Source organism: Paenibacillus dendritiformis (genome assembly GCF_945605565.1).
Lineage (GTDB): Bacteria > Bacillota > Bacilli > Paenibacillales > Paenibacillaceae > Paenibacillus_B > Paenibacillus_B dendritiformis_A.
On record NZ_OX216966.1, the window covers coordinates 3,500,367 to 3,558,037 of the forward strand.

At 49.2% G+C, this 57,671-nt stretch carries 51 protein-coding genes (1 of these 51 only partly in view); 41 read left to right on the forward strand and 10 right to left on the reverse strand.

The annotated features are described in order from the left end of the window. The 9 genes from NNL35_RS15400 to NNL35_RS15440 form a co-directional block, all read left to right on the forward strand. A protein-coding gene (locus tag NNL35_RS15400; protein ID WP_254553569.1) for a D-alanyl-D-alanine carboxypeptidase family protein crosses the window boundary here: on the forward strand, positions 1 to 373 show its final stretch. The gene continues 482 nt to the left of window position 1, outside the view; the window shows 373 of its 855 coding nt (coding positions 483-855); its start codon lies off the left edge, out of view; the stop codon is at positions 371 to 373. Then, positions 363 to 2,246, forward strand: coding sequence for a serine racemase VanT catalytic subunit (gene vanT, locus NNL35_RS15405; protein WP_254553570.1), 1,884 nt, complete (start codon positions 363 to 365; stop codon positions 2,244 to 2,246). Before NNL35_RS15400 ends, vanT begins: the two co-directional genes overlap by 11 nt. 462 nt (positions 2,247 to 2,708) lie before the next feature. Next, positions 2,709 to 3,188, forward strand: a complete 480-nt coding sequence (locus NNL35_RS15410) for a DUF6530 family protein (RefSeq protein ID WP_006677343.1) — start codon at positions 2,709 to 2,711, stop codon at positions 3,186 to 3,188. Between the two features lie 44 nt (positions 3,189 to 3,232). Then, a complete protein-coding gene (locus NNL35_RS15415; RefSeq protein ID WP_006677344.1) occupies positions 3,233 to 3,625 on the forward strand; it encodes a GIY-YIG nuclease family protein in 393 nt (130 codons plus the stop codon). 694 nt (positions 3,626 to 4,319) lie between these two features. After that, complete coding sequence (locus NNL35_RS15420; RefSeq protein ID WP_254553571.1) at positions 4,320 to 5,009, forward strand: response regulator transcription factor; 690 nt, start codon at positions 4,320 to 4,322, stop codon at positions 5,007 to 5,009. Continuing rightward, the gene (locus NNL35_RS15425) at positions 5,002 to 6,042 is read left to right on the forward strand and encodes a sensor histidine kinase (RefSeq protein ID WP_254553572.1); all 1,041 of its coding nucleotides are present in this window, start codon (positions 5,002 to 5,004) and stop codon (positions 6,040 to 6,042) included. Before NNL35_RS15420 ends, NNL35_RS15425 begins: the two co-directional genes overlap by 8 nt. Positions 6,043 to 6,150: 108 nt before the next feature. Beyond that, positions 6,151 to 6,837, forward strand: a complete 687-nt coding sequence (locus NNL35_RS15430; protein ID WP_254553993.1) for an ABC transporter ATP-binding protein — start codon at positions 6,151 to 6,153, stop codon at positions 6,835 to 6,837. A 6-nt stretch (positions 6,838 to 6,843) separates the two neighbouring features. Then, positions 6,844 to 9,366: an ABC transporter permease gene (locus NNL35_RS15435; protein WP_254553573.1), complete on the forward strand. Its 2,523-nt coding sequence runs from the start codon at positions 6,844 to 6,846 to the stop codon at positions 9,364 to 9,366. Between the two features lie 26 nt (positions 9,367 to 9,392). Next, a complete protein-coding gene (locus NNL35_RS15440) occupies positions 9,393 to 9,542 on the forward strand; it encodes a hypothetical protein (protein WP_254553574.1) in 150 nt (49 codons plus the stop codon). A 155-nt stretch (positions 9,543 to 9,697) separates the two neighbouring features. On the opposite strand, the gene NNL35_RS15445 is transcribed toward NNL35_RS15440, so the two are convergent. Continuing rightward, positions 9,698 to 10,915, reverse strand: coding sequence for a cytochrome P450 family protein (locus NNL35_RS15445; protein WP_133383804.1), 1,218 nt, complete (start codon positions 10,913 to 10,915; stop codon positions 9,698 to 9,700). A gap of 431 nt (positions 10,916 to 11,346) precedes the next feature. Between NNL35_RS15445 and NNL35_RS15450 the strand changes: the two genes are divergently transcribed. Further along, positions 11,347 to 12,057: an alanyl-tRNA editing protein gene (locus NNL35_RS15450; RefSeq protein ID WP_254553575.1), complete on the forward strand. Its 711-nt coding sequence runs from the start codon at positions 11,347 to 11,349 to the stop codon at positions 12,055 to 12,057. Between the two features lie 266 nt (positions 12,058 to 12,323). Here the strand turns inward: NNL35_RS15450 and NNL35_RS15455 are convergent, their stop codons facing one another. Further along, positions 12,324 to 12,491: a hypothetical protein gene (locus tag NNL35_RS15455; protein WP_254553576.1), complete on the reverse strand. Its 168-nt coding sequence runs from the start codon at positions 12,489 to 12,491 to the stop codon at positions 12,324 to 12,326. Positions 12,492 to 13,426: 935 nt separating this feature from the next. Between NNL35_RS15455 and NNL35_RS15460 the strand changes: the two genes are divergently transcribed. From NNL35_RS15460 to NNL35_RS15490, 7 genes are all read left to right on the forward strand, one after another. Then, complete coding sequence (locus NNL35_RS15460) at positions 13,427 to 16,717, forward strand: M60 family metallopeptidase (RefSeq protein WP_254553577.1); 3,291 nt, start codon at positions 13,427 to 13,429, stop codon at positions 16,715 to 16,717. Between the two features lie 392 nt (positions 16,718 to 17,109). Next, a complete protein-coding gene (locus tag NNL35_RS15465; protein WP_254553994.1) occupies positions 17,110 to 18,669 on the forward strand; it encodes an extracellular solute-binding protein in 1,560 nt (519 codons plus the stop codon). A 63-nt stretch (positions 18,670 to 18,732) separates the two neighbouring features. Further along, positions 18,733 to 19,701, forward strand: a complete 969-nt coding sequence (locus NNL35_RS15470; RefSeq protein WP_254553578.1) for an ABC transporter permease — start codon at positions 18,733 to 18,735, stop codon at positions 19,699 to 19,701. Positions 19,702 to 19,767: 66 nt separating this feature from the next. Further along, positions 19,768 to 20,592 (forward strand): carbohydrate ABC transporter permease, encoded by an 825-nt coding sequence (locus NNL35_RS15475; protein WP_254553995.1) that lies wholly within the window; start codon positions 19,768 to 19,770, stop codon positions 20,590 to 20,592. 186 nt (positions 20,593 to 20,778) lie between these two features. Beyond that, positions 20,779 to 23,169, forward strand: coding sequence for a helix-turn-helix domain-containing protein (locus NNL35_RS15480; protein ID WP_254553579.1), 2,391 nt, complete (start codon positions 20,779 to 20,781; stop codon positions 23,167 to 23,169). Next, positions 23,166 to 24,365 (forward strand): glycoside hydrolase family 88 protein, encoded by a 1,200-nt coding sequence (locus tag NNL35_RS15485; RefSeq protein ID WP_254553580.1) that lies wholly within the window; start codon positions 23,166 to 23,168, stop codon positions 24,363 to 24,365. Before NNL35_RS15480 ends, NNL35_RS15485 begins: the two co-directional genes overlap by 4 nt. Positions 24,366 to 24,404: 39 nt before the next feature. Beyond that, positions 24,405 to 27,722 (forward strand): glycosyl hydrolase family 95 catalytic domain-containing protein, encoded by a 3,318-nt coding sequence (locus NNL35_RS15490; protein ID WP_254553581.1) that lies wholly within the window; start codon positions 24,405 to 24,407, stop codon positions 27,720 to 27,722. 719 nt (positions 27,723 to 28,441) lie between these two features. Here NNL35_RS15490 and NNL35_RS15495 read toward each other — a convergent pair. Both NNL35_RS15495 and NNL35_RS15500 read right to left on the reverse strand, forming a co-directional pair. After that, complete coding sequence (locus tag NNL35_RS15495) at positions 28,442 to 29,299, reverse strand: MBL fold metallo-hydrolase (protein WP_006674682.1); 858 nt, start codon at positions 29,297 to 29,299, stop codon at positions 28,442 to 28,444. A gap of 4 nt (positions 29,300 to 29,303) precedes the next feature. Next, entirely contained in the window at positions 29,304 to 29,753 is a 450-nt protein-coding gene (locus tag NNL35_RS15500) for a MarR family winged helix-turn-helix transcriptional regulator (RefSeq protein ID WP_006674681.1), read from the reverse strand. A gap of 430 nt (positions 29,754 to 30,183) precedes the next feature. Here NNL35_RS15500 and NNL35_RS15505 point away from each other — a divergent pair, with 430 nt between their 5' ends. Both NNL35_RS15505 and NNL35_RS15510 read left to right on the forward strand, forming a co-directional pair. Then, positions 30,184 to 30,798, forward strand: coding sequence for a TetR/AcrR family transcriptional regulator (locus tag NNL35_RS15505; RefSeq protein ID WP_006674680.1), 615 nt, complete (start codon positions 30,184 to 30,186; stop codon positions 30,796 to 30,798). Then, positions 30,795 to 31,445, forward strand: a complete 651-nt coding sequence (locus NNL35_RS15510) for an HXXEE domain-containing protein (protein ID WP_006674679.1) — start codon at positions 30,795 to 30,797, stop codon at positions 31,443 to 31,445. Before NNL35_RS15505 ends, NNL35_RS15510 begins: the two co-directional genes overlap by 4 nt. A 99-nt stretch (positions 31,446 to 31,544) precedes the next feature. Here NNL35_RS15510 and gltS read toward each other — a convergent pair whose 3' ends face one another. Together gltS and hutG are read right to left on the reverse strand one after the other, a co-directional pair. Next, positions 31,545 to 32,732, reverse strand: coding sequence for a sodium/glutamate symporter (gene gltS / locus NNL35_RS15515; RefSeq protein WP_006674678.1), 1,188 nt, complete (start codon positions 32,730 to 32,732; stop codon positions 31,545 to 31,547). Next, positions 32,716 to 33,711 carry a formimidoylglutamase gene (gene hutG, locus NNL35_RS15520; RefSeq protein ID WP_040729460.1) on the reverse strand — a complete coding sequence of 332 codons (996 nt, stop codon included), beginning with the start codon at positions 33,709 to 33,711 and terminating at the stop codon, positions 32,716 to 32,718. The genes gltS and hutG overlap by 17 nt, the downstream gene beginning before the upstream one ends. A gap of 126 nt (positions 33,712 to 33,837) precedes the next feature. Between hutG and NNL35_RS15525 the strand changes: the two genes are divergently transcribed. Next, entirely contained in the window at positions 33,838 to 34,728 is an 891-nt protein-coding gene (locus NNL35_RS15525) for a LysR family transcriptional regulator (protein WP_040729458.1), read from the forward strand. A 52-nt stretch (positions 34,729 to 34,780) separates the two neighbouring features. On the opposite strand, the gene NNL35_RS15530 is transcribed toward NNL35_RS15525, so the two are convergent. Continuing rightward, positions 34,781 to 35,797: a PocR ligand-binding domain-containing protein gene (locus tag NNL35_RS15530; protein ID WP_006674675.1), complete on the reverse strand. Its 1,017-nt coding sequence runs from the start codon at positions 35,795 to 35,797 to the stop codon at positions 34,781 to 34,783. A gap of 199 nt (positions 35,798 to 35,996) precedes the next feature. Here NNL35_RS15530 and NNL35_RS15535 point away from each other — a divergent pair, with 199 nt between their 5' ends. The 8 genes from NNL35_RS15535 (at position 35,997) to NNL35_RS15570 (ending at position 44,987) form a co-directional block, all read left to right on the forward strand. Beyond that, on the forward strand, positions 35,997 to 37,127 hold the full coding sequence (locus NNL35_RS15535) for a glycerol dehydrogenase (RefSeq protein WP_006674674.1): 1,131 nt from the start codon (positions 35,997 to 35,999) through the stop codon (positions 37,125 to 37,127). A gap of 2 nt (positions 37,128 to 37,129) precedes the next feature. Further along, the gene (gene dhaK / locus NNL35_RS15540; RefSeq protein WP_006674673.1) at positions 37,130 to 38,890 is read left to right on the forward strand and encodes a dihydroxyacetone kinase subunit DhaK; all 1,761 of its coding nucleotides are present in this window, start codon (positions 37,130 to 37,132) and stop codon (positions 38,888 to 38,890) included. A 1,084-nt stretch (positions 38,891 to 39,974) separates the two neighbouring features. Further along, entirely contained in the window at positions 39,975 to 40,184 is a 210-nt protein-coding gene (locus NNL35_RS15545; protein WP_158000418.1) for a hypothetical protein, read from the forward strand. After that, the gene (locus NNL35_RS15550) at positions 40,144 to 40,740 is read left to right on the forward strand and encodes a DUF2971 domain-containing protein (protein ID WP_006674672.1); all 597 of its coding nucleotides are present in this window, start codon (positions 40,144 to 40,146) and stop codon (positions 40,738 to 40,740) included. The genes NNL35_RS15545 and NNL35_RS15550 overlap by 41 nt, the downstream gene beginning before the upstream one ends. 231 nt (positions 40,741 to 40,971) lie before the next feature. After that, on the forward strand, positions 40,972 to 41,745 hold the full coding sequence (locus NNL35_RS15555) for a hypothetical protein (RefSeq protein WP_006674671.1): 774 nt from the start codon (positions 40,972 to 40,974) through the stop codon (positions 41,743 to 41,745). 265 nt (positions 41,746 to 42,010) lie between these two features. Continuing rightward, a complete protein-coding gene (locus tag NNL35_RS15560) occupies positions 42,011 to 42,226 on the forward strand; it encodes a DUF664 domain-containing protein (protein WP_238535242.1) in 216 nt (71 codons plus the stop codon). Then, positions 42,223 to 43,293 (forward strand): DUF5677 domain-containing protein, encoded by a 1,071-nt coding sequence (locus NNL35_RS15565; RefSeq protein WP_254553582.1) that lies wholly within the window; start codon positions 42,223 to 42,225, stop codon positions 43,291 to 43,293. The genes NNL35_RS15560 and NNL35_RS15565 overlap by 4 nt, the downstream gene beginning before the upstream one ends. Positions 43,294 to 44,216: 923 nt before the next feature. Next, positions 44,217 to 44,987, forward strand: a complete 771-nt coding sequence (locus tag NNL35_RS15570; protein WP_006674669.1) for a GIY-YIG nuclease family protein — start codon at positions 44,217 to 44,219, stop codon at positions 44,985 to 44,987. A gap of 38 nt (positions 44,988 to 45,025) precedes the next feature. On the opposite strand, the gene NNL35_RS15575 is transcribed toward NNL35_RS15570, so the two are convergent. Further along, positions 45,026 to 45,298: a hypothetical protein gene (locus NNL35_RS15575; RefSeq protein ID WP_006674668.1), complete on the reverse strand. Its 273-nt coding sequence runs from the start codon at positions 45,296 to 45,298 to the stop codon at positions 45,026 to 45,028. 149 nt (positions 45,299 to 45,447) lie between these two features. On the opposite strand from NNL35_RS15575, the gene NNL35_RS15580 reads away from it, so the two are divergent. From NNL35_RS15580 to NNL35_RS15610, 7 genes are all read left to right on the forward strand, one after another. After that, positions 45,448 to 45,666, forward strand: a complete 219-nt coding sequence (locus NNL35_RS15580) for a helix-turn-helix domain-containing protein (protein ID WP_193372674.1) — start codon at positions 45,448 to 45,450, stop codon at positions 45,664 to 45,666. A 311-nt stretch (positions 45,667 to 45,977) separates the two neighbouring features. Continuing rightward, positions 45,978 to 46,472, forward strand: a complete 495-nt coding sequence (locus NNL35_RS15585; protein WP_006674666.1) for a GyrI-like domain-containing protein — start codon at positions 45,978 to 45,980, stop codon at positions 46,470 to 46,472. 97 nt (positions 46,473 to 46,569) lie between these two features. Beyond that, complete coding sequence (locus NNL35_RS15590; protein WP_006674665.1) at positions 46,570 to 46,818, forward strand: GrpB family protein; 249 nt, start codon at positions 46,570 to 46,572, stop codon at positions 46,816 to 46,818. Positions 46,819 to 47,260: 442 nt separating this feature from the next. Further along, on the forward strand, positions 47,261 to 49,144 hold the full coding sequence (locus NNL35_RS15595; protein ID WP_040729455.1) for an ABC transporter permease: 1,884 nt from the start codon (positions 47,261 to 47,263) through the stop codon (positions 49,142 to 49,144). Continuing rightward, complete coding sequence (locus NNL35_RS15600) at positions 49,141 to 49,929, forward strand: ABC transporter permease (RefSeq protein WP_006674662.1); 789 nt, start codon at positions 49,141 to 49,143, stop codon at positions 49,927 to 49,929. The genes NNL35_RS15595 and NNL35_RS15600 overlap by 4 nt, the downstream gene beginning before the upstream one ends. 137 nt (positions 49,930 to 50,066) lie before the next feature. Next, positions 50,067 to 50,366, forward strand: a complete 300-nt coding sequence (locus NNL35_RS15605) for a hypothetical protein (protein ID WP_006674661.1) — start codon at positions 50,067 to 50,069, stop codon at positions 50,364 to 50,366. Beyond that, on the forward strand, positions 50,363 to 51,076 hold the full coding sequence (locus NNL35_RS15610) for an ABC transporter ATP-binding protein (protein WP_006674660.1): 714 nt from the start codon (positions 50,363 to 50,365) through the stop codon (positions 51,074 to 51,076). Before NNL35_RS15605 ends, NNL35_RS15610 begins: the two co-directional genes overlap by 4 nt. A gap of 96 nt (positions 51,077 to 51,172) precedes the next feature. On the opposite strand, the gene NNL35_RS15615 is transcribed toward NNL35_RS15610, so the two are convergent. Both NNL35_RS15615 and NNL35_RS15620 read right to left on the reverse strand, forming a co-directional pair. Next, positions 51,173 to 51,817 carry a MerR family DNA-binding transcriptional regulator gene (locus NNL35_RS15615; protein ID WP_254553583.1) on the reverse strand — a complete coding sequence of 215 codons (645 nt, stop codon included), beginning with the start codon at positions 51,815 to 51,817 and terminating at the stop codon, positions 51,173 to 51,175. A 134-nt stretch (positions 51,818 to 51,951) separates the two neighbouring features. Further along, the gene (locus NNL35_RS15620; protein ID WP_040729450.1) at positions 51,952 to 52,677 is read right to left on the reverse strand and encodes a CAP domain-containing protein; all 726 of its coding nucleotides are present in this window, start codon (positions 52,675 to 52,677) and stop codon (positions 51,952 to 51,954) included. 236 nt (positions 52,678 to 52,913) lie between these two features. On the opposite strand from NNL35_RS15620, the gene NNL35_RS15625 reads away from it, so the two are divergent. The 6 genes from NNL35_RS15625 to NNL35_RS15650 all read left to right on the forward strand — a co-directional run bounded on the left by NNL35_RS15625 (position 52,914) and on the right by NNL35_RS15650 (position 57,467). Beyond that, positions 52,914 to 53,462, forward strand: a complete 549-nt coding sequence (locus NNL35_RS15625; RefSeq protein ID WP_254553584.1) for a histidine phosphatase family protein — start codon at positions 52,914 to 52,916, stop codon at positions 53,460 to 53,462. Positions 53,463 to 53,701: 239 nt separating this feature from the next. Next, positions 53,702 to 54,163 (forward strand): GNAT family N-acetyltransferase, encoded by a 462-nt coding sequence (locus tag NNL35_RS15630; RefSeq protein WP_006674655.1) that lies wholly within the window; start codon positions 53,702 to 53,704, stop codon positions 54,161 to 54,163. 646 nt (positions 54,164 to 54,809) lie between these two features. Continuing rightward, positions 54,810 to 55,259, forward strand: coding sequence for a GNAT family N-acetyltransferase (locus NNL35_RS15635; protein ID WP_006674654.1), 450 nt, complete (start codon positions 54,810 to 54,812; stop codon positions 55,257 to 55,259). Positions 55,260 to 55,349: 90 nt separating this feature from the next. Further along, positions 55,350 to 56,024, forward strand: coding sequence for an HAD family hydrolase (locus tag NNL35_RS15640; protein WP_254553585.1), 675 nt, complete (start codon positions 55,350 to 55,352; stop codon positions 56,022 to 56,024). Between the two features lie 101 nt (positions 56,025 to 56,125). Continuing rightward, positions 56,126 to 56,332, forward strand: coding sequence for a hypothetical protein (locus NNL35_RS15645; protein ID WP_254553586.1), 207 nt, complete (start codon positions 56,126 to 56,128; stop codon positions 56,330 to 56,332). A gap of 142 nt (positions 56,333 to 56,474) precedes the next feature. Further along, positions 56,475 to 57,467, forward strand: coding sequence for a serine hydrolase domain-containing protein (locus NNL35_RS15650; RefSeq protein WP_006674652.1), 993 nt, complete (start codon positions 56,475 to 56,477; stop codon positions 57,465 to 57,467). Positions 57,468 to 57,671 lie beyond the last annotated feature (204 nt).

Genomic DNA, 57,671 nt, shown 5'->3' on the forward strand with positions numbered 1-57,671 from the left:
CTTCAAGCGCCTTGCCGCTGATTACGGCTTTATTCAGAGGTACGAGGAAGGCAAGGAGCCGATCACCGGGATCGCTTGCGAGCCGTGGCATTTTCGTTATGTCGGCTTCCCGCATTCGCGCATTATCACGCAGAACGGGATGTGCCTGGAGGAGTATATCGATGTTGTGAAGCAATTCACCTGTGAAGGGCCGCATTTGATCGTCCAGGGCCGGGATGGGGTGGATGAAGTGTATTATGTTCCGGCGGCTGCAAATGGGCTAACGACGATACCTGTCGTTCACGGCGTACCCTACCGCTTGTCCGGCAATAATCAGGACGGCTTCATCGTGACCGTGCTTCACCGCAAAGGCGGTGGGCGCCGTGACGGCTAACGTTCATGTTGGCGGGCTCGACCGCTTCAAAATCGTGGCCGCCCTCCTGGTCATTGCCATTCATACCGGCCCGTTGATGTCGTACAGCTCCTATGCCGATTTCATGTTGACCGGCATTGCGGCGCGCGTGGCTGTGCCGTTTTTCTTTATCGCATCGGGGTTCTTGTTCTTCCGCAAGCTGACGGGGGAGGCAAGCCGGGATCGTGCCCTGCTGCATCGCTTCATGCTCAGAATCGGGCTGCTGTATGCGGTGTCCATCGTGCTTTATTTGCCTTTAAACGGGTATGCGGGATACTTTGCGGAGGAATTCAATTTATTGTCCTTGCTTCGGGATCTTGTCTTCAACGGCACGTTCTATCATTTATGGTATCTGCCCGCGCTGATTCTCGGGACGTATATTACGTACTTTTTGTATCGCACGCTTCCGTTGCAGGGGATGCTGGCTGCGGCCGGATTATTGTACATCGCCGGTCTGCTGGGAGACAGCTATTACGGCGTAACGGAGCAGCTTCCGGTCCTGCGCGCCGCGTATGCCGGGATGTTCACCTGGTTCGATTACACGCGCAACGGCCTCTTTTTCGCGCCGTTATATATTGCGCTCGGCGCGTGGACGGCGGCACGCTCTGTTCGTCTTCGCTCCGCCGCGGCGGGCACCGGCCTTCTGCTGCTGCGGCTGACGGACGGGAGAGGCACGGCACTGTCGGTTATGATGTCCTTCGGCGTGATACGCTTCCTTGGCCGGTTCCGCAGGGCGGCTCCGGATCTGCGCCGCCGGGCCTGGGCGGAGATCCGGCTGGATCACGTGACGCATAACGTGCGGGAGCTTCGAGGCCTGCTGCCGCCCGATTGCGAGCTGATGGCGGTCGTCAAGGCGGATGCTTACGGGCATGGCAGTATTCCGGTAGCCAGACATTTGAGCCGCATCGGCGTACGTCAGTTCGCGGTGGCGGAGGTGGAAGAGGGAGTTGCGCTGCGCCGAGAAGGCATCAAGGGAGAAATACTGGTGCTCGGCTATACCTCGCCCGAACGGTTCGACGATCTGGCGCGTTACCGCCTCACGCAAACGGTCATCAGCGCCGATTACGGCAAAGCATTGGATGCGTTCGGCAAACATGTGAACGTTCATATTAAGATCGACACCGGCATGAGCCGTCTGGGCGAACGTTGGAGCCATATGGACGAGATCTGCTCGATGTACCGGCTGCGCAACGTGCGCGTCACCGGAACGTTCACCCATTTATCTTCCTGCGACAGTCCGGCGGAAGCGGATATCGCGTTCACGAATGCCCAGATCAAGCGATTTCGTCAGACGATCGATCAGATCAAGGCGGCCGGGCTGGACCCGGGCACGCTGCATATGCAGAGCAGCTACGGGGTCGTCAATTATCCCGGGCTCCACTGCGGCATGGCCCGTCCGGGCATTGCCCTGTTCGGCCTGCTCGGCACCGAACGCGATCAAGCGCCCATTGATCTGCGGCCGGCGCTGTCGTGGAGGGCCAGGGTGACCTTGGTCAAGCAGATGCAGGCAGACGAGCCTGTCGGGTACGGTCGCAATTACAAGACAAGAACGGGCAGCGTCATTGCGACGGTGTCGATCGGCTATGCAGACGGCGTGCCGAGAGTTCTCGCGGAGAAAGGGGGAGCGGTTCTCATCCGGGGGCAACGGGCGCCGATCGCGGGCAACATTTGCATGGATCAATTCATGGTGGATGTGACGCATATCGGGGGAGTTCAGGAAGGGGACACGGTCACGCTGATTGGGCAAGACGGGGAAGCGTCCATTACGGCAGGCGAGATGGCGCGCCGCTGCGGAACGATTACGAACGAGATTGTGAGCCGCATCGGACAGCGAGTGGACAGAATCTATCTCTGACACGACGGATCTATCTCTGAGGAAAGACCGCTTCCGGCAGCGAGTGTAACCATGTAACGTGCAGATACCGTAGCAATCCTACAGTCCTGGCGCCATGGGCATCTCGCAGCATCAGATTCAAGTCCGATCCCGTGATTTCGATGAGGATCTAGGCCAGTGGGGCAAGGTCAATGTCGAGCAAGGAGCAGTGATCCATCGGCGAATGGGGCGGCCAAGCGGGCGAAGCGCTGGTGGAAGGGCGCCAGTAACAACGACATAGAGCAAGCAGCATGCCAATCTCGTTGCGGGACGCGTGCCGGTGCTGCCGATCGCGAAGGCGATCGGTGGTCCGGGCGCGTCCTTTTTGTGATGTCTTGACTTTCGGGGCGAGGCGAGCTATGATTAGTCATGTGAGTTAGTAATTTAGTAATCTAGTAAATAACTTATTTCGATATAGTTCAGATCGGATGGAGGATATAGAAGATGAAAATTCCTACAAATCTTAAGCATAAGCCTGTCATTGTCTCGGAGAATTACGAGAAGGTGGATGGACGTTATTCGGGACATTCCGATGCGAAGGGGCTCTCCTTGGGCTTGGCCCAATGGAATGACCGCGGCAAGGTCGATATCTCGGCCAAAGTATGGCGATATACCGGCGAGAAATGGTCCAGACAGTCGGAGGAGCTGCCGCTTCACCGCGTGCTCGACCTGGCCATTCTGGTCTGCCGGAGTATGGTTCATTTCCGCGAAGCGTATCGTTATCAGGACTTGTACGATCCGGAAAATCCGGTCATCGACCGCATCGGATTGCAAGGGGATGCGATGACAGTGGCGGTATGCACCGACAATGAGAAGATTAAGGAAGATATCAAGCTGTTCAGCCAGGCGCTCAGCGACGATGACGAGCTGAATGGCGAACGGCTGCGGACATTGTCGGCCCTGCTGAAGGAAATGGGTTATTGATTCGTATGATTGATTCGCAGCAACGAGGGGAAGGAGGAGCCGTCATGGCAATGGATAAGCAGAGAAAGAAAGAGCTCGCCTCGGCATATCAGAAATCGTTCCGGCCGATGGGCGTCTACCAGATTCGCAATGTCAAGAACGGGAAAATTCTCGTGGACGGCACGATGGATCTGGATGGAGCCAAAAACCGGCTCGAATTCATGAAGCAGACGAAGATGAACGGCATTCCGGAGCTGAAGCAGGATTGGGATGCGTACGGCGGCGACTGCTTCGTGTTCGAGGAGCTTGATCAGATCAAGCCGCGCGAAGAGAGTGTCGCCGAACGTTCCGAATTGAAGAAATACCGGGACGAGGTGGACGCGCTGCTGGAGCTGTGGATCGAGAAGCTGCAGCCCTTTGGCGATAAGGGATATAATAAACCGAAGCGCAAGCCCTAAGCGCAGGAACCGGCCGGAAGGCCGGTTTTTTGCTGTGCATGGGATCCTATGGAGAGGGACGACGGCGTGTCTACTTGCGTGGCGGTTCCCGGCGGGAAGAGTCATTGCATGTGAATCCTGCAAATATACAGTATTTTATTGCATTGGAGGGCGTGTTTTCCATAATTCCTGCCAGAATGCAGGAATTTGTACGTTTTCGCGGAAATGGAGCCGTAGCGGGCCGAAATTGATGTAAATTTGCAGGATTCCAAGCAGCGTTAATCACCCCTGAGGAAATTCCTGCGTTTCTGCAGCTTTTCTGTGCTGGCAGACTGCGATGCTGGGCAGAGTGCTATGTGGCAGACTGCGATGCTGGGCAGAGTGCTATGTGGCAGACTGTGATGCTGGCAGAGTGCTATGTGGCAGACTGCTATGTTGTCAGATTGCTATGTTGGCAGACTGTGATGCTGACAGAGTGCGATGCCGGTAGATTGCTAGCGGCAGAAAGCAAGGGTGAGGATAGAGGGTGAAGGGCAGTTGATATAGGGAGGTAGTCTATTGAACTAGCGAACGTACGCGTGGTAGATTGATGGTGATATGATCATTTCGGAGGGAAGCAATCATATTCCATGCCTATCATTTGCCGCTGAGGACGTGCTCACGATCGAGTGAATGAGAAGAAGCATGGATTGAGGAAGAGGGGCGGCCATTTGCCATGACTACACTGCTCGTAGTGGAGGACGATATCAGCTTGAATAAGGGCATTGCCCTTACGCTTGCCCGGGACGGGGTTACGATTCGACAGGCTTACGATTTGGCCACGGCGGACAAGCTGTTTTCGAACGGGTCTATCGATTTGATTATCCTCGACGTCAACCTGCCTGACGGCAGTGGCCTGGATTTCTGTGAGCGGATACGCCTGACATCCCGGGTTCCGATCGTATTTTTGACGGCTAACGATCTGGAGGCGGACATTGTGACCGGGCTGGAGCTGGGAGGGGATGACTATATTACGAAGCCGTTCAGCCTGATGGTGCTGCGCGCGCGGGTTATGGCCGTGTTGAGAAGGATGGACCCGCAGCAAGAGGACAAGTTGACGATCGGCGATCTGGTATTCGATTTCGGGAACATGGAATTTCGCAAACGGGGCCGGTCCATGACGCTAAGCCGAACCGAGCAGAAGCTGCTCAAAGCATTGGTGGGGAACCGGGGGACGATTCTAACCCGAGAGCAGCTCATGGATCGGGTATGGACGAATGAGGCGGAGTTCGTAGACGAGAACGCCTTAACGGTGACGGTGAAGCGATTGCGGGCGAAGATCGAAGACGAGCCATCTGCGCCCAAATTCATTAAAACCGTCTACGGCCTAGGCTATGTATGGGCTGAGGGGACCCGTTATGAATAAGCGCCTGGAGTTCGAATTCAAACGGATTTATATCATTTTCTCCTCGATATTCCTTCTGCTGGTCCTCGGCTATGTGTCCGGGATGCTGTACATTACCGGATTTGACGGGGCGGCGGGATGGCTTAGCTTTTGGTTTGCCGCTGCCATGCTCGTAACGGGAGGAGCCTGGATCTGGATGCTTCAATTGAAGGTTGCGGCCGTGATCCATACGGTCCATGATATCGTGGACGGGGCGATGAGCGGGCGGGAACGGATCACGGGTTATGCGGAAACGAGTCTGTCAGCCCTGGAGCACAAATTAATCCGGTATATCGATGTATCGAAGACCCATGAAAAGGCAAATAAAGAGGAAAAAAATAATATCAAGGCGCTTATCTCCGACATTTCCCATCAAACGAAAACACCGTTGTCCAACATCGTTCTGTACAGTCAGCTGCTTGAGGAGAGCCATCAGACGGGCGAGGAAGCAGAGGATATCCGCCACCTCGTGGCTCAGATCAAAGGTCAATCGGAAAAGCTGAATTGGCTAATCCAATCGCTGATCAAGATGTCCCGCCTGGAAACGGGGATCATCGCGATAAGAGCATCTGTCCACCCGGTGCTGCAGACGATAACCGGAGCCGTATCGCAGATTTACGCCGGAGCGGAACAAAAGCATATCGAGATCGCGATATGCTGCAATACAGAAACGGCAGCCAGTCATGATCGGAAATGGACGGGCGAGGCACTGTTTAACATTTTGGAAAATGCGGTCAAGTATAGTGAGCCTGGGGGACGAATCCATATTTCAGCCCATTCCGGAGAAATGTTCTGCCGCATCGACATCGCCGATCAGGGCATCGGCATCGAAGAGAGCGAACTGAACCTTATTTTCCAGCGTTTTTACCGATGCAAAAAGGCGGCGGAATATGAAGGCGTGGGCATTGGCTTGTATCTGGCCAGGGAAATCATCACCTCCCAGGGCGGGTATATCCGGGCTGCTTCGACACCGGGGGAGGGGACGGTGTTCTCGGTGTTCTTGCCGGCGGTGTAGGCGAATGTGTCAACACTGTTATATTTCAGACACGGGAATGTTAGATTCGTGTGCTACATTTAGTCTGTACCTAGGATACAGACTATTTATTTTGGGGAGATGACCGTCTTGCCAATCCTGGAAGTTGACAATCTGAAGAAATATTACGGCAAAGGGGAACCGATCGTAAAAGCGCTCGACGGCATTTCCCTGACCGTAGAGAAGGGCGAGTTCGTGGCCATCGTCGGCACGAGCGGCAGCGGCAAAAGCACGCTGCTTCATATGCTCGGCGGGCTGGACCGGGCGACGGAAGGCAAGGTTTACGTGGACGGGAACGATATTTTCGGCATGAATGATGAGAATCTGACCGTGTTCCGGCGCAGATCGGTCGGGTTTGTGTTTCAGAGCTATAATCTGATTCCGATTCTTAACGTATACGAAAATATCGTGCTGCCGATTGAACTGGATGGAGCCCGCGTGGATAAGCCGTATGTGGATCAGGTCATAGGGGCGCTCGGGCTGAAGGCGAAAATTCATATGCTGCCGTCCAACCTGTCCGGCGGGCAGCAGCAAAGAGTGGCGATTGCAAGGGCGCTGGCGACCAAGCCATCTATCTTATTGGCGGACGAGCCTACCGGGAATCTGGACAGCAAGACAAGTCAAGAGGTGCTGATCCTGATGAAGCAGATGAGCGAGAAGTTCAATCAGACCATGGTGATGATTACCCATAACGAAGAGATCGCGCAGACCGCCGACAGGGTGATCCGGATCGAGGACGGCCGAATCGCAAGCCGATCCGAAGCCGGCCGGAGGTGAGAACGCATGATCCGTACGAACAATGGGAGAACCGTATTCCATATCGCGAAGAGAAGCTTGCAGGCGAACCGGCTGCGCAACCTGATCATCGTATGTGCGGTAGTCTTGACCACGCTGCTGATCACCTCCGTTTTTACCATGGGATTCAGTATCAATAGGTCTATGGAGCTTGCGCAAATGAAAACGGCGGGAAGTGATTTCCACGGCAGCTTCAAATACCTCAAGCCGGATGAGGCGGAGAAGCTGATCCGGCATCCGTCCGTCAAACAATATGGAAAATCCGTGTTGGTTGGCCGTGCCGCAAACGCTGCATTCAAAGGAACGACGGTGGAAATCAATCAAATTGACGACACTATGGCCGAACATAGCTTTGTCACATTCAAGGAGGGTGGCCTTCCTTCCCGAGAAAATGAAATTGCGATGAACACCTGGATACTGGATCTGCTCGGCGTTCCTCATGAAATAGGGGCAAAAGTCCGGCTGGATATGGACATCAACGGTCAGCACATGTCCAAAAACTTCATCTTATCGGGTTATTACGAAGCGGATCGGTATGTGGCGATGTCGGGGCTGGTGTTTGTATCGGAGCCTTTCGTACAGAAGAACATTGCGCACATCGATCCGGAAGCATCCAGGCGGACGGGCAGTTATGCCAATACAATAAGACTGGATGTCATGTTCAACAATGCTTGGGATATCGAGAAGAAGATCAAGAACGTTCTATCCGAGGCCGGGGTTGACGCGTCTTATGGGGTGAACTGGGCCTATACGAGTGTATCCTTTTCTGAAAATATTGCCAATGCACTGCCCTATGCCGGGCTGGTGCTCATCATTATGCTGAGCGGTTACCTGCTGATATACAACATTTTTCATATTTCGGTGGTCAAGGATATTACATTTTACGGTCTATTGAAGACGATTGGGACCACACCCCGGCAGCTTAGAAAGATCATCTCCATTCAGGCCAATCTATTATATGTGGTCGCTCTGCCCCTCGGCCTTGCCTTAGGTTACGGGATCGGACGCTGGGTAACGCCGATGATAACGGGTCTGTCTTCCGAAAAGATAGAGACCTCGTATTCGGCCAGTCCGTTCATTTTCGCGGGGGCGGCGCTGTTCTCCTATATGACGGTCCGGATTGCTGCAAATAAGCCGGGCAGGATGGCGGCAAGGATTGCGCCCGTCGAGGCGGTGAAGTTTGCCGGGATCAGCGGAAGCAGCAGAAGGAAAACCAGGAGAACCGTTCATGGAGCAAGGCTATCGAGAATGTCCCTGGCCAATCTGCTTCGCCACAAGAAAAAGCTGTTCCTGATGCTGGCCTCGCTGTCACTGAGTATTATTCTGTTCGGCACGATTTACACCGTAATCTCATCGTTCAATATGAACAAATACTTGAATTCCTTCATCTCGGGGGACTTCGTTGTCAAAGAAGCTTCCGCAGGCGGCAGAAGGGCTATCGATAAGGCCGGCTATGCGCTGACGGAGGACATTGGCAAGGCGCTAGGGGCAATTGATGGCGTGAAGAGTCTGGATAAGGTGTATTACAAGGAAGTTCAGTTCCAGCTCAATGAAACGGTTCGATCCCTGCTGGAGCCTGTGGCGGCGGCTGAAGATCCCGGCATGCCTGTTTTTACATCTATTTTGGAAAAGGGAGCAGTATGGGTGCAGCTTCATGGGATCGATAGCGGATGGATTGACGTGATTCAGAAGAGCGATATTGCAGCCGGTGCATTTGACCGGGAGATATTCGACTCCGGGGACTATGTATTGATTACGGAAACGGCATTAGAAGACGATCAATATGCAAGTTATTATCAACCGGGCGACCGTATCAAGCTGGACGGCATGGAAAAAAGCTATGCGGTGCTGGCGGTGATGAAGCCGGATGCGCTCTATGCGGCAGGGACGCAGTCTTATCGCAGCGGGGGCTTCAATGTGTATTTCCCGGCGCACGAGTTCGTCACTTCGATCGACAACCCTGAGATTCTCTCCGTTACACTTCACGCCGATCCTGCCAAGCGGGATCAGGTGGCGCATGCTGCGAAGGCCGTAACTGCCTCATTTCCAGATCTGATGATGATATCGAGGGAAGATTACACCAAGGAGATGCAAGGGTTCATCCGCATCTTCCAAACGGTCGGTTATGGATTAAGCTTGGTCATCGCTCTGATTGGCATCTTGAACTATATCAATACGGTCATTACCGGGGTGCTCTCGCGGCGGAATGAATTCGCCATGCTGGAAAGCATCGGCATGACCAAAAAGCAGCTGAAGAAAATGCTTGTGTATGAAGGGCTCTACAGCGTGTTGTTCACATGCGCAATTGCGGGAACGGCAGGCATGTACATCATCTACCGGGCAGGGAAAGGGATATCGGAAAATCTGGCTTTTACGGAGTTCACCATGAACATATGGCCCATCGCGTCCCTCATTCCGCTGCTGGTCACGATCTCCTTGGTCGTAACGCTTGCCGCTTATCAATCGCTCTCCAAATCGACTATCGTGGAAAGACTCCGGGCAGTGGAATAGCCAGGTTCGCGGGAACGATTAAATCCGTGAGTGGAAGCCGTCCCATCAAATGCCGTCCTATTGGAAGGAGGGTCGTCTTCGCCAGTTATTCGGATCAGGAAACGGCGCTGCCGCTGCAGCATATGCATGCGCTCATCGAAGCCGCCGCTTCTTCGTCAGCGGATCCTCCTTCATAATGCGGACTGATTTCCCCATAAAAACGGCTTGAGGGCAGCTGCAGGCAAGTGACGGCTGAACATCGCGCTTGCGGATCCAAAAGCCTCCCGAACCGCACGAAGCGGATCAGGAGGCGGGAAGCGGATATGCATGTCAACTCAGCGCGTTCACGTCGTTACTTGAATTCCAGCGGCAAGGAGGCGAATCCGCGCATCAGATAAGTGGGCTGCCATTCGAGCTGCTCGGGCGGCACGGCCAGCTTCATGCCACTCCGACGGCGCAAGAGCGTGCTGATCGCAATCCGTCCTTCCAGGCGGGCGAGGGGAGCTCCCAGGCAATGATGGATACCCATTCCGAACGCGATATGATGGTTCCGCTCCCGGGACAGTATCAGCCGATCCGGCTGCTTGAAGTACTCGGGATCGCGGTTGGCCGAGGCAAGCGCGACTAGCACCATGTCCCCCTTCGAGATGAGCTTGCCGTTCCATTCATGATCTTCTCCAATCCAGCGGTTCGTTGCGAATTCGACCGGGCCCATGAACCGGAGCAGCTCTTCGATGGCGGAATCCATTAAGGAAGGGGTGTTCCGCAGCGTCTCCAGTTCATCCGGATGAGTCAATAACGTGAATATGCCATTGCCAATCAGGTTTACGGTCGTTTCATGCCCGGCGATGATCAGCAGGAGAATCGTCGATATCAGTTCCTTTTCCGACAAGGAGTCTCCTTCGGATTCCGCTTGAACCAGCAAGGATAACAGATCTTCCTTCGGATCTCGCCGGCGCTGCTCAATCAGGGCCGTGATATAGTCCGTAAAAGCGTCTATCTCCGATTCGATTTGCTTATATTTCTCCGGCACATTGATGGCCGAGACGAACGCATGGGACCATTGGCGGAATTGATCCCTCTCTTCGCCGGGCAGACCCAGCATCTCGCTGATGACAATAATCGGAAGGGGATAGGCATAATCTTGAATCAGCTCCATGGAGGCCTGATCCTCCACTTGATCGAGCAGCGCATCCGCTATGCCCTGAATACGGTCCTTTAGCCTTTCAATCATGCGAGGGGTAAATGCCTTTTGCACGAGGCCGCGGAGCCGGGTATGATCCGGCGGGTCCGAATTGAGCATATGTCTGAGCATCAGGTCCATTTGGGACGGGGGGAGTCCCATTTCGTCGGGCGTGATGAATTGGAACAGATTTTTCTTCAAATGATCGGCTTTCAGAGCGGCTACGGCGTCCTTATAGCGGGTCACGATCCAGGCTGTCCTGCCGTTGGGCAGAATGATTCGGTGAAGCGGATCATGTTCTCTGAGCTTCTCATACAGCGTATAAGCATGATCCTTAAAATCGGATGAAAAAGGATTGACCGTCGGGATGGTTGGGCTTGTGGCCATTCGAGCGCCTCCTTCATTCATATTTCGCGGTTACCGGACAAGTATAACCACTCTTAATAATTATACTAGAAATAACTGAATATGACATCATGAACATATATTTCTTTTTTTGTGATGCCGAGTCTATTAGGATAATATGAATCTAGCCCGATGGTAACCGTTCGGATGGGAGAAGGTGGGTGCGGCATTGGAGTTCATTTTGAACAATGAATTTCTTAGCGGAGATAGCGTTGATTACGGAACATGTATGGAAATACTTGACTTCCCGGCCTATCGAAATTATAGTAAGCAGTAATATAACTACTAGGAATGGACTGGCTGGATTTCGCTCGGCGCCAGGAGGAACGGTTCGCTTCGTCAGGAGCCGTTTTTCTGACATTCGATTGTAGTGGTTGGGTTAATAACGTCTAATAGAAAAGGAGAGGTAATCAATGACGAAAGAATTGTTTTTGGAAGATTGTTATCTGCAGGAATGCGAGGCGGCTGTGCTGGAAGCGGTCGAGGACAAAATCATCCTGGACCAGACCGTGCTGTACCCCGCAGGGGGAGGGCAGGAGCATGATACCGGCTTCCTGGAACAGGATGGCCGGACGTTCGAGGTCTACAGCGTAAAACGGGAGGGCGGCCGCATTGTCCACTATGTGAGGAACGGAGCGGACTTGAATCAAGGACCGGTCCGCGTGCGTGTGAACTGGGAGCGTCGCCTGGGGCTGATGCGCCATCACACCCTGCTGCATGTGCTTGGCGCGGTAGTCTACCAAAAATATGGCGCTTTGTGCACGGGCAATCAGATTTACCCTGATCGGGCGCGCATCGACTTCAATCAGCTTCAGGATCTGACGCCGGAGCAGCGGGACGATATCGTGAAGGAAGCGAATCGCATCATTGCGGCGGATGTTCCGATCTCCTACCGGACCGTAAGCAGGGAAGAGGCGGAGAATATTCCCGGCATGATTAAGACGGTTGTCAGTCTGCTGCCGCCCTCTGTCCGCACCGTCCGTCTCGTAGCTATCGAGTCGGTTGACGAGCAAGCCTGCGGGGGCACCCATGTCCGCAGCACCGGAGAAATTGGCGGGATGGAGATTACCGATATCAAAAGCAAAGGAAAAAACAATAAGCGCCTGGAGGTAAGGGCGGTATAAGCCGGCAGTTGGACGACCGGTCTTCCAGAGCCAGGTCGCCATTCTTTTGAGGTTCATGGCAGCAAACGTGGAAATCCTGCAAAATTACAGTTTTTTATCTCGATGATGGGGGAATTCTTTGCAAATCCTGCGAGGCTCAGGCTGTTGAGAAAGAAGTTTTGAGTAGGGAATTGATATTTCTACCGGCCTGAAAACTGCACCATTTCCCTAGACACGCCCATCCGGCAGGCGAAATCCGCAAAACTCCACGATTTCTCCAGACACGCCTATTCGGTACGCGAAATCCTGCATAAATACAGCAATTCGATATGGACGACTTTTCCAGAAAGGGAATCCTGCAAAATTACAGGAATTTCCCCGGTTTCGCTTCGGCTTGAAGCAAAAGGGCCTAAAATGATGTAGATTTGCAGCAATTCCTCGGGATGTGGACTCATTAAGACGAAATTCCTGTAAAATAGCAGCAATTTCCTCCGCACGTCCAAGCCCCAGGAGGCAACGATGCTTCCAGCAGGCCGATAATGCTTCCTGAAGGCGATGATGCCCCCAGCATCCGACGCGGTCGCTTGGACCCGTAAAATCAGGCTATTGAGTAGTCTATGGGACTTTTTACCTGTGATGGCTCTCTTCACCCGGTAGAAAAAATCGATTTAAAAACGCTCTGAGAGCCAAGTTTGGATGAGGAAAATGGACTATCTCCACCCCTTCGCAAAAAAACAGGGGTTTTCCAACAGCCTGGAGGCTGCAGGAATTCGGCTGTTGCGGCCGAATTGGAGCCGTAACGGGTTGAAATTGATGTATATATGCAGGATTCCAGTGAGCGTTAAGCGGCTTTGAGGAAAATCCTGCATTCTTGCAGCTTCAGTGTATCGGATGCTGATGCTGGTGTGATGTTAAATCCTTGAACTCGTCGATGGACCTCGCTCGCATGCCATTTTATTGACTGCCCTGTGTGTCAGCACTTCCGTGCCGGTGATAGCCGGCGTCCTGATGATTGTTGGCGTCGTTACGGCTTGAATAATGTGTGCTGGCAAGCTGCGATGATCGCGGCCAAGCCGCCGGGGATGACCGGAACGGCTTCGGGTTTGTGTAATGGGACAAAGAAGCAGCCGCGGTGCCCCGAAGGGGCGCTTCCGTCCACTTGCGGCGTCATTGCAGGAGGGAGAGTTCATCGCCGATGAAGAAGCTTCCGCCTGGGCCCCCCTTCTCCGCGGAATCGAGGGCCCCCGTCCAGGGGAGCCCTCTTTTTTCTATCCCATCGACTGCTAAAAAGTACAGTGAAATCTTAAATATCGTTGGTGTTCATGCCGCGCCTCCTTCATGTATGTTCATCTAGTAAGCACACTCTATCCGGCAAAGGAGATGAATAATGTTGAGTACAAGAACAGGCAAGAGGATGCGAATCGCGGCATGCGCGTTGGGGCTGTCCATGGTGATGGGGCAGGCGGCTGCTGGGGCATACCCCACAGACGCATATGTCACTGGGGCATACGCCGCAGATGAAGACGCCGCACACGCATACGCCGTCGACAGAGGCTTCGCCGCCGCCAAGACGCGGGCGCAGACGGAGCCCGGGAGCGGGAACCGGGCGCGGGCAGCTTCGCAGCATGATCTGGATGTGATCTACCGTGACCTGGGGGGATATCCTTCCGTATCGGCCACCTACAATGGAGGCGTCGCCGCCATCGGGGACAGCGCCTTCGTGCTGGCCGCCAATCCGGAGACGACGCCGATTCTGGCGGCGGCCCGTTACGGCGCAGGGCGGGTCGTCGTCGCCGGGGACGATTCTTACTTCAAATTCACCTCCGATATGACCGATGATCGCCGCACGGTCGCCCGCAATATCCTCATCTGGGCAACCGAAGAAGCGGAACCTCTCACTTATCAGGATGCGCTTGACGGCGCAGGCACGCTCCCTCTGCTCACGGCGACAAGCAAGAGCTTTACCGCAGATTCCCGTTATCCGATCCAAGTGTTGACAAGTGATTCCTTCCATTCGTTCGAGCTCGATCCTGCCCGCTACCCGGTTGCCTATGTGGACGCGACGATGAAGCAGGACGAGATCGATACGCTGGCTTCCTATGTGGAGCGGGGCGGCAGCATCGTCGTGGCGATGAAAGGATGGGTCATGGAGCAATATCCGAATGTGTTCCTGGGGGAGGCGTATCAGGGACGCACGGCCAAGCTGAACGAGGATTATCCGCTTCAGAGGCTGCTGAACCGGATGGGGCTCGGCCTGATGAACAATATTGCGACCACGAAGACAGAGACGTTCCCCAAGCTGACGGAAGAGGGGGCGAATCATTATCACGCGGCTGCTCTGGTTGATCAGGCGAAGCGGGTAGAAGCAGGGGAGTTGGATCCGAATCTGCTCGAGATTGGCCCGGCGGGAGCCGATGCGAAGAAGAAGCTGCAGGTGCTGGCAGCCATCACCGGGGGCACCTTCGGCGGCCTGACCGCGGAGAGTCCGATGCATGCGCAGATTCAACAGGACGCCGAGCAGCTGGACACGGATCTGAGCTTCCCGCTTGACCGCTCCCTGTCTCCTTATTCCAGCGCCTTGCTCGCGTACAAGTTAAGTCTGGTCGGCAATCAGCTTGACGCTCCGAAATCCCCGTATGCCGACAACTTCCCGGGACCCGTTCCCGCCGATGCGCCGCGAGTGCGGCAGAAGACGGTCGCGGTTGATTTCGATTATTCGACCTTTGATCATTTGCGCCAAGGCACGGTGCCGAAAAATTGGATTAGCACCGGATTATATGCGCCGGCAGGGGAATGGCTGACGGTTCATGTTCCGGAAGGAACGGCCGGGCTGGATGTGCAGGTGGGCGCGCATACGGATAATTTGACGAGCCAAAATGTATGGAAACGCATTCCTGTCGTCACCCAGCGGAAGGCGCTGGCGCCGGGCGAGAATCGAATCCGCAGCCCGTACGGCGGACTTCTCTATCTCATTCCGACGAAGCCGCAGGCAGGCGTCCAGAAGGACATTGCGATTCAGGGCGGAGTCGAGGCTCCTTATTATGTGCTCGGCCAGACGACGGAGGAAGAGTGGAGAACGGACATCAGCCAGCGCCCGGCACCTTGGGCCGAGCTGCAAGGGCGCAGAGTCATCCTGACGCTGCCATCCGAATATGTGCGGAATCTTGGCGATCCGAAGCCATTGCTGGAGCAATGGGATCGGATCGTGGAGTACACGGATGAAGTCGCCGGCTTGTCCCCGGATGCGCCGATGCCTCATCGCAGCGTGAATCTGCCGTTCCGCTACGTGGCGGACCGCCAGATCAGCGCCGGCTTCATGCATGCGGGCTACCCGATTATGTTCCAGATCGATCCGTCCGCGGCGCATGCGGTCGATATCGAGCGGGTCACGCGCAATGGCTGGGGCTTCTGGCATGAGACCGGGCATGAGTATCAGCAGGGCCCGTGGAGTTGGGACGTCACCGGGGAAGTCACGGTCAATATTTATTCCCTGTACGTGCAGCAGAAGTTCGGCAATCCAAGCAATCTGCTCACCCGCAACAGTGAGGGACAGGATTTCTATGATCGCGCCCGGGATTATTTGGAGCAGAGCGATCCGGGCACGACGGTGTACGGCAAGTCCGGTCAGGATCTGTTCGTCAATCTGGTCCTGTTCCGCCAATTGTCGTTAGCCTACGGCTGGGACTTCTATCAAGAGCTGCACCGCGCCTATCGCGAATTGCCGGCGAATCAGCTTCCGGCGGATAATCAGGCCAAGATTGACCTGTTTGTCGTCATGGCCTCGAAGACGGCGGGGGAGGATTTGACCGAATTTTTCGATAAATGGTTCGTCAAATATACGCCCGGTACCGTGAAGGCCCAGATCGCGGCCCTGAACCTGCCGAAGCCTTCGCAGCCGATCTGGGAGCTGCGCGAGAGCGAAGGCATCGAGGCGCCGGTCATTGAGCTTGCGCCTGATCAGGAGTGGACCAAGGAGAAGGTGGAGGTGAAGGTGACCAACCCGACTCCGATAGAGGAAGGCTCTGGCTTGAGAAATCAGTACAAGATCGGGGAAGCCGGCACGTGGACGGAATACCGGGAGCCGTTCACGATCGACGCCGAGGGCGAGACGAACGTCTATGCCAGGGTGAGACAGCTCTCCGGGGTAACGAGCGACGAGGTGATGGCGAGCGTCAAGATTGACCGCACGGCCCCGATCATCGAGGCCTCGGTAACGGATATCGTCTATGGCAGCGCCCCGGTCACGCTGCCGATTGCGGCGACTGACGCCTTGAGCGGCGTGCAGGCGATTACGGTGCTGCTGGATGGCGTTCCGCTGGAGGCTCCTTATGTCATCGTTCCGTCGGAGCTGGCGGCAGGACGTCATGAACTGAAGATTACGGCGTCTGATCATGCAGGGAATGTTCGTGAAGCAACTCTTGCCTTCACAGTAGTGAAGACGGTCTCGGTGCAGGATCTGTATGAGGTGGTGGATCGGGCGGAGGCCGAGGGGCGGATCACGAACCGCGGCATCGTTCAGGCGCTGAAAAGTCATATTGCGAAGGTGGAGAAGGGGGACTTGAACGACCCGGACACATATCGGGCGCTGGAGCAGTTCATTCAGGCCCAGTCCGGCAAGCATATCGATGAGCAGACAGCCAGCGAGCTGCTTCGCCTCATTGCGCAACTGAAGGATGCGTAAATGAACGATTGGTGAGCCATTCTTCCTCTGGGAAGGATGGCTCCTCTGCTTCTTGAAGCGGGGAGCAACCCGCGCCAATACAGGGAAGAATGCCGGGTTACCTTAAAAATCGTCAGCCTATTTTTAAAATAATCAGTCCCCGATCTTAAATTAATACGGTCCCGGCGGTAAAGTCGGGAGTATTCAAGGAACGGAGCCTTCCGGTATCGTAAAAAGGGTAAGGCAAGAGAGGAGAACATCTCATGTGAGGGGGGCATTGTGAAGTGAAAGAAGTGAAGGAACCGAAGGGAGCCAAGGAACCGAAGGAATCGAAGGTATTGAAGCAGGTTCACCCATGGCGTCGCGTGAAATTACATCCCGCAAAACGCGTATGCATCTCGCTCCTGGCTGCCATGATGGCGTTAACGCTGGCTGCCTGCAGCGGCGGCTCCGGATCGAACGGTCAAGAGGCGAACGGCGACCAGCCGCCCGAGAAGCTGACGAATCTGACGTATTGGGTGCAGATGGTCAGCCAAGTCTCCGCCACGCTGAAAAGCTACAATGAAATCGAGGCTTATAAGGAATTGGAGAGTGTCACGGGGGTAAAGGTGGACTTCCAGCATCCGCCGGAAGGGCAGCAAGCGAAGGAGCAGTTCAATCTGATGTTGACCTCGGATAAACTGCCGGATGTCATCGAGTATTCATGGACGAGTTATCCGGGCGGCCCCGAAAAAGCGATTAAGGACGGCAAAATCATCCGCCTGAACGAGCTGATTGATCAGCATGCGCCGAATCTGAAGAAGGTGCTGGAAGCGCATCCGGAGTGGAAGAAGGAGATTATGACGGATGAAGGCAGCATCTATGCGTTCCCGTTCATTCGTTCGCATGATCGGTTAAAAGTATTTCTCGGGCCGACGATCCGGCAGGACTGGCTCAATAAGCTGAACCTGGAGATGCCGACGACGATTGATGAATGGTATGCCGTGCTCAAGGCGTTCAAAGAGAATGATATGAACGGCAACGGCAAGGCCGACGAGATTCCGCTCTATCTGGCCAAAGGCGATGTGGACGCATCGACCGCCTTCCTGGGCGCCTTCGGCATTAATGCCGGATTCTATCAGGAGGGCGGCACCGTCAAGTATGGACCGACGGATCCGAGGTTCAAGGAGTTCCTGACGCTGATGAACAAATGGTATCAGGAAGGGCTGCTGGACCGCGACTTTGCCACCACGGATGCGAAGCTGCTGGAAGCGAAGATCACCGGCGGGCAGATCGGCGCGGCCGTGCTGTATACGGGCAGCGGGATCGGCAATTACAATACGCTCATGAAGGACAAGGACCCGAATTTCCATCTCGTCGCCGCTCCGTATCCCGTCATGAACAAGGGCGACAAGCAGATTTGGGGATATAAGGACTTCGCGTATACGGGCATTGGCGCCGCGATTACGACGAGCAACAAAAATCCGGTCGAGACGGTAAAATGGCTCGATTATGCGTATTCGGAGGAGGGCACCCTGCTGTTCAACTTCGGCAAGGAAGGCGTCAGTTACACGCTGGAGAACGGCAAGCCGGTATTCAAGCCGGAAGTGCTGAACAATCCTTCCGGGCTTCCGCTGATTCAGTCGATGTCGCAGCATAACCGCGCGACGTTCAGCGGACCGTTCATGCTTGATATCCGCTTCGACGAGCAGTATACCACCTCTCCGGACCAGCTCAAGTCCAAGGAGATCTGGGCGGAGCCGACGCTGGAGCTGAAGCTGCCGCGCACGACGCCGAACAGCGAAGAGAGCAGCCGCTATGCTTCCATCATGAACGATATCAACACCTTCAAGGATGAGATGTATTTGAAGTTCATTATGGGGCAGGAGCCGCTTGACAACTTCGACAAATACGTCAAGACAATCGAAGGCATGGGGCTTCAGGAAGCGATCGGGATTCAGCAGAACGCGCTGGAGCGTTATAACCAACGTTAATGCGGCGAGAAGCGGGAGATTCTCTCTCGCTTCTTCCATACAACGAGGAAAGTGGGGACACGGATGGCAGCTTCACCACCGGCGCTTCAGCCCGACAAGAAGGCGAAAGAACGCCGCAAGCTCGAAAAGCGGAGCCTCATCAAGAAGGACTTGAAGCGGAATAAATATATTTATTTGCTGGCGCTTCCGGTTATCGCGTATTACGCCATTTTCCACTATGGACCGATGTACGGCCTGCTGATGGCTTTCAAAGATTACAGCATCGCGGACGGCATCTGGGGCAGCAAGTGGATCGGCTTCGATCATTTCAAGAACTTCTTCGACAGCTACTACTTCGGCCGCCTGCTACGCAATACGATCCTGATCAATGTTTACGAGCTGTTGTTTGCCTTTCCTGCGCCGATTATTTTGGCCCTGCTGCTGAATGAGATTCGGGGGCGAATCTTCAAGCGCACGGTGCAGACGATCTCTTATCTGCCGCATTTCATCTCGATTGTCGTCGTGGTGGGGATGATGTTCGATTTTCTGGCGCGGGACGGATTGATTAATCAGCTGCTTGGCTTTCTGGGCATCGACAGCATTCCGTTCATGTCAGAGCCTGGCTGGTTCCGGACGCTGTTCGTAGGCTCCGGCATCTGGCAGGGACTCGGCTGGGGCTCGATTATCTACCTGGCCGCGATTGCCACGATCGATCCGACCTTGTATGAAGCAGCCAAGATCGACGGAGCCGGGCGCTTCAAGCAGGTGCTTCATATTACGATTCCGGGAATGATGCCGACCATCGTCATTATGTTCATTCTGAACATGGGTTCGATGATGAGCGTCGGCAGCGAGAAGGTGCTGCTCATGTACAGCCCGCTTACGTACGAGACGGCGGATGTCATCTCCACCTTCGTCTACCGCAGAGGGGTGCTCGATTCGGATTATGGATTCACGACAGCGGTCGGCTTGTTCAACTCGGTGGTCAGCTTTATTTTGCTGGTCGTCTCCAATACGATCAGCAAGCGGGTCAGCGAGCACAAATTATGGTAGAGAGGAGGCGGGCCGTTGAGAACTTCACTCGGAGAGAAAGTGTTTACCGGATTCAATACGATATTGATGCTGCTGCTCTGCTTCGTGACGCTGTATCCGTTCATCTATGTCGGATTCGCTTCCTTGAGCAGTCCCGCCTCGCTCGCTCAGCATCGCGGGCTGCTGCTGGCACCGCTGGAGCTGAACTTGAGCGCGTATAAGGCCGTATTCGACAATCCGATGATTACGACGGGATACCGGAATACGCTGATCTATGTCACCTGCGGCACGGCGATCAATCTGCTCTTGACGGCTATCGGGGCTTATGTGCTGTCGCGGCGCAATCTGTATTTCAAAAATATTCTCATGCTGCTGATCGTCATTACGATGTTCTTCGGCGGGGGACTGATTCCGACGTACCTGCTCATTAACAAGCTCGGGATGCTGAATACGGTCTGGGCCCTGCTCATTCCCGGGGCGATCAGCACCTTCAACATGATTATTATGCGAACCGGATTCCAGTCTGTTCCGATTAGTCTGGAGGAGTCGGCGCGCATCGACGGGGCGAATGATCTCGTCATTCTGTTCCGCATCATCATTCCGTTATCGATGCCGGTCATCGCGGTCATGATCCTGTGGTATGCCGTCGGGCATTGGAATTCCTACTTCAGCGCCCTGATCTATATGCGGGATCGGGAGCTGTTCCCGCTGCAGCTCGTGCTGCGCGAGATTCTGATCACGAACTCGATGGACAGCATGATGACCGACTCCGGGGCGGGCGATCGGATTGCGATTGCGGAGACGATCAAGTATGCGACGATCATTGTCTCGACGCTGCCGATTCTGGTGCTCTATCCTTTTCTGCAAAAATATTTTGTCAAAGGCGTATTAATCGGAGCTATCAAAGAATAGTTCAGTAACAGCAGGCAACGCAGATCCGAGCCGCGCGCTGACGCTTCACCGTCCTAGTGCTCCGGAATCAAATGGGCGCGCAACGGAGGATTGGCGGTCACAAATCAAAAGGAAGAAGCAGGGAATCGGGGATCGATCACGAAGGATACATGATTCATTCCAAATTCAACAAGCGGAGGGATCATCTTGCGATCGATAATGAACCTTCTTCTGAAGCTTCGCAAACGCAGCTTGAGCCGCGTCTTGACGGCGATGATTGTGTCGAACCTGTGCTTGCTGCTGATTCCGGTCACCATGGGCTTGTTCCTCTATACGATGGTGGAGGATGTGCTCGAAAATAATGCCAGACGGTCCAACTCGGCGATGCTGGAGCAGCTTCGGCTATCGATGGATCATAAGCTGAAGGAGCTGGACATCCTCGCGAAGCAGGTGGCTTTCAATCCGAAGCTGACCGCTCTCCTCAGCTCCAGCGGAACGGCAAGCGAGGAGTCGTATAAGCAGGTCGAGTTCGTGCGCGACTATTTGAACCGCTACCAGAGCTTCGCCAGCGGCTTCGTGAAGGACTTCTATGTTCATCTGCAGGCGGGGGACCTGATTCTGAAGCCGGGACTGCGAACCGACGCGACGACCTTCTATGAAAAGTATTACGCGTATGCGGAGATGGATGCGGAAGCCTGGCGCTCCGGCATGCTGGATGGCTATCACAGCATGACCTATCTGCCTTCGGCTGCGCTGCTGCAGGATCCGGTCAATGGCGGGAGCCCGGCCAAGGTGATCACGTATGTGCAATCGCTTCCAATCTATGAAGTGAGCGGGACGCGCGGCTCGCTGGTCATCTTGATCGACGAGCAGAAGGTGCAGGAAATGTTCAAGCAGATCGAGCTGGCGAACGATAGCACCATCTTCATCGTGAATCCTAACCGGGAGATTATCGCGGCTACCGATCCCGACCTTGAGATGCCTGACGAGATGGCGGATCAGTTGGCGAAGGGCTCCGGCTTATTCAATTACGCCTGGAATGGTACCGATAGCATCGTGTCTTATACTTCGTCCGCGGAAGCCGGCTGGCATTATGTGTCGGTGATGCCGAAGGATCGGTTCATGCAGCGGGTCGAGAGCATGAAGCAGATCGCGCTCTTCGTCTTGATCGTGGCCTTGGGATGCGGAGGGGCGACGGCTTACTGGATCGCTTACCGTCATTATAGTCCCGTGAAAAGAATGGTCGACGCCATTATCCAAGGCAAGCCGGATCGGAGGCGGCCGGGGAATGAATATGAGTTCATCCGCGAATCGATCGAGGGGACGCTGCTCGAAGAGAAGCATCTGCGCAGCCGTCTGCTGCAGCAGGCTCCGGTCATCCGGAGCAATTTCCTCTCGCGCCTTATCCGCGGGTATGTAGATCTCGATCGGGAGCCGCTCGAGTCTCAGCTCGACTTCCTGAATATGGAGTTCCTGTCGGATCGGTTCGCCGTCTTCATCGTGCAGGCGGAAGACATTACGGGGTATGCGAACCAGGAGTCGGAGGCGAAGTGGACGCAGATTCGCTTCATTATCTCGAATATCGGAACCGATATGATTCAGGCCCGCCATATCGGCTATGCCGTCGAGCTGGAGCGGGACCGGATTGGCTTTCTCTGTAATTTCGACCCTGCGCTGGCGGAGGATCACGCGAAGGATCTGCAGGAGATGACCGAGCAATTGCTGGACATGATGCATAACCGGTTCCGCATCTCCTTGACGATCGCGGTCAGCGATATTCATGAGGGTCCCGCCCAGATCGGCCATGCCTATCTGGAAGCGCTGGCAGCCTTCGACTACCGCATGTTCCGGGGACGGAATGCGGTTATCCATTTCGGCGAGATTCAGGATGTCACCCCGCATTATTATTATCCGCTTGAATTCGAAGCGCAGCTGGTCAACCACGTGAAGAGCGGGGATACCGAGAATGTCGGGAAGCTGCTGGACAATATTTACGAGATGAATTTCAACGCGGCCAAGACGACATTCGAGCTGGGGATGTGCCTGTTTTTCAATATTATGAGCACGTTCCTGAAAATTACGAATTCGACCAATACGGATCATGCAGCGCTGCTGGGCCCGAATATCGATCCGATCAAAAATCTATTCAATTATAAGACCGTGGAAGAGATGCACGCCGAGACGAAGCGCTTGTTCGTACGGCTCACGGCCTCCTTCCAGACGGCTCAGAGCGATCACAGCAAGCAGCTCTTGGCGGACATTATGCAGATGATCGAACTTCATCTGCATGATCAGAATCTGGGGCTGGTCATGATCGCGGATCATTTCGGCATGACTCCGCAGTATGTATCCAGCTTCTTCAAGAAGGCGAGTAACCAGAATCTGACCGACTACATTACCCGTGCCCGGATTGATCTGGCGAAGGCGCATATGGCGCAGTCCGATCTTACCAATGCGCAGGTCGCTCAGATGGTGGGGTATACGAATGACGTCGTATTCATTCGTGCCTTTAAGAAGCTGGAGGGAGTGACCCCGGGCAAGTATCGCATCAGCATTCAGCGTTCCTCTTGCGAACGCGATAAGGAGGCTAATCTATGACCACCACGAATATTTTTCGGGAAGCGATCGCGGAACCGCATCGCTTCGGGGTGAGCGGGCAAGCGGTATGGAGCACAGAAAAATGCGATCAGGCGATTGAATATGTGCTTCGCCAGATCGATCGCAATCTGGAGCCGTTCGCCCGCCAGTTCCCGGCGCCGGCAAGCGTCAATCTCATCTATCCGGCTATCGGAAATACCGAATGGACCTCGTCCTTCTGGACGGGCATGCTCTGGCTGGCCTATGAAGTGACCGGCGAGGCGAAATACCGGAACACGGCCGAACTGCAATTGGAGAGCTACAAGGAGCGGATCGAGAAGCGGATTGCGACCGGGACGCATGATCTCGGCTTCCTCTATTCGCTGTCCTGCATCGCCGCCTACAAGCTCACCGGCAATACGGAAGCGAAGGCGATCGCGCTGCAGGCCGCGGAGCTTCTGATGGAGCGCTATTTCGCAAAGGCGGGCATCATTCAGGCATGGGGCAATCTGAACAATCCGAGCCAGCGCGGGCGGATGATCGTCGATTGCGCGATGAATCTGCCGCTGCTCTACTGGGCTTCCGAGATGACGGGGGATGATCGCTATCACGAGGCGGCGGAGCGCCATATCCGGCAGACGGCGAGCTATCTCATTCGCGGCAACGCTTCGACGTATCACACGTTCTATATGGATACGGAGACGGGCGAGCCGAAGTACGGCAAGACCGCGCAGGGCTATGCCGACGATTCCTGCTGGTCGCGCGGCCAGGCGTGGGCGATGTACGGGCTTCCGCTTAGTTACCGCTATACCCGGGATGCGGCGCTGCTCGAGCAAGCGGAGAACGTGACTCATTATTATTTGAACCGGCTGCCGGCTGATTATGTCTGCTATTGGGATCTGATCTTTACTGAAGGGGAGGAAGAACGGGACAGCTCAGCCGCGGCGATCGCGGCCTGCGGGATGATGGAGCTGGCGAAGCATCTGCCGCTGACGCATGAACACCGCCGGCTGTATGAGAATGCGGCGCTGCTGACGCTTGATTCGCTGGCGGCGCGCTACACTTCGGCCGCGCGTCCCGAATCGAACGGAGTGCTCCTCCATGCCGTCTACGGCAAGCCTCTCGGCAACGGCGTCGACGAATGCTGCATCTGGGGCGATTATTTTTATTTCGAGGCGCTGGTGCGGGCCCGAACAGACTGGCGCAGCTATTGGTAGGCGGCGAATGGAAGCGAAGCAGGCGAAGGAGGCGGCATCATGCATACGGTAAGCTATGAAAATGCCCCGAGCGGCTGGAACGAGGCGCTGCCGCTCGGCAACGGGCATTTCGGCGGAATGATGTTCTTCGAGGATAATAAGCTGACGCTGGCGATGAATCATTACGAGGTGTATTACCGGAAGCTTCACCGTTATAGCCAGACGTATAGCTCCGGTGAGCGGCGTCCTTACCGGAAGATGTACGGCCGCACCTATGAGGAACTGAAGGAACGGGCGCGCGAGATGTACCGCGATCCGGAGCGGGAGCCGTTCTTCCTGTACGGCGACGCGCTGTCGGAGCATAATCTGCACCGCCGCTATGGCAAACCGGCCGGAGGCGTGTCACATTATCCGACCGGGGAAATTGGGCTGTTCCCGTCCGCGGAGCTGGCGGACCCCGACCGCTATGTCCTGCAGCTTGACGTCGAGGAGGCATGCGTCCGGCTGTGGATCGAGCGGGGGAAGGACGAGCTGGAGATGCGCACGATTGTTGCCCCGGACGGCGATTATATCTTGTGCGAGATCCGGCAGACCTGTCCTTCGCTGCTGGAGGCGGTGTCGCTGTCGCTTCCGGCCCGGAGGTATACGGAGCTGGCCGCAGATTATTGGCAGGTCGATGACACGACCTTTTGCTATCGGGGCTCCTTCTATCCGGACGGTGAGGACCGTGAGGCGTATGAGCCGTTTTCTTTTCTCGTCATGACGAGGATCGCCGGAGCGAAGGGGATAGCGGACATATGCGCTGACGGGATGCGAATCCGCCTTGAGGCGGCCGAGCCGTCCGTGACGCTGCTAACGACCGTCGTGACCGAGGCGCCGGATCTGGAGGCCGCCGCGCTGGAGCGGTTGAATCGGGAGGCCGCCCGGGTCGAGCGGCTGAAGGAGTGCCACCGGGCGCACTGGACGCGCTTCTGGGAACGGTCGTCCGTCTCCTTGCCGGATCCGCTGCTGGAGGATCTGTGGCATATCAATCTGTATGCGATCGCCTGCAGCAGCGGCAAGGGCGGGAGAATGGCCGAGCAGGCCTGCGGTCTGAACGGCCTGTGGGATATTAAGCAGCCGACCAAGTGGGGCAGTATGTGGTATTGGGACGTCAATATTCAGGCGGCGTTCTGGCCGCTCTATACGGCGAATCATCTGGAAATCGCCGAAGCGTTCCACGACGGGCTGCTGTCCTATGCCGGGGAAGCGGAGCGGATGGCGCGGGAGTTTTACGGGCAGGACGGCATCGCGGGCGATTATCCGCATGCGCTGTACTACAGCATCTGGCCCTGGTGCGCGCAATTTTTGTGGGACTATTACCGCTACAGCATGGATCGGCAGTTCCTGCAGGAGAAGGCATATCCGCTGTTCAAGCGCATCCTGCGGTTTTTCGAAGGGATTGTGGAGGCGGAGGGCGAGAGCGGAATGTATGGCGTCTTCCCCGACATCTCGCCGGAGCAGGGGCCGCTGACGCGGAATTCGGTCAGCACGCTGGCGACGGTGAAGCATTTGCTTCGCATCGCTGTTGAAGCCAATAGGCTGCTGGGCGAGGCGGAGGAGGATTACCGCCGCTGGAGCGAGCTGGCGGAGCGGCTTGCCCCTTATCCGACGGGCGAGTCGAAGCGTTACGGCCCCGTGCTGCGCGATTCGGAATGGGCGCCCGCCGACATGCATCTGCGCCATCCCTCGCTGCTGATGCCGATCTATCCGATCGGCGAGCTCAGCAAGCATAGCGCGCCGGAGCTGCGGCAGCTCGCGGAGAACACGCTCCGCTATGCGGAGCATCATACCGAATTCGGCGTGTTCCAGTTCGGGTGGCTCTCCTGCGCGGCCTCGCGGCTGGGCAAGGGGAACGCCGCGCTGCGGCTGCTCTACGAGCAGGGCATCGATCTGTCGCTGCGGAGCAATGGCTTGTTCGCGGAGGAGACGGAGCGGTGGATGAACTACTGCAACATTACGAATGAACCGCTCTATCATCCCCATATGATGGAGGCTTCCGGGGAGGTCGTCGCCGCCATTAATGAAATGCTGCTGCAAAGCTGGTCCGGCGCCATCGAGGTGTTCCCCGCCATCCCGTCAGGAGAGCCGGAGCCAGAACGTATGGCCGGTCTGTACGCGCATGAGGTCGGCCATAAGGTTCGCCCTTACGCCAAGTGGGACGAGTGCAGCTTCCGCAATCTGCTGGCGGCGGGCGCGTTCGAGGTTAGCGCCGCCCTGAGAGAAGGCCGCACGGCCTGGGTCAGGCTGAAGAGCAAGGCGGGCCAGCGGGCCGTGTTGGTCCATCCGTTCGGCCCGGAGGTGGAAGCGGCCGTGGCGCGGCTGGACGAATCCGGGTGGAGCCCGATCCCGCATCATCGGGAGCAGGGGCGGCTCGTCTTCGATACGGAGGCAGGCGGAGAGTACGCCGTGTATCCGGCGGCGATTGCGGTTGATGGTCTCTCGCTGCTTCTGTGCGGGGAGGCGGGAGCCGAGGCTAGGGCCGCAGGGGCGGCAGCGGGACAGTGGGATGAGCCAGGCCAGTCCGATAATCCTGGTGAGGCCGCTCTGTCTAGTGATGCGGGGCGGACCGGTGAGGTGGGGCAGTTCGGTGAAGCGGGACAGTATGGTCAGGCAGGGCAATCCAGTAAGGCGGAACAGTCCGGCGAGGTGGGAGAAGTCGATGTGCCAGTTCAAGCTAGTATGTCTGGTCCGGATCGTGCTTCCCCGCGCGTCCGCGAGGCGCATACGGGCCGGCGGGTTTTTCTCGGGAAGGATCGGGACACGCGGCATTATCAGTTGCTGGATCATTTCACCTTCGATTATTATACGGGCAATTATCGGGAATCGCGCCTCGCCGCCTACCGGATCGATTGCGGCCCGGGGAAGCGAGCCAAGCATTACGGTAAGGCCTTGCCGAGGCAGGTGCATATGGACGGCATCGTCGGCCAGGCGTTCCGCCCGTTAACGCCGCAGATGTCGTTCACGCCGTATGCGGGCATCGGCTGGGCGGCTGCCGGGGAGCTGATCGCGGAGGACCGCGGGGGGCCGGATGAGCTGCGGCGGGATTTTATCGGCGGGACGGAGGAGGCGACGCTCTTGATCGAGCTGCCGCGAGGCCGCTACGATCTGCTCTTCGTCTCCGGAGAGAGCGCCCTCCCTTCGTATACGATCGTCGAGATCGAAGGGCAGAGCGTCTGGAAGCCGGAACGGCCGCTGCGGGCGGGAGAATTCGCGACGGATATTGTGCCGATCGCGCAGAGACGGGACGGCTACGCGGCGATCCGGTTCCGCTCCGGTGAAGGCTTGCCCTGGCGGGTGAATGTGCTGATTGTGAACAAGAACTATCCGTATTTGTGAGATCTAGATTTTCAAAGAGTAGGCCGATGCTAGCGAATGTCGCAATCTGTGCGGTCGTGCTGAAGTTAATCCGAGTAAATTCGTAGATCAGCCATGTCTGATGCCGGTTAGCGGGCATTGCGGCGGATTGTAACTCGCTGCTGCGGCGGGGGCGCGGAAGCTTAATGCGCGTGTGCTGGGTTTGAGCAGTAGTATGAGTCGTGCTGAGTCTGGAACAACTAGTGTGGGGATGGTGCTTCTGCGTAAGTAGTATGGTTGCATGACACATCAGGGCCAGTAATATAGTAAGTGCTGCGTTTGCAACAGTAGTTTCTTTAGACCAGGGGCGATGGCCCCTGGTTTTTTTGGATTTTCCAATGATGAAAGGGGAGCGGCGACTTGGAATCCTGCGAAACTACAGTATTTTGAGCATTTGGCCGGTCGAATCGGGAGAATTCCTGCATGGGCGCATCATTTTGTCCGATTCGCCTCTAGTCCAAGCGATAACGGGCGAAATTGCTGCTTTTTTGCAGGATTCACTCGCCCGAATAGCGGGGGCTATGAGAATAATGTATTTTTGCAGCATTGCAGCGATAGCGATGCACACTCTTAGTTAGAACTTGGTTAGAGCACCTATCCATATAATCCAAATATACGAAAAGAAAAAGATACATAGGTGAAAAATTGAAATCGAGTTGATTCCTAAAAATATGAAAACTACTAAATCATGGTTCACGGGTTTAACCAACTGATAATCCGTTAATAAAACAATAAACAATTTCTTCTTCTAACTGACTTAATTTACGATTTAGTTGAGTAGATAGCTCATTAACCAAATTCAAGTGGTTTCTTTGATGTTTTTCTGTTAAATTACAAATTAACTTCAATAACCTTGAATAACCCATAAAATCATCTTTAGATAATGGAGGTTCATGCGAAAGCACATAGATTTCGGCATCAAACATTTCAATATTTTCTAAGAGTTGTCTAACATTATCAATCTTATATTGTGGTTGTTGTGTGTAAATACTTGGATACAAGCAGTCCCCTAAGAAAAGTACTTTTTCTTCCTCTACAAAAATGAGTGAGGAGTCATCAGAATGATCTCCGCCTACATGTTTGACTACACACCGAATACCACCTAAATCAATCTCGATTTTTTCCTTAAAAGTAACGTTGGGTAAAGTAATGGTAATATTTCTGTCTACTCCAAATTCTTTTTTTATCATTTCTGAACAAAACTGATTCTCTAAGCCTTTTTCTACACGATTATCTAAAGCTTCGTCTGACCAATCATATTCCATAATTTTTTCAAGATGCATTTTTGTGTTTTCATGTGCTATGGTTAACATATTCATCTGATTCGTTCCAAAGCAATGATCCCAATGCCAATGTGTTAATACTACAGAATGATAATTAGTAATTTGACATTGATCTAGTTCACCAAGAAATAACTTGGCATGTTCATCAGAATTTCCTGCATCTACAATTAAAGTTTGGTGAATCCCACATATGGCAGACAGTATTGGCCGATCTGTTTCAAGATCATGCGGTAAATAATGTATACGATTAGTTAGTTGCTTCAAATTTTTCTCCATTATCTTAACTCCCTTTGTTTTCTTTAGTTCCGACAATCTTATTTAATGTATCAAGAACATTTTTTAACTCTGTTAAGCTTACTTTCGAGTAATATTTTTCCACAAGAATGTCGTCAATTTTTTTAAGAAGCTGATGAAACTCTTGCCCCCTATCCCCAAGATAAATAAAGTTCTCTCTACGGTTTATTGAATTCTCTTGACGATATATCATTTTCATTTCTTCAAGCTTTGAAATTACTTGGCTAACCGCACTTTTTGAAATATCAAAATGATTTGCAATATCTTTCGCAATTACCGGCTCATTACGAATGATATAAAACATGATAAGTTCTTGTTGAGGAGTTAAGTGAAAGTTGTCTAATTCCCCAACCTCTTTGGTTTCTTGTAAAACTAACAACTTGAACTGCTCAAATTTTTGATTAATTTTGTCTATAATTATTGAATAATCATGCACAGATTTATCATCCCTGATTCATTTTATAGGTTTATAGTTAAGTTAAGTTTACTTAACTATTATATATTTGTCAATTTTGCAAATCGATCATAAGCAAAATCTTTACCCGCGAAACGGGCGGGGAACAGCATTGCCAAGCAGGAAGATGGGACGTGGCAGTTGCGGAAATCGAGAAATTCCTGCAAAGATAAGCGGGAAGTGATCAAGACCTCCAGTTCCACACGGTGGACGGGAGGTTTTTTTGTTTTGCCTCATCCATTGCTTTGTTCTGAAAAAGGTGATACACTTTCGTTAAACGATGATTTAAACACTGTTTAAAAGAATGTTTTCCTCCATTTTTAAAAGGGTGTTTTGCTTCAATTCAGCGCGACCCGGCGCGGATGGGGAAAGACGAATGATCTTACAACAATTCAGGATTAGGAGGGGTTCAATGACACCGCCAGACCAGAGCAATGATACCAAGGAGAAGATTTTGCAGACGACGTTGGATGTTATCGAACGGGAAGGATTCGACAGCGTGACGATTCGCAAGATCGCGTCCCGTTCCGGCACGAACATCGCGCTTGTCAATTATTATTTTGGTTCCAAGGATAAGCTGATCAACGAGGCGATCAAGGGCTTGCTGATCGGCTTCCGCGATACGTTCGATGTGCTGGATGACGTGTCTGTGCCGCCGAAGGAGCGCTTGAAATTATTTTTGGTCCGCTATGTTCAGGTCATTCAGCAATATCCGGAGCTGGTGCTGCACACGATAGCCGCCGGCTCGGCGATGTTCGCGACCCAGCATGAGTATGGGGAATTTTTGCGGGCCACCGGATTTCATAAGCTGCAAAAGGTGTTGAGCGAGATGACGGGGGAGGAACGGCCGGACTTGTTAATGATGATGATTACGCAAATTTTCGGAGCTATTTTTCTCCCCGCATTAATGAAGCCGCTGCTTGAATCCGGGGCCGGAGTCAAGCAAGCTTCTATCGATCGGCAAATCGATTTCTTGTTTGAACGCTATTTTCCAGAACATGGAGAAGCAAAGGAGCGAGGAAAATGAAATTTCTAAGAGATCATTGGCAGGATATGGGGATCGTTGTCGCTTTCTTCGTATGCATCGGGTTGGTGGTCAATGGAGAGCGGATGCCGGAAATCGAGATCATGTTGTGGCTCAGCTTTGTGGCGATATTAGTGCATCAATTCGAAGAATATCGGTGGCCGGGTTATTTCGGAGGGCTGTTTAACGGCGTCATTTTTCGAAGCGAGCATCCGGAGCGCTTCCCGCTGAATACGCAATCTGCCATGATTATCAACCTCGGCATCGCTTATCTGTTTTATCTTCTTCCCGTCTTTGTACCGCATCTTATCTGGCTTGGTCTTGCTCCCGTCTTCATGGGCTTTTTCCAATTTATATGGCATGGCATCTTTGCCAACATCAAAGCCAAAACGATCTACAATCCCGGCTTGGGCGCCGTCCTGCTGCTTCATTTTCCGATCGGCGGCTGGTATATCTATCATATCGTGACCCACAATCTGGCAAGCGCATGGGACTGGGTATTGGGCACGGTTTATTTTGTGATTGCCGTCTATATTTTCATCATCAAGGGGAATATGTGGCTGAAGGACGAACACTCGCCGTATGCGTTTACTCCGAAGCAGCTAGGCCCTTACAACTTGTCCGCAAACACGAAAAACGTAACGCGGTGATCGGGGCTCGCGATTGTTCGCTGCGGATGCCTGCATGACAAGGTCCATCTACTTCAGCCGTTCCATAATTGACGCGGCGTTGATACCTGTGAGATTTTTTTACTTAAATAAGTTAAGCGTTGTAATGATGATCGGCATAGCGAACACATCAATCAGAAAGGCGCCGACAATCGGAACGATCAGATACGCTTTGCGGGAAGGGCCGAAGCGCTCCGTTACCGCAGCCATATTGGCCATCGCATTGGGCGTGGCGCCGAGGCCGTGGCCCGTGAAGCCTGCAACCATTACGGCGGCGTCATAGTTTTTGCCCAGCAACCGGAACAAAATGAAAATACCGAACAGGACGATAAATACGACCTGGACCAGTACGATAACGAGGATCGGAAGCGCCAGATCGGCTACTTCCCACAGCTTGATGCTCATGAGCGCCATGGACAGGAAAATGCCAAGCGTGACGTCGCTAATGAGGTTGATGCTTTTCATATCGATGGCTTGTGGCTTGAATTTATCCACGATGTTGCGGACGATGACGGCGACGAACATGGCTCCGACATAGCCGGGCAGGACGAAGCCGGTTGCCGATGAGAACAGATCTCCCAAATAGGTCCCTAGCGCCATGCAGAAGGTAATGAGCAAGACTTGAATGAAGAAAGTATGAGTCGTAATCGGCTGTGCGTGTTCTTTTACGTCCACAGCGTCCTCAGCGGATTCGGCCGGTTTTAGGTTGTATTTGCCAAGCAGATACTTTACCGTAGGGCCCCCGACCAATCCGCCGGCGATAAGACCGAACGTGGCGGCCGCAATCCCGATGGACAGCGCGGACGGGATTCCCAGCTCTTCAATCGTTTGTCCAAATGCGCTTGCGGCTCCATGTCCGCCTTCCATGGACACGGCTCCGGCCATCATCCCGATCAGGGGATGGATGCCGAATAGGGAAGCGAGGGAGACGCCGATGACGTTTTGCGCCAGAGCGAGGAAGCCGCAGGCAAGCCAGTAGATGACGAGCAGCTTGCCGCCCAGTTTGATAAGCTGGAAGCTGGCGCCCAGGCCTACCGTGGTGAAGAACGTGAGCATGAACAGGCTTTGGAGCGAGGTGTCTAATGTAATAGTAAGCAGGCCCGTCGTCTTCAGAATCGTAGCGATAATGGCGAACAGCAGTCCACCGACCACGGGGGCCGGAATACAAAATCTTTGCAGCACGCCTGTCTTTTTGACAAGGAATGTCCCCAGTACGAGCAGCGCGACGGCCAAAAATATCGTGTTCACTTGATTAAGTGCCAGTGTCATCGTTGTCCCTCCCTAAAATGGTCATAATGGCTTCATTCGTCAAGTAAGCACCTAACTTTACGGTTCTTCCCTGTTCATCTACGGCCGGATTCACTTCGCAAATGTCAAAAGAAAGCGCTTTCGAATGTGATGCTGCCGTACGGATAAGGCTGCGGACGATCATCGGATTCAACCCGAAAGGGGACGGGGCGCTGACTCCCGGCGCGAATGCCGCATTGATCACATCGGTGCACAGGGTAAGCATCACATAATCATGCTGGTCGATAAATTCATGCAAGGCGGATGTAATCTCATCCATCAATCCTTCCTGCATCTCTTCTTCCAAAATATAGCCCGCACCAAGCTCGTCCGCCTTGTCGAACAGCTCCTGCGTATTGCCAAAGCGCTGAATGCCGAGCACAAAATAATGGCTGTTGTGGTCCTGCTCCAATATTTGCCGGAACATCGTTCCCGAGGATGGCTGCCGGTCGTAATCGCGCAAATCGAAATGGGCGTCAATGTTGATGATGCCAAGCGAAGCGTCTGCGCCGATATGTTGGCGGACCCCTAAATAATGCCCATACAAGGTCTCATGGCCTCCGCCTAATATAATGGGAGTGGCCGATGCAGACAGGATGCGGGAGACCGCCTGGCCCAATGCTTCCTGGGCTTCTTCCAGCCGTTCGCCGATGCAGCTTATATTGCCGGCATCGACCAGGCGATGTCCTTCCTCGGCTCTCCAGGGGATGCTTGCGAGCGCTCGCCTAATCGCATTCGGAGCTTGGGCTGCGCCAACTCGGCCTTGATTCCGCCGCACGCCTTCCTCGCATTCAAACCCGATGATGGCGCAAGTCTTGGCACAGGCAGCAGAGGCAGCCTGCCATGTATCCAGATCGATCGGTTCCACGATTTGATGGTAGCGAAAGCTGCTTCTTCTCTCTGCATGATCCGTCCGTCCGGTCCACACATCAGATCCAACCTTGTTTTGCAATTTTCCCATCCTCTCTCTGAGTTCTGATCTGTATTCGGTTGTTTGTATTATTATAAGATGACATTCTTATAATTTAAAATATATAATATTAATAAATTAATAGCCTGGAGCTATAAATTAGAAAGGAAGATGGCGTTGGACATCAAGCAATTGTTTTATTTCGTGACGGTTGCCGATCAGTTGAGCTACTCCAAAGCGGCACAAAAATTGCATATTTCCCAGCCTTCGTTAAGCAACGCCATTAAAAATCTGGAGCAGGAGGTCGGTTCGCCCTTGCTGGAACGAAGCACCCGAAAAATAGAGCTGACGGACGCCGGCAAAGTGCTGTATACCAAATCGCTCCAGCTTCTGTCCCATATGAATATTTTGAAAAAGGAGATGCAGGAAGTAAGGCTAACCGGGAGCGGGGAGCTGATCATCGGCATGATCGAGTCGGTGAGGCATTGGGTTCCGAAGGTGATCCGCGAATATCAAGGCCGGTATCCTTCGATGCGAATCAAGCTGATCGAGGTGTTGAGCCGGAAGGCGGTCATCGATTCCTTGCGGAAATACCATACCCATCTTATCATTACCAATCAGTGCATTGAGGAGGAGGACATCGAATCGCTTCCTTTATACAAGGAGAAGTTGGTGCTTGTGCTGCACCGGGCTCACCCTTTGTCCGCGAAGGAATCCATTACTTTTGCCGAGCTGGCCGAAGAGCCTTTTATTATTAGCATGGAGGGGTTCCAGACGAGGGAGGATATTTTGGAAGCCTTCGCGCTTGAAGAAGCATCCCCGAACATCCAATTTGAAATTGAACGGTTTGAGACTGCTTTGACCTTAGTAAGAGAGAATCTGGGGGTGGCTATCATCCCTGAAAATTATCTGGTTGAACCGAAGGATGTGTCCATTGTCCGGAAAACGATGGATTCGCCTGCGCTGGAACGGACGGTGTATTTGACGTATATGAAAAACCGGTATTTGGCTCCCGCGGTCCAAAGCTTCCTGGAAGACATTCAACGGAGCTTCGCGGCAGACACATAAGCCAACGTCTGACGGACGTTGGCTTGCGGCGCTTGCGATGGAGCAGATCTCTCTAGCGCTGATAAATTTGCCGGTAGCGGGCTGGCGTGATCCGCTCGAATTTTTTGAACGTTTTAATGAAGTAGCTCGGTTCGCTGAAGCCGAGATCGTTGCTGATCTGAGAGACGGACAGATCCGTCGTCTCCAACAGCTGCTTGGCCCATTCCATCTTCAGGCGGGGGATGAACACGGAGAAGTTCTCTCCGGTCTCCTTCGTGAAGATGCGGCTGAAATAGCTCGGACTGACATGGCATAGGGCCGCCATATCGGCGAGCTTCACATTTTCGCTTTTATGCGTATAAATATAATCGAATGCCGGCTGCAGAATCGGGTTGGACGATTCCGTTCTCTGCTGCGTCATGCTGCTGATATGGCTGTCGATCAGCGTGTTTTCCAGCTCGCTTTTCATCGTCTGAATGCTGCGGAACGCCTGATCGGCGAACGAATCGAGGACCGGGTTCGTGCCGGTTAACGCTTGGCGGTACATATCGATGGTCGCGTTTTTATGAATCGCTTCCTCTACAATATAATTGCACAGATGGTACAGCATCTCCGAGATCGTCACCACTTCGTCATAGGACAGGACCGGAAGCGATTCGTATTCCTGCTCCAGGCTGCGGAACTTGGCGTTGGCGATGGCATTGGAGGGGCGCGTCACAATCTGCTCCATCTCCATCGGGTTGTCGCGCAGCTTGACCTGTCCGGCCATGATCGCGCCCATATACTGATTGTGAACGATAATCGGGATCGCGATATCGACAATATTGAAGTGGCAGAGGTAGATATAAGGCTTGTTCAGCCGCACCGCTTCCAGGCCGCCCCGAGCGTCGCATTTTTGGCAGTAGGGCGACAAGGTCTCGTCCTGGCGTATCGCCTGGCAGAAGCTTTGGCAGTGGCTGTGCTTCGTGACCGGCACGCCTTTATAGTCGGTCGTAATAACGGCCATTTTCGTAACGAGAGAGAGCGAGTCCTGCAGCGTCTGCCATTTTTCCATATCGATGATGCTGTCCAGATTAAAACGCGAGGTCATATCACTCATTCTCCTTCCGTACGCCCCGCTCTATTATAGCACATAATAATCGGATAACAGGACAAGATAATACCATTTTCGAACTAGAGGATAAGAAAATACGATGAGATAGCGCTTTATTTTGCAGGAATAGTGCCATGATCTTGTCCCGTGCCGCCACTATAATGGAGATACAAATCATGCAGAGGAGGATTACGCAATGAGAAGAGCGTTTATCAGTCCGGCCAAATATGTACAAGGTGAAAATGAGCTGTTGAATCTGGGATATTTCATCAAGACCTTCGGAGAATCGGCTCTGCTGATTGCCCATGCCGACGATGTGCAGCGCGTCAAGCCGAAGCTTGAACATACAATGAAAACTTATGGAGTGACACTAGTTGAGAGCGGTTTCAACGGGGAGTGCTCCCGCCAGGAAGTGCAGCGGTTGAAGCAACTGGCTGCGGAGCATAACTGTTCCTGTACGATCGGACTGGGCGGAGGCAAGGCGATTGACACTGCCAAATGCGTCGCAGAGGGCGAAGCGCTCATTATCGTGCCGACGATCGCGGCGACGGATGCGCCGACAAGCCATTCCGCCGTGCTGTATACGCCGGAGGGCGAGTTCGACGATTATGCTTATTTCAAGCAAAGCCCGACGGTCGTCATGATCGATACGACGGTCATCGCGAATGCGCCGACGCGCTTCCTGGTCGCCGGGATGGGGGATGCGCTGTCTACCTACTTCGAAGCGAGAGCGACGTCGAATTCGTATTCGCGAGTTAATGCAGGTCTTCCGTGCGGCGAGCAAGAGGGCGTAGGTGCGGCGATAGGCACCCGGGCCGCGCTGGCTCTGGCCAAGCTGTGCTATGAGACTTTGCTGGAGGATGGAGCCAAGGCCAAAGCGGCCTGCGACGCGAATCTGGTGACGCCTGCATTTGAAAATATTGTGGAAACGAATATCCTGCTGTCCGGCCTGGGCTTCGAAAGCGGCGGTCTCGCGGCAGCTCATGCGATCCACAATGGCTTGACGGCACTGGAGGGTACGCATCATTATTATCATGGGGAGAAAGTGGCCTTTACGACGCTCGTGCAATTGGTTCTGGAAAATGCGAGCACCGCGGAAATGAATGAAGTGCTGCAATTCTGCGTCAGCGTAGGCCTGCCGGTCTGTCTGCCCGATATTGGCGTGACGAGCGTGACGGATGAAGAGCTGCGGAATGTGGCGGCCAAAGCCTGCATCGCGGAAGAGTCGATTCATTCGATGCCATTCCCGGTTAATGAAGATATGGTGGTGGCCGCGATTCGCGTCGCGGATCAGATCGGCCAGCAATTTAAGCAAAAGGGTGAATAATCGTGAAGAAGATCATCAATAAGCCGGAGACGCTTGTCCGGGAAATGTGCAGCGGTCTGGTGCTTGCCCATCCGGAACTGGAGTTCATCAGCAAATACAAGATCGTGAAGAAGAGAGAGCTGAACGGGGACAAGGTCACCTTGATCAGCGGCGGGGGAAGCGGCCATGAGCCGGCGCATGCCGGCTTCGTCGGGCAAGGGATGCTCGATGTGGCGGTGTGCGGCGATGTGTTCGCCTCCCCGTCCCAGATTCAGGTCTATCAAGCGATCAAGGCTTCTGCCAGCAAAAAGGGTACGCTGCTCATTATCAAAAATTACAGCGGCGACATTATGAACTTCAAAAATGCGGCCCATCTCGCGGAAGAGGACGGCATTAAGGTCGATTATGTCAAAGTGGACGACGACATCGCGGTGGAGGACAGTCTGTATACGGTCGGCCGCCGAGGCGTGGCCGGAACGGTGCTCGTGCATAAGATCGCCGGCGCCGCCGCCGAAGCGGGCCTAGAATTGGCCGATGTGAAGGCTGTCGCCCAACATGCGATCGACCGCACGAGAAGCATCGGCTTCGCCCTCACTTCTTGCACCGTGCCGGCGAAAGGGACGCCGACGTTCGAGCTGGGCGAGGATGAAATCGAGTACGGCGTCGGCATTCACGGCGAGCCCGGCATTCGCAGGGAGAAGATGCAGTCAGCGGATGAGCTGGCGAAGAAGATGGTGGCGGATTTGTTCCGCGACATGAAGCTGGACGATGGCTCCGCTGATGAGCTTGCGGTGCTGGTGAACGGGTTCGGCGGCTCGCCGCTGCAGGAATTGTATCTGCTGGCGAACGCGGTCGTGCGGGAAATCCGCAGTCGTCGAGTGTCCATCGTCAAGGTCTTCGTCGGGAACTATATGACGAGCATCGATATGGCCGGCGCTTCCGTGTCTCTGATGCGGCTGGATGATCAGTTGAAGAAGTATTTGACGGCGGACTGCGATACGCCGGCGCTGCAGGTCAGCGGACCGTTCGCGCCGCTGTCTGTCCAGGAAGAGGCTGCGGAGACGGCGGAGAAGCAAGCCGTGTCTTATCGCTGCGAGACGGATCCTGCCTATGCGAAAATTGATCGGAATGTGTTCTCGCTGAACAACTTGATCTATCTTACTGATAAAATGAGTGAGATTATTATCGAGAATGAAGTGCCTTTCTGCGAGCTCGATTCGCATGCCGGCGACGGCGACTTCGGCATGAGCGTCGCCAAAGGCTTCAAGCAATTGAAGCGTGAATGGCATGAGATAATGGCGCATCACGCCGGGAATATCGGCGAGTTCTTCCATGCTTGCTCCTTGGTCATTATGGAGCATTGCGGCGGCGCTTCCGGGCCGATCTGGGGGTCGGCGTTCCGGGCGGCCGGGAAATATGCCGGGGACCGCACTGAATTGACGGTTCCGGAATTCGCGGAGATGATGCAGGCGGTGGTCAAGGGGATTCAGGACACCGGTGAACGCTCCTTCGGCCGCGGCGCGGTTGTCGGCGACAAGACGTTGATCGACGCGTTGGCGCCGTTCGCGGACGCCTGGGAGCGGAGCGCCGCAGCGGGCGACGATGTGAAGACCGCTGCGACGGCCGCGGCGGAAGCCGCCGTCCAAGGCGCGAAGCATACGGAGACAATCGTCGCCCGGATGGGCCGGGCGGGCACCGTTGGCGAGCGCAGTCTCGGCTACCCCGACGCCGGCGCTTATGCGCTCGGCGTGATATTCACCGAGCTGGCGCGGGTGATGGAGTAGCACTTGGCCCCTGCAGGTGCAGGTGCAGCGCTGCCGGGCCTCCGGGGGGAAGTGCCCCGTCCGGGGAACCATTGCTGCAAAACTACAGTAATTTACTCCTTTGCTGAAGGAATTCGGCCCAAAAGCTGCACCAGCGCAGCTTTTGGGCCTTTTTTAACCCGTTCGGAGCAAAAGTGGGGAAAATTCCTGCAGATTTGCAGGAATCAATATCGGGTAGCTAGTTGTATTGGAGAATACTGCAGCAGTGCAGCAATTTTTAACTTTCGAGGGAACAAGTCGCATTAACATGTGTCTATTAAACAAATTTACGATTTATTTCTTTGATGTGCTGAAAACAAAATGGATGTTATAGATGACGGGATGAGTTACTCTAAAATGATTTTCAGCAAAACGCACGAAAATCTCCATTAAAGCTAGTGTTCGTATATACTGTTAACTGAGAGCATCGGAGACACTTCGATCTGCCTATAGGCGGAGGTGGTGTCTCTTTTTCTATGTATGATGATATTTCCAATATTACACTCTGTAGGTATACTTAGGGGAGGGGGAGCGTTGTGAGTTTGAATTTGGGAAAGTAGAGTGAAGTGGAGTTGGTGTTAGGATTCGCATAGGATGCTTAGTTTGGACAAAAGCTTGTGCAACGGAGCACTACACGCATGTCTGCAACGAGAGCGGCATGATGAGCCCGTTATCGTATATGAGAGAGTATCGGGGGCGGAGAAAAGGGGGAGATGTAAGAGACGAGTTCGTCCTCGAGCAGGCAGGTTTCGTACACTTCCGCGAATTTATAGGTATTCGCGAGTTCGTAGATATCACTAGAAGTTGATTTTTTGCGAAGTTCGCAAAAAAGACGTTACTAGAAATCCACGCAATACAAAAAAAATAAAATCTCAGGAGCTAAGGGATTTAATGCAATCAAAAAATTGGATACATGAATATATTAAACTTCATTTCCCAGTTGATAACAAAGACCTGAAAATTAAAGAAGCACAGTATCTAATACCATAATATCCCTCATAGATAATACAAGTATCGAACTTGTAATAAATATTTTTTTGAAAATTTAGAATATGATAGAATTTGGTTGGCTAATCCAGTCAACTTTAATGACCCTTTTGACTGTGGCATTTCCTTTCAGTCTGAACCACTTCAGGAAGTGGTACTTAAAGATAAAGTAGAAGAATTACTAGTAAAAATAGGATTACAAGTAGATGAACAAGACATTAATGGATTGAAGGAAAGTAAAAAATTTATTGAAGATTATTTTATGGCCGTTTATTGCAAAATTAGATAGTAATTTTACCAAAGAGCATCTGGACCAACTTGCAACGAGTATGAGAGACATTTTTCAGAACGAACATGATACGACAATAAATGACTTCAAGAATATGATTTTAAATAGTACATATGTTTCATGCTTTAGTGAGACTAACAACTCAATTTTAATGTGGAGTCATTATGCCGCTTTGCACAAAGGGTTTTGTATTGAATATGATTTTAAATCATTAGGTTTATCAGATCCAAGAGTAAGAATGTTGCACCCTGTTATATATAGAGATGAGATGTTTGACCTATCTAATTTTGTTAATTTAAACACATTAAATAATCAAAGTGTAAATATATATTTTGCAATATATGCTGCAATGGTTAACTCATCCGTTTGGTCTTATGAGAAAGAATGGCGATTAATCATTTCCAATGGGATTTTAGAAAATGCAGGTTCTTATACTGTTCCAAAACCACTAGCCATTTATTTAGAAGTTAAGGTTATAGATCAAGACAAGAATAAATTAGTTGAAATAGCCAACCAGAAAAGGAATCTCAGTATATCAAATGAAGATGAGAAGTAATAAATATCAATTGATTCATGAAAGGATGTAGCATCTTTGTAATTCAATAGAGGCGGGGATATCATATAACATCAATATTATTCACGCATCTGCCCTCTTGGCCCTCGGTCCGCAAGGAGTGATGCTGATTCAGCTGACACATTCGCACAGACTAACCGTATCGCGGCCGGCTCGTAAATACAAAAAATGTTACTTTAAAAACTAAACTAAAAATAACTCGGGAGGTAAAAAATGTTTAATATAGATATTAAGGACCTAATACCTACGATACTAAAAAATATTTTTCAAAGAAAATTTATTTCAAAAACATTTGATAAATACGCATATAAAATTTGGATAAATTTAATAGACGAAGTTTTAAAGAATAATAACATTATTGACAAAAGACATATTCGTTTTATTTGCTATAGTCCATCCTTAGATAGATTGTTTTACAAGCTTTTTTATGCATATAAACCTATTTCTATCAATGAAATAGCTATTAATTTAGCTTTCGAGTTGCAATATCATCATGTAGAAATTAAATCAACCTACATAATACAATTTTCAAAGGCAATAAGAGAAAGAATTATCGAAGAAATATTGGAGAATACTATTTTAAAAGATAAATTAGAAAGAAAACTTGATATAAAAGTCGATGATTATATCATAAATAATATTAACGAATTAATGCTAAAGGAAGTAGTGGAAAATAAATTGAAATTAAGACAAGAATACTTTAAATCCTATTCCACTAAAAATGAAAATGATGAATTAATTAAAGTGTATTTACCTAATTCACATGAATATATTGATTGGGCCAATGGGCCATTTGTACTTGTATATATTAATTCCTATAAAAAAATTGAGAGAGGATTTTTTAGAGTTGGTTATGACTATAGATTAATGGACACGAACGAACATCTTCGATTTGCGACTCTTTCTAAGGATAAACGATATGAAGTTGCAGAATTTTCAACTACTAAAATTGGTGATTTAACAGATGATTATATCTGGGCGCTCTAGTTCATCACATAACACAAGTGCGTCGGACATTCGTCCTCGGTTGGAAGTAGAGGAAACGAAGAAGTAATCTCGCCACCAGAAAAAAACACCTGATAAAAGCAAGAGCAAGTTCAGGTGAGTGTACGTCGTGAAACTATAAACGTTAGATGAAATTCAAATAATATAATGACGGGGCGAAATCTATAAATGATAAATATGAATAATATTTACCTTGTAACAGATATTCCGGGTTATTTAGCTCAAATTAGTCGACTTCTTTCTATGTTTGAATTATGCAAGATTTAAAACATTAGAAGAAGTAAGGAGTTTATCGAAAGAACAACTCGATTTTCTATTCAATGATCAAAGCAATTCGATTGGAGCATTACTACTGCATTTTGCTGCTGTTGAGTATGCTTATCAGATTGAGACGTTTGAAAAGCGAGATTTCAATGAAGAAGAAATGAATAGCATAGGAACCAGCACAAAAATTAGGAAGTGAAGGACAAGAAAAGAGAAAAGGAAATGAGTTTTAAAGGAGGTTCTACTGATTTGAATCCATATCAACATATAACACAACAACTTGAAATAGAATTTAAAGAACATCTAATAGTTTCTAGAGAGTTGGTTCAAAAAGTTGAAATAGAATTATTAAATGCTGAGCAGGAGCTATTCTTTGATAGTGAACTGTCTCCACTTCTACATCTTTTTATTAAAGGATATAAAACATATCGATCTGGAATCCTATTAATTTTGCAAGGATATTCTCAAGATGCTTTGGTTTTATGTCGCACGTTACAGGAAACTTTAATATCTAGTGAATATATGCTGAAAGACATAACTAAAAGAAGTCGAGCATTTATGCAGTTTTATTTTCATGCTATTGATGGATATATCAATAAATTAAAGGCTATTGACCCAGATATTCCAATCCTAACACAAACCTACATAGAAGACCACGCCTCAAAAGAATGGGGAAACTCGAAAATAAAATATCGTTCGGAACAAATAGGGAGAGAAATTGAATATGACTTGCTTTACACAGCATTATCAAAGGTTGCACATCCAGTTCCCATGGGATTCAATTATTATATGCAGGAGTTTAATAAAAAGGAAGAAATATACTTTATATTAAATGCTGGTCCTGGAATAATTGGTTCTGCAGATGCTATTCATTATATAACGTATTTTATGATTCAATTACTTTTAGCGGTTTCACCGAAGTTATTTCCAAACATTGAATCATTTTTTATTTCACTTGAAAAAAAGCGTAAATCAGAACTATTAATTGAACAAATTATAGTTCGTACAATTAGAATACTTAATATTGAGTTTCCAAATATAACTATTCCAATGATGAAGTATCATAATCAAAGTAATATCCTCGTTTTTGATCCTATTGAGGAAAATGAGTTGGTTATAGATTGTTCCAGTGTATTATCAAATGAACCCAATTTTATTACAGTGGAATCACTTCTAGGACAAGCGCTTGGAATATACAAAGAAATATGCAGTCATTATACTAGATATCCAGATAATCCTCCTGTAAATTTAAATGCTTATATTTAACAAAGAAATAGATGAAACTTGTGGTTATTTATTCCAACTAAATTGATTGTTTTAAGTTATACAAGTAGTATAGGTCATCGGATAACACCGTAACACGCTTCGGCCATTCGGCCCTCGGTCCGCCTGAGGCATTTCGGGGAAGTCAGGCAAACACATCAGTAAGGCTAAGTGGCAGCGCCCCTGGATCTGACCGTGCCTCAGTCGGCGATCTTGGGAATCCTTAAGCCTCTAGACGTCGTGAATACTGGAACGGTATAAGAAATAGATGCAAAACTTAACCATATAATATAGATAATTAGAGGAGCTTTAAAGATTTCAATAACCATAGAAGCTTCATTTGATATAGCAGGAGAAAAACTCACCTACGGAAGTGCAAAAAGTGACAGGTTTGATATTCACAAATATTGAAGAAGTAGGGATCAGCTATCTTATATGCACCGTCTAATATTGATGTGGAAGAAAATTATTATCCCACATTGGGATGAATTGTTGATAGTTTGAAAAATCATTTAATCGTTATGGTTCTGAATAAATACGGAGCTGAAGACATGACTTAAATATAGGAGTCTTCTACATAGGACATTGTAATATGGCATTTGATTCTGATTTGTTAAAGAAACTATTAAATCTTAATGCCCCTTTTGGATAAGTTGTTATGAAGACTATAATGAATAATAATAAATATCTAAAGTGACATTAAAGAGGTCATCTACTTCTTATGACACCGTATCTATGCTGAGGGCTTCGCCCTTGGATCGATAGAAGTGATGTGCAGAGGAGCAATATCAGTGAACAACCCTGCGACGCTATGTCCTGCGGACCTAGTCGTGTTCGCTCCTTTAAGCCTCCCGGGTTCGTTGATACAAAAAGAAAAACATATTGGAAATCAATGCAAAAAGTAAAACAAATGAGGCGTTTTGTTAATGGATAATCAAATGATTTCTAGGAGACTACAAACACTTAATTTTTTAGATGAAAGAGCTACGATGCTTTTCCCTGATGAGTACCATGTTTGTGGCATCTATGCCATTATTAATAAGATGAATGGAAAACTATATATTGGAAAAACTTCACAAAAAATCTATAGGTATATTAGAAAAGAAAGAATAGAGAAATTAAGAAAGGGAGAAATGCATAACTCCTTATTACAGAAGGAATTTAACTCATTCGGGGAAAAAAACTTTTCATTCTTTATAATTGAAAAAATCTTGAATGTTGATTCATCTGATTTTTTTCAAAAGAAATTACATGATACGTTAAATTACTTAGAGGTATTTTATATTAATAAGTTTCAATCAAGTGATCGAAAATACGGATATAACTATGAAATTGGTGGAACAAATGATTTCACAATTGATGATATAAAACTACTAATAGAAAAAGAATTTAAAAAAAGAGATAAATGGGTTTATGGGGAATTATCTGGGTCTAGGAAGTTAGGGTTTGGAATAAGGGAGGAATTCATTAATAAAAAAATTAAAATTCCACCTAATGGTTTGGGAACCATTATTGATATGTTCCTTAAAGTAGATCATCATTTATTTTCATTCGAAGATTATTGCAAGAAGTTCATTCTCACATACAACGATAGAGATTATGTTAAAGAAAATTGCTCTCTAATACCATGGATGATAGCCCAACAGATAATTAAGAAGTACCCTGATACTGAAATAATTAAAGAAGTATCCAAGTAGACTCGTGAGGGTAAAAAAGAAAAGGGGCCGCAAGGCCCTTAATTCATTTGAATATGTAATTCATTAATAAGATATAAGGCATCTTTAAATCCTTGTAAATATATTTTACTTTCCAAAATGGTTTGTAATGAAATTTGGGCGTCTTCATAGAGAAATAGGGTGTGTTGAAGGTTATCTGGAAGCGAATCTCGAATTAGTTTTAGATACTTCTGACATTCAGAAGAAAGTTGTTCGAGGTCTGATTTTGAATATAACGTTTCTATACGATTGCGAATTAAAGGTTCAGCTAAGACTTCGAAGGATTCAGGCAATGACTTACCTCCTCTCTTTAACTCTGTAAGGTTATTATATACCTCCTCAGGGTTAATTGTAAAGAGAATTATTAACTTTATAAGGTGAAATGATGACTTCTAATTGAAAAAAATGATTTTCAGAGATAATATATTGAGCATGGGAGGGAATCTGTTTGATAAAGTGTAATATCAGAGTTTTAATGGCTGAGCACCGAATAGATGATATAACAGAGTTAATGATCAGATCTGGACTGAGTAGAAATTCGATTAACAAACTGTATAAAGAAATAAATATTGAGACGACAAAATTAGAAACATTATTTAAACTGTGCGATACATTTGGATGCAAACTATCAGATTTAATTGAATACACGCCTGATAATTAAAGACTACTAAACGATGAGGGAATATTCCCAGAAGGACCCCGCCGTACAATGATCTACGTTGTGGCACATTCGCCCCTTGTTTGTCAGATGTATACACAAAGAAGAATATTCAAGACAACATACGACCCGACCTAAGATAAGAGTTATCTAAGGCCGGGTCGCGTCGTATATGCGGTAACGTTAGCTGAAATTAATCATTAGTGCTGAAGAATTCTGAAATCATATAAGCACTTACCTAGTCGCTGGTGCTCCTTTATGCCTCACGGATTCGTAATTACAAGAATGTTATAGGAAATCAACGAAAAGTATTAATGACAAAAAAATCAATTAAAGAGAGAGTGAGTCCTGTGAGAGTTATCGAACTTAAGGAAATGAAGTTAGTTGGATTAAGAGTAGTATGTCCTGGTGACCAGTATGTCAATGAAATCCCAAAGGCTTCTTTTGTACTTAAAGAGAGGCTGAATGAGATTAATGACGTTGTAAACCCAGTAAGACTTATTGGTGCATTTATCGTCGGGGATTACTCGGAAGAGGAGGATGGTTACTGGGTATGTGTTGAGGTAAATGATATTAGTCTGGTTCCGGAGGGCATGGTTTCCGTTGTAGTCCCTAAACAAAGATATGCAGTTATAAGACACAAGGGACCTAATTATGAAATAAGAAACACATATGAAAAACTACATAATTGGATTGAAGAAAATAAACTTGAAAGATTGCAAAGATCCTGGCATTTGGAGATTTCAGATGAATGGGGACATAAGGAAAAAAAGATTATTGAAGTAGAGTTGTATGACACAATTAAATAAATTATGAGAGTTGTTCAGAGAATGCATTAACAACCTACAACGTTATACGCAACTACCGCATTCATCAAATACCTAAAATGAACAAAGGATGATACGAATGCTCGGGTTACCTAAAGGTCAGGTTTTCCTTGTTCCTTGGACTGAACAATGGGAAATTGAATTTAAGGAAGAAGAGAGAAAAATAAGGAGCGAAATAAATGACAGCATCTTGGCTATTCATCACATTGGGAGTACTGCGAGACAGGGGTTAAGTGCAAAACCCATAATAGACATTGCAATTGAAATAAAATTATTTGAAGAGGAGATTCATTGTGTACCTGGATTAGTGAAAATTGGATACTCATAGCATGGAAAATCAGATACTTGCAACTTGTCCTGCCGGATATTCTGCACAAGGAAATACCTATGGCGAGTGGTTCTGTAATGGAGAATGGTGTAAGCCGTGGGATCCGTTTTCCAATCGCCAAAATGTTAGGCATGTATACATTCATTGTGTTGTGGGAATTGCAGCGAATTCGAATGACCGGCTTGCAATTGAAACTCCAGCACTCGCAATACCCCCTGCCATTCGGTGACGTGTTCGTGTACATGCACGTGCCTTCACCGAGCACGGTGGGGATAAACCCGTCAATCCTAACGCAAGAGATTGGTTCACGATAACGTGCCAAGTAGTCCTACGGAATACGTAAGAGCATCTTTAGATTTACTCTTTGTGTCTGCATTAAGGGGACGAAGATTATAAGCGCCCGTAAGAGAGAGTTGGTGCTACAGTGGGTATATTTTGGAAAATGGGAGCCAGAAATTTCATAGCTCAGATACGGCAAACGCTACTCACCGTATGCATAGGGTCTATCGGTGTCGTTCTGATTTTTTCTTGTTATTTTGTCATTTCTTCTATAACACATAGCAAATCACAATGGGAAGAAAAACACTTTGGTGTAATTGGTACAGAGATTTATTCGCGTGTCGGACTTGATTTGACCGAGGCTCAGATTAAAGATGTTCAAACGAAGCTTCAAATCAGAAATATTACCAGTCTTCCCTATGTGTCTCGGGTCGTTTCCGTGCACAGCGGAGATAATAATGAAGCCAGGGGAGATAGCATCGTTGCATTAGGGTTTGATTTTCAACATGCGCGAGAATTAGAACCGAAGCAACCGCTGTGGTCTACGGATCCCCTGTCAGCAGAAGAAGCGATTGTATCGGTTCCGCTAGCACGGCGGTTGGGACTTGGTGTCGGTGAAACAATGGTAATCTCGTTTGCTGGGCAAGAAGTGCCTGTAACGATTCGTGATGTAGCAGAGGAAAGCGGATTAACAGGTTTTCGCGGAACAGTGCGGGCACAAGGGACCGTTATTCTCTCGGATAGGCTTGCGCATCAGATATTCGGCGTTCCAGAAGCAAGCGCACACAGTATCTTACTGGCGACGGACAAGATGTATTCATCATTACCAGGCAGTTCCTTCTTTACTGATCTCATTGAGAGACCAATCAAAAAAGAAGCGCTATCTCATATGTCGATGGTGCAGAGTATTTTCACGCCTCCATTTTTGTTTTTTGTCGCTGTGTCTTTGTTCGCGGGAATTCTGCTGTTGGCGCAGTTGTTTAATATTCTGAAAGAAAGGCGCAAATATTATCTTGGCGTGCTCCGATCGCTTGGACTCAGTAACCGGAACTGCTTTGTCATCTACTTAAGTGAGTGTACGTTACTGTGTGCGGTCATTACCGCATCGGGAGTTGTTCTTGGGAATGTACTCGGTTTCGGATTGCTGTCTGTGAATGTATTTTATATCGAACAATTACTGGAACGGTATTCCGCTTACGCCTATCCAATCCAACCCCACGTGGATGTGACGGCAACATGCTGGATTGCGTTGACCATGTTTATCGTTTTCTTACTCCTCGCTTGTTTTGTCGGGCGTTTCATTAAGCGCACATCCATTCTGCACTTAATGGGCAAGGAGGATAATCGTGTGAATCCGGCACAGAAGCGTCTGCTCAAAATCTTAGGTTCTCTCCTTGTCACAGTGGCATTCATTTATTTCAATTATTTCGCCACAGAGGGGCTTTCAGATGGCGATAGGCTTAGTGCAAAAGTATTCGGTTCGATTATAAGTTGGCTTGTTGGAATTATAACAACTGCCTATTTGATGTTTCTCCTTGTACCTTGGATGAAACGGGCATCCTCTGTATTGCCGCATCGATGGTTGGATCGTTTGGCTGTTACGTTAGGCACACAGTACCCGCATATGCGGTTTAGTCGTTCATTTGGCATCGTTTTGTTGTTTACGGTATTATCCTGCTGTTTGATTGTGATGATAAGTTTCGCTTCCAATGTTGAAGATTATGCCGCTGTAAACAAGAAAGATTCTTTTTTGGCTACCGACGCCTATATGTCTTATGTCGATGAGCGGGAAAAAGATAAGCTGACAGTCAACATGAATGAAGTGCAAGAAATCGTTCAAGGTGCTGCTTACATGGATACGTACAGAATATTCGTCTCATCTCCCGACAATGCACTTGATCTTACCGAAGTAACACCTCCTGCGAACGGTAACAAATGGGCATATTCGCAAGTTGTGTGGGGAAAGTGGCTAGGGAAGGTTACCAATTGCCGCTCACTTCCCGTGCGCCGCAATTTCAGAGCGATGGAGAAGTATTTCAGGCCTTGAGCGATCAAGCGACTGTCATTCTCGTGGATGATACATTGGAAGGCACGTACCAAGTAGGCGACCAGATTCCGCTTCGTTTACTGAAAGGTGGGGGTAAAGAAAAGAACCTGATTGGTGAGGAAGTGGTCACGGTAGCGGGAACGTTCGCCATTGGTGATGATAACCGCTTCCAAAAGGGCAGCGTATTTATCGTGGCTGACGAACTCTACAATAAATATAGCACAAACGGTGCTTATAAGTGGCCTGGAGAGCCCAAAGGCTATGCGCTGTTACAGTTGACTGATACAGATGTGACGGCGGTAGAGTCCATAAAGACACTGAAATACCATTTTACAAAAACAGCTGGTGTTACGGTGAGTACACCAGGTGAGGACCAGGCAATCATTACGATGATTGTTAAAGCTGAATTCACGCTGTTCTCTTACATTATGTCATTCATGATGCTTATGGCCTTGCTCGGCATGTATGTGATTCAGATTCGATCGGTACAGGAGCGGGTTCCCCATATGGTTATGTTATGGCAGATGGGGGTAAGTCGAAAATCGTTGAAACAGGTTTTTATCATAGAGGGTTGTCTGATTGGGATCGTTGGGCTGATTAGCGGTATTTTGGTCGGAAGGCTCGGTTCGGAGATGCTGATGCGTTTGGCGTGGATGGGTGTTGAGTTTTCGTTCCCTTATCTGAAAGTGACAGGTCTCATCATCGGATTGCTGATCTTCATCTGGTTGTTCAACCGATTCAGCACAGCCGGATTAAGACGTATACAGATCAGTCGGACAGAGTAACATGGGAGGAGGATGACTGATGGAACATACAGGTTACAGGAAATTCTTGAAAAAGGTGCAGCAACGTGTTGTACCCGAACGGACTGCTAGTGATTGTTGTCTCTAATCGGTGTGCGCCTTGCGAAAATACACTTGCTGTGTTATCCGATTACTACCGGAAGCATTCGGTGAACACGGTCATGCTAGTGGACACATCGGAGGATAATATGCCCTTATTCTATGAAGCATTTGCTGCGCATGCGGAAGTGTTTCATATGGAAACGGAGAATTGGAAAATATGCTTGCGTTCCATGGGCGAATTTACCCCCTATGCCTATGTGCTTAACGCTGACCGTACGATTGCCTGCATGGGGCATGTGGGAGAGGTAACGACGACGAAGGGAACGATTGCCCAATTAGGTCTTATGCCTGTGGTAGAGGAGGTTTCTCGATCATGATTGTAGCCAAAGATGTTCGTAAGAACTACGGCATGGTAACAACTCCACAAACAGTCGCATTATCAGGGGTGGATTTGCACATTCATAGGGGCGAGATGGTGAGCATTATGGGGCCATCTGGTTGTGGCAAGTCCACGTTGCTTTATACGCTGTCAGGTATTGAGCCTGCTGACAGTGGCGAGATTTGGTTCGATAAGCAAGCAATACACCAAATGAGCGAAAAAGATGTCTCCGCACTCAGATTGACGTCGATGGGTTTTGTCTATCAGCAATACAATCTGATTCCTGTGTTGAATGTCATTGATAACGTGGCATTGCCGCTTATCAGTCAGGGCGCTCAGAGGTCAGTTGCCCACAAAGCTGCAAAGGCGGCACTTGAAGATGTCATGCTAACGGATAATTTGAAAGCTATGCCGCATGAACTGTCCGGAGGACAAGCCCAGCGGGTTGCAATTGCCCGCGCTATTGTCCATAATCCTCGCGTCATCTGGGCTGATGAGCCTACCGGAGCTCTGGATACTGTGACATCGGAAGCGATCGTAACTTTGTTGGGCAAGATAAATGCAGACAAGCAAGTGACCATCGTTATCGTCACGCATGACCCGATAGTTGCATCAGCAACAGATCGTGTAATCCGTATGAAAGACGGAAAACTAATGGATTCTGTTGAGCACGACAGGGCAGAAGGGGCAGGGAGTGATAAGCCATGATCGTGTTTAGTTATGCGCTTGATGTCCTGTTTTCAGTGATCTTCTTGCTGGCACTACGTAGCAAGGCAACTAACGTAATGAATTTTCACTATCAAATCATATCCTATGGGGTAGTGTACAATCCGTTAGTTGTAAATGCTGCGGCGTATACTGTTCTGATCTCCGAAGCGCTCCATAGCCATTTTGCTTTCGTTTCACAGTCAGTAAACCATTAGATTCCCAATTTCTTAGAGTATCCATTGAAATTTGCAGGTGGTTGGCTGCTTCCTGTCTGGTGAGAACAACGCGGTCCATTTCTTGTTCATTGCCCGATAGTAACTGCTCTGCAATTGCGATAGCTTCTTCGGCATTTATTTGTTCTTTTTGGATTTGTTGCAAATAGCTGTTTGCAAGTTGGATGGCTTTGTCAAAATTTCCGGTAGCCGATGTCTTAATAATTTCAATTGCCATTTTGCGCAGTCCGTTTTGAAGAACTTCAACCTGTAAAGCGGTTCTTGCCAGCTTGATTTGCTCCATGTGAAGATCCGTGAAAATTCGGTAGCCGTTAGGTTTGCGCTCGGGTTTAGGGATTAGCGCAAGTTCCTCGTATAGACGCACCGTATTGGGGTGGAGGCCGTTGCAACGTGCTATTTCTGCTGTTTTATAGGTAATCATTTCATCAGCCACCTCCGATTGTGTAACAATTATAGCACCCGCTAAAAGTCTGGTGTTATAGTGGAGGCTTTTTAAGCGTTGATTCATTAAAAAGTATAGAATAAAATTGTCAACCCTCGACAAGCGATCAAGGATTGGCGCTTGACTAACTCGCCACCTAATAGTATCAAAAACCCGCATGGGGGTTTTTGATACTTTTTTAGTTGGGGAGATGAAAGGCGTTATCCCTTAAATTCCTGGACCCATGTATTGTTATAATAAGCAATACCGATATGGGTATAACTATTATTCAGTATATTTGCTTTGTGGCCTGGGCTATTCATCCAATCATTCATAACCTGGGTAGGGGTGGTTTGCCCTTTTGCGATGTTTTCTCCAGCGGAATTGTATGTGATCCCGAATTCCTTCATCATATCGAAGGGGGAGCCATGTGTTGGAGAATTATGATCAAAATAATTGTTGTTGTACAGGTCCTGTGCCTTGACCATAGCCATATTTGACAATTCTTCACTCATACTCAAGGAACTTAACCCTGTTTTGGATCTTTCCTGATTTACTAGATCCAGAACCTGCTGCTCGAATTGGGATGAATTATTATTGTTAGTATCATTTAGACCTTCCCGTGCTTGTCCTGTTGAACCTGTCGGATCCTTTGTTTCAGGATTTCCTGTAGGTGCCTGGTTTGCTGGATTTCCAGCCGGTGTTTGAATCAGATCCAACAAATCCAATGGCATTCCATTTTCTGCTTCTTTTGTTGTAATCGATGATCTCTCCGTCCCAGACGTAGCTGTTGATGATGCTTGTGTTAGGACAGAGTTTGGCGCAGCAGTATGAGCATGAGTTGAAATTCGTGTTTGCTCAGGAGCCGCTTGATTTTGCATCGTATTGTTCTGGGCCGAACAGCCTGTGACCAATAATAATACTGCTAATACGAAAAACCTTATCATTTGCTAACCTCCTGGGTTGTTAATTAATGAAGTTACCGGATTTAGGATTTCCTGCATGTCCTTTACTTATTCCTCATCGCCCTTGAGGAATACACGGCGCACCCGCTATCGTAAAAGCTTACGCCGGAAACGCCATCTTCCCTTACGGAAACATTAGACTTGCTGTTGTCTTTTTTGGTGTCTAAAGGAAAACAAAGCGTGTTGTCGAATGGTTATGCATAAAGGAGGCTGGGATCATGATCTATGTGGTTCGACACGGGCAAACCGATGTGAATAAAGAGGGTAGAATCCAAGGGAGAAACGGGCTGCCCTTAAATGAAAATGGGATCAAGCAAGCGGAGGATCTCAGAGAGTCGCTTCAACATATCATGTTTGATTACGTATTTTCTTCTCCACAAGAAAGAGCTGTGCAGACAGCCGAGATTGCAACGGGGATGCAAGCTACTGTCGATCCCAGGCTGAATGTGTATGATTTGGGGGAAGCGGATGGGTTGCCGAAGAGAGAAGTGAAGATGTTAGGGGGCATTCCGGATCCTTCTGTCTATAAAGGGGTCGAAGATCCCCGAAGCTATGCTCAGAGAGTATTTGCCTTTATGAACGAGCTTATGGCGAAGGACAGTTTACAGGAAGCAAATATCCTCATATCGGGTCATAAATGCATCACGGGATGCATTGGTGCCTATTTCAATGGGATTCCTGACGATTGGAATATTTCGATATACTCTTCAGGCAATGGCGAGTATAAGGCATACCCATTCCTGTTCAAACGTAATGTCCAATTATAAACGTGTAGAGTATGGGCCAAGTGTTGCGGCACTTGGTTTTTTACTGGCGGCAGCGTTGATTGAGCATTAAGGAACCCTCCATTTCCAAGTATGTGGAAGGCTGGGGCAGGGAAGGCGATCTTGGATATATCGCAGAAAATGCCAAAGGCGGGCCTAAAGGCTCCATCACGATGCTGGCTCAAGTAAAGGAAATTAATATTAGCATATGAACGGACAAACAAGCGTGAGGAGATCTAACTATGAAAAAACTATCTATACGTCCTGTCACACGGGATAATTGGGAGAAAGCCATTCAAATCAAGATTCATGAGGAGCAAGTACCTTTTGTTCCTAGCATTTATGAAGGACTGACGTATGCTTATATCAAGCCATGGGATGAGGCGCTGGATCCTTTTCTTATATGCGAAGAAGAGGTCGCGATAGGATTTTTCTATATTAGCTATACACCGGATAGCGCGGATAATTACTGGATTGGCGGGTTTCAAATCGATAAATCATACCAAGGAAAAGGCTACGGCAAGCTGGCCATGAGAAGGATCATTGATTTCATTCGCGAGACTCATCCCCACTGCAGGCTGATCTCCTTAACGGTCGAGCAGGACAACACGCCAGCTCAACGGCTGTATGAAAGCATCGGCTTTGTGAACCAACAGGAGAAGAATCAAGACGGTGAAGTCATTTATAAATTTTTTCTAGCATAATAGTCGCTGTCTGCGGTATCATTTCGTAAACGCAGATTCCAATTGAACAGACAGCTCATGATCGCAATGTAAGCGAATGGACGGACTTGGGGATCGACGGGGGAGCCAGCGAATTCACTCATCGGCTGTACGATGAACTAGATTGCGATGGTCTGCTCTCGTCTGGCAGCGAAAGCCTTCAAAGATTATGTCGCTGTGCAAACAATATCATTATTCCGGAGCCGAGCCTCATATAACGGTAAAAGCTTCATATGGAGCTGCGGATCATATGAGCTGGCTGCCAAATGCCAGAGAATCAACGCCGCTGTAAAAAAAGGTGTTTCAAGTTATGATTTGGCTTTGATTATACAACATCGTTTACCGAAAGAATCGGAGACACTTCAATCTGCCTTAGGCGGAGGAGGTGTCTCTTTATCTATGTAAGATGATATTTCCAAGATTACACACTGCCGGTATACTTAGGGGGAGTGAGCGTTGTGAGTATGAATTTGGAACCGCGAATTTAAGTATTTGCGAAGTTCGTAGATATCACGATAAGTTTATTTTTTATGAGTTCACAAATAAGACGTTAGGTGAAACCTGTGCATGACAAAATAATCAAAAATAAAAAAGATAATCTAAATATAAATCACAGGAGGTATATCTCATGTTGATACTCGAACGAGCAATAAAAAATGATGCACCAAAACTTGCTGAATTACAAAAGGCCAGCTTTGATGAAGAATCAAAACATTTTAATAACAATGAAATCGGTGGTCCACCAGGATATGACTCCATAAGTTGGCAAGAAGAGATGATGCAAATTTGTGAATATCTCAAAGTACTCTTTAATGGACAAATAATCGGGGGAGCTTTGATATTAATAGAAAGCAATCATGTACATAATCTAGGAAGAATTTTTATTGATCCAAACTTTCAGAATCAAGGAATCGGTATGAAAGTAATGAAAGAAATTGAAAGAAGCTTTCCGGATAGCACTAAATGGTGGCTTGATACTCCTAGCTGGAGTGTCAAGAATCATCACTTCTATACCAAGTGTGGATTCACCAAAGTTAGAGAAGAAGGTGACCTATACATTTTTGAGAAGACTTTATAGACTCATTGTCGCCTTAAGCCTCCTCGGATCGTCAATAGAGAGACGTTATAGGAAATGGCCGAAAAAATATAATTCAAGAATGATAATACAATGAAGCAATTTGAATTAGTTAGTCTGGACATGTTTCAAACATTAGTAAATGTTGATTCGAGAATTGAGCAGATATGGAAACCTATCTTATTGAATAGTTACACATATGAAGCAGCTAATCAGTGTGCTCAGCTTTTATTACGTTATTTTTTTGAACACTGGGTAGAAATGAGAAAGACGAAGCAATTCTTTTTGACGAAAGAAGTATATGAAAGAAGCTTTTTAAGTGTATTTGAGCATTTAAATATTTCATACGATACTGCAGCTGCAAATAAGATTTTGTTTGAAGAACATAGGCTGTCAGCGTTTTATGAGGACACACTGGAATTCTTAAGCAGGATTTCGGCAAAGTATAAAATATGCATTGTAAGTGATGCTGACGACGCAATGCTACCTAGATTCTATGCTGATTACGGAATTCATATCTTTACTTCAGAACAATATCGATCTTATAAAAACGATGATAGTAATACAATGTTCAAAGAAATGCTTACATTTTATAATGTAAACCCGAGTAAAGTTATTCATATTGGAGATTCAGTGTCAGATGTAGAGGGAGCAAGAAGGGAAGGAATAATAACATGTTGGTTAAATCGAAACAAGAAGACTTGGGATTATGAATTAAAACCAGATTATGTAATAGAATCATTTAATGATTTAGAAGGGATTTTGTAAGGAGCCAAAGCATATGAGAAAGATCTTCATTCTAGGAATTGTTGCTAGTGGTAAAACAACCTTAGAAAAGAAATTATCAAAGAAAATGAATATACCATGGTATGAGATTGGACAGTATTGTTCATCATCAGACAGCAGAGGGAAGATTTAAACGTACACCGGATGAGCAGGTTGAGGTTATTAAGGATATTGATAGAACGGGACAATGGATTTTTGAAGGTACAAATCGAGAATCTCATCAATGTCTATTCGATATGGCGGATATCATCATATTTAATCTGACAATGAAAAAAAGAATACAATATTGAAGAAATTACCTAGTAAGTAACTCGAAGATGCAACATCCGATGGCCCAGTCGCTGACGCTCCTTAAAGCCGCTCGGGTTCGTAGATGCAAGAAGTTATAAAAAATCCCCGCAAAGACCTAAAAATCAAGAAGAGGTGAAGGTTGTGTTTGAAAAATTAGAAAATATAATTGAAAACTACAATATGGAAAACTATTTATCTGGAAACATATTGATTTCAAGAGATGGAAGAGAACAATTTAGCCGATCATTCGGTGAAGCAAGTATTCAACTAGGTGTTCCTAATAAATTGGATACGAAATTTCATATTGCATCCGTGACGAAGATGTTTATTGCCGCTGCAACCCTAAAACTCTATGAACAAAGACTTCTCAATCTTGATGATCATCCTGGCAAATATGTTGAAAGCTTCAAGGTACTTCACCCTAAAATTAAAATTCATCATTTATTGAGTCATTCGTCTGGATTGCATGATATCTATGCTGTGCCAAATTTGCGTTTTGAGATGAGTAAATTAAAAGTAGAGAAACAAGATTTTGTAGATTATTTAATTCACCTCAATCAGGATTTTACTCCGGGTGAAAAGTGGGGGTACAGTAGTACTGGATTCATCATTCTAGGATATATATTAGAAGCTCTGACAGGGATGAAGTATGAGCAAATATTTGATATGTGGTTCTTTTCACCATTAAATATGAGTTCTACCGGTTGTGATAATCCGCGGAAGATAAATCCTGGACGAGCATACGGACACACTTTGGAAAACGACAAAATAACTAATGCCGACAATGATAAATTAAGCGATATTGAGGCACCAGGAGAGCTGTTTTCAACAGTTCATGATTTGGATAAGTGGTGTGAGGCCCTTTTTAAAGGAGAGCTGCTTCAACAGGAAACAATGGATAAGATGTTTATGCCATATTATGTTACGACCTTTGATCCTCATCTAACTTATGGATATGGATGGTTCTTAGGGGCTGACTTTCGATTAATTGGAGGAGGGACCCCGGGATTTCGGTCTGAAATCTGGTACTATCCTGCTAATGATTTACGAATTATTATGTTATGGAATTACGAAAAGGTCGATTCACATCAATTGCTCTATAAGATGAAACCCGTACTATTAAACAATCGATAGGGATAATTCGAAGAGGTGAACTAATATTAAAGATATAAACAGGGATCTAGTTGAACAAGACAAACCGGATTTTGATCAGTAAATTGAAAGGTGAATTACTTAGGATTCCGTAGCGAGAAAGGACCTGTCACAATGATGACACAAAAAGAAATGATACACATCGTACAATCACAGCTTGCAATTGACTTAAACTGTACAATTGAC

Coding starts and splice junctions, on each gene's coding strand:
- NNL35_RS15445 (WP_133383804.1), bottom strand. CDS start 10,915: ATGGCCACAAGCCCAACCATCCCGACGGTCAATCCTTTTTCATCCGAT.
- NNL35_RS15510 (WP_006674679.1), top strand. CDS start 30,795: ATGAAATTTCTAAGAGATCATTGGCAGGATATGGGGATCGTTGTCGCT.
- NNL35_RS15475 (WP_254553995.1), top strand. CDS start 19,768: ATGCTGCTGCTCTGCTTCGTGACGCTGTATCCGTTCATCTATGTCGGA.
- NNL35_RS15645 (WP_254553586.1), top strand. CDS start 56,126: ATGAGATTGGACAGTATTGTTCATCATCAGACAGCAGAGGGAAGATTT.
- NNL35_RS15435 (WP_254553573.1), top strand. CDS start 6,844: ATGATCCGTACGAACAATGGGAGAACCGTATTCCATATCGCGAAGAGA.
- NNL35_RS15590 (WP_006674665.1), top strand. CDS start 46,570: ATGCTCGGGTTACCTAAAGGTCAGGTTTTCCTTGTTCCTTGGACTGAA.
- hutG (WP_040729460.1), bottom strand. CDS start 33,711: ATGGGAAAATTGCAAAACAAGGTTGGATCTGATGTGTGGACCGGACGG.
- NNL35_RS15615 (WP_254553583.1), bottom strand. CDS start 51,817: ATGAATCAACGCTTAAAAAGCCTCCACTATAACACCAGACTTTTAGCG.
- NNL35_RS15450 (WP_254553575.1), top strand. CDS start 11,347: ATGACGAAAGAATTGTTTTTGGAAGATTGTTATCTGCAGGAATGCGAG.
- NNL35_RS15415 (WP_006677344.1), top strand. CDS start 3,233: ATGGCAATGGATAAGCAGAGAAAGAAAGAGCTCGCCTCGGCATATCAG.
- NNL35_RS15630 (WP_006674655.1), top strand. CDS start 53,702: ATGAAAAAACTATCTATACGTCCTGTCACACGGGATAATTGGGAGAAA.
- NNL35_RS15425 (WP_254553572.1), top strand. CDS start 5,002: ATGAATAAGCGCCTGGAGTTCGAATTCAAACGGATTTATATCATTTTC.
- NNL35_RS15595 (WP_040729455.1), top strand. CDS start 47,261: ATGGGAGCCAGAAATTTCATAGCTCAGATACGGCAAACGCTACTCACC.
- NNL35_RS15535 (WP_006674674.1), top strand. CDS start 35,997: ATGAGAAGAGCGTTTATCAGTCCGGCCAAATATGTACAAGGTGAAAAT.
- NNL35_RS15470 (WP_254553578.1), top strand. CDS start 18,733: ATGGCAGCTTCACCACCGGCGCTTCAGCCCGACAAGAAGGCGAAAGAA.
- NNL35_RS15635 (WP_006674654.1), top strand. CDS start 54,810: ATGTTGATACTCGAACGAGCAATAAAAAATGATGCACCAAAACTTGCT.
- NNL35_RS15455 (WP_254553576.1), bottom strand. CDS start 12,491: ATGAGTCCACATCCCGAGGAATTGCTGCAAATCTACATCATTTTAGGC.
- NNL35_RS15465 (WP_254553994.1), top strand. CDS start 17,110: ATGATGGCGTTAACGCTGGCTGCCTGCAGCGGCGGCTCCGGATCGAAC.
- NNL35_RS15555 (WP_006674671.1), top strand. CDS start 40,972: ATGTTTAATATAGATATTAAGGACCTAATACCTACGATACTAAAAAAT.
- NNL35_RS15420 (WP_254553571.1), top strand. CDS start 4,320: ATGACTACACTGCTCGTAGTGGAGGACGATATCAGCTTGAATAAGGGC.
- NNL35_RS15485 (WP_254553580.1), top strand. CDS start 23,166: ATGACCACCACGAATATTTTTCGGGAAGCGATCGCGGAACCGCATCGC.
- NNL35_RS15625 (WP_254553584.1), top strand. CDS start 52,914: ATGATCTATGTGGTTCGACACGGGCAAACCGATGTGAATAAAGAGGGT.
- NNL35_RS15640 (WP_254553585.1), top strand. CDS start 55,350: ATGAAGCAATTTGAATTAGTTAGTCTGGACATGTTTCAAACATTAGTA.
- NNL35_RS15495 (WP_006674682.1), bottom strand. CDS start 29,299: ATGGAGAAAAATTTGAAGCAACTAACTAATCGTATACATTATTTACCG.
- NNL35_RS15505 (WP_006674680.1), top strand. CDS start 30,184: ATGACACCGCCAGACCAGAGCAATGATACCAAGGAGAAGATTTTGCAG.
- NNL35_RS15620 (WP_040729450.1), bottom strand. CDS start 52,677: ATGATAAGGTTTTTCGTATTAGCAGTATTATTATTGGTCACAGGCTGT.
- NNL35_RS15530 (WP_006674675.1), bottom strand. CDS start 35,797: ATGACCTCGCGTTTTAATCTGGACAGCATCATCGATATGGAAAAATGG.
- NNL35_RS15410 (WP_006677343.1), top strand. CDS start 2,709: ATGAAAATTCCTACAAATCTTAAGCATAAGCCTGTCATTGTCTCGGAG.
- NNL35_RS15585 (WP_006674666.1), top strand. CDS start 45,978: ATGACAAAAAAATCAATTAAAGAGAGAGTGAGTCCTGTGAGAGTTATC.
- NNL35_RS15570 (WP_006674669.1), top strand. CDS start 44,217: ATGGATAATCAAATGATTTCTAGGAGACTACAAACACTTAATTTTTTA.
- NNL35_RS15610 (WP_006674660.1), top strand. CDS start 50,363: ATGATTGTAGCCAAAGATGTTCGTAAGAACTACGGCATGGTAACAACT.
- gltS (WP_006674678.1), bottom strand. CDS start 32,732: ATGACACTGGCACTTAATCAAGTGAACACGATATTTTTGGCCGTCGCG.
- NNL35_RS15490 (WP_254553581.1), top strand. CDS start 24,405: ATGCATACGGTAAGCTATGAAAATGCCCCGAGCGGCTGGAACGAGGCG.